Raw genomic sequence first — 56,130 nt, forward strand, 5'->3', positions numbered from 1 at the left:
GGGTACCCGCAAGCCCCGCGCGCCGCCGCGCGCCCGCCTTCGCGCTGGGCGCCGCCGCGGGGGCCTGGCGGTCGCCGCCACGGTCCCCGCCGCGGCCGCCCTGGCCACCCTGCCCGCCCTGCTGACGGCGCTGCTGCGGCGGACGGCCGCCCCGCTCACCCCGCTCACGCTGCTTCGGGTCACCGCCCGCCTTCGGCTCGGCCTCGTCCTCCAGCCGCAGCGTCAGGGCGATCCGCTTGCGCGGGATGTCGATGTCGATGACCTTCACCTTCACCACGTCGCCCGGCTTCACGACATCCCGCGGGTCCTTGACGAAGGTCTTGGACATCGCCGACACATGGACCAGACCGTCCTGGTGGACACCGACGTCCACGAAGGCGCCGAACGCCGCGACATTGGTCACCACGCCCTCCAGAACCATCCCCGGCGCAAGGTCGCCGAGCTTCTCCACGCCCTCCTTGAAGGTGGCGGTCTTGAACGCAGGCCGCGGGTCGCGCCCGGGCTTCTCCAGCTCCCGCAGGATGTCCGTCACCGTGGGCAGACCGAATGTCTCGTCCACGAACTCCACCGGCTTCAGCGAGCGCAGCACCGGTGCGTTGCCGACCAGCGAGGCCACCTCGGCACCCACGGCCTTCACCATCCGCCGCACCACCGGATATGCCTCCGGGTGCACGCTGGAGGCGTCCAGCGGGTCGTCCCCGCCCCGGATCCGCAGGAAACCCGCGCACTGCTCGTACGCCTTCGGACCGAGCCGCGCCACCTCCTTGAGCGCCTTGCGCGAGCGGAACGGACCGTTGGAGTCACGGTGCGCGACGATGTTCTCGGCGAGGCCGGTGCCGATGCCCGACACCCGTGAGAGCAGCGGTGCGGACGCGGTATTGACGTCGACGCCGACGCCGTTCACACAGTCCTCCACGACCGCGTCCAGCGAGCGGGAGAGCTTCACCTCGGACAGATCGTGCTGGTACTGGCCGACTCCGATCGACTTGGGGTCGATCTTCACCAGCTCCGCCAGCGGGTCCTGGAGACGACGCGCGATGGAGACGGCTCCGCGCAGCGACACATCCATGTCGGGCAGTTCCTGCGAGGCGAACGCGGACGCGGAGTACACCGAAGCGCCGGCCTCCGAGACCATCACCTTGGTGAGGCCCAACTCCGGGTGCTTGGCGCACAGTTCACCGGCGAGCTTGTCGGTCTCCCGGGACGCCGTGCCGTTGCCGATCGCGATCAGATCGACCGCGTGCTCCTGGGCCAGACGCGCCAGTTTCGCCAGCGACTCCTCCCACCTGTTCGCCGGGACGTGCGGGTGGATGACGTCCGTCGCGACGACCTTGCCCGTCGCATCGACGACGGCGACCTTCACACCCGTACGGAAACCGGGGTCGAGTCCGAGCGTCGCCCGTGTGCCCGCCGGCGCGGCCAGCAGCAGATCCCGCAGGTTCGCCGCGAAGACCCGTACCGCCTCGTCCTCGGCGGCCGTACGCAGCCGCAGCCGCAGATCGATCCCCAGATGGACCAGGATCCGGGTCCGCCAGGCCCAGCGCACCGTGTCCAGAAGCCACTTGTCGCCGGGCCGCCCCCTGTCGGCGACGTCGAAGCGCCGGGCGACCATGCCCTCGTACGCCGTAGGGCCCGGCTGCTCGGACGGCTCCTCCGGCTCCAGCACCAGGTCGAGGATTTCCTCCTTCTCGCCACGGAACATGGCGAGCACCCGGTGCGAGGGCAGCTTGGTGAAGGGCTCCGCGAAGTCGAAGTAGTCGGCGAACTTGGCGCCCGGCCCCTCTTTGGCGTCGCCCTTGCCCTCGCGTACCTTCGCCGCGAGCCGGCCCCGCGTCCACATCCGCTCGCGCAGCTCGCCGATCAGGTCGGCGTCCTCGGAGAAACGCTCGGTCAGAATCGCCCGTGCGCCGTCCAGCGCCGCGGCGGCGTCCGCCACACCCTTGTCGGCGTCCACGAAGGCCGCCGCGGCCGCGAGCGGCTCCACCGACGGGTCGCCGAGCAGGCCATCGGCGAGCGGCTCGAGACCGGCCTCGCGCGCGGTCTGCGCCTTCGTCCGCCGCTTCGGCTTGAACGGCAGGTAGATGTCCTCAAGACGGGCCTTGGTGTCGGCGCCCCGGATCTGCGCCTCGAGCGCCTCGTCCAGCTTGCCCTGCTCGCGTACGGACTCCAGGATCGCGGTCCGTCGCTCCTCCAGCTCCCGCAGATAGCGCAGCCGTTCCTCGAGCGTGCGCAGCTGCGCATCGTCGAGCATCTCGGTCGCTTCCTTGCGGTAGCGCGCGATGAACGGCACGGTCGACCCGCCGTCGAGCAGCTCGACGGCCGCCTTCACCTGCCGCGCGCGTACGCCGAGCTCCTCGGCGATCCTGCCTTCGATGGACGTCGTCACGGTTCCCCGACTCGCCTTCTCATGCTGGCTGTGCTTGAAAGTGCATTGTGCCGGGTGGCCGGGCGCCGTGTCGCCCGTCGCCTCAGCCGTGGCGCGTCCGGCCGCCGCCATGTGAGGCTCCGCCGAAGAGCCGGGCCAGCGCCCGGAAGGGCAGAGTGACCACGGTGGCGATCGCCGAGCCGATCTGCCGGAGTACATCTGCGATGGCGCTGAACAAGGGAACCTCCGAGGACGGGTGTCTGTCACCGCTCGGGTACCCCGCGGGACCTCGGTAAACGTCAGCCCTCCTCGATGATCGTCAGCCCTTGCCGCCGCCGATGTCCGCGGGGAAGGCGCCCGCGCTCACCGCGGCCATCAGAAAACCGCGCCCCAGCTCGGTCAGCCGCTCGACGCCCTCGGCGCCCAGATGCTCGTACGGTGCCCGGTCGAGGCGGTCCGTGTGCTCCTCCAGCTCGGCCCGGAGTCCCGCGCCCGCCTCGGTCAACTCGCCCTCGCCGTCCAGCAGCCCGCGCTCGCGCAGCCGTCCCTCGGCCGACTCCCAGTCCGCACGCCGCCAGCCGCGCGTGGCCAGAATCCAGCGCGGCGCCATGCCCTTGCCGGTCGCGGTGTGGCTCACCAGGGCCTCGACCGGGTCGAGCTCCGCGGAGAGCAGCGCCACGAGATGGGCGTCCCCGCGATGTTCGCGCAGCAGGGTCGCGGCATGCCAGTAGGCGAGATGCGGCTCCTCGGGTACGGGCAGATCGGCGTGCGCCGCGTACAGGGGCCGGGCGTGCCGGGTGCCCGCCTCGGCGGCGCGCAGCGCCAGCTCCGCGGCCTCCGCCAGCTCCTTCGACGCGACGACGTCGTCGCCGAGCAGCCGCCGCAGCGTGCTGTCCACGGCACGCAGCCGCGCCTCGAGCACGGCCCCGGGGGATGCGGTGTCCCACACCGCGGGCAGATGCCGGGCGATCAGCTCGTGGTTGAAGTTGTAGAAGGCCGCGGCGACCACACCCGGCCCCACGGCGCCCATCGCGGCGCCGCGCCCGGCGAAGTAGGCGGCACTCGCGTCCTCGATGCCGAGCTGCGCGAGCTCCCGCGTGAAGTCGGGCGAGAAGTAGACCGTCGAGTGCAGCGGGTTGAGGGCATTGTGGCAGCGGCGTCCGGCGCGCGATGTCGGAGAACTCATGAGAAGCACGTTACCGACTGGTCGGTACGTAGTGAAGTGCAGGCCCATGGCAGGAAAGGTGGGGTACTCGTCATTGCGGCCGTCTCCGCCACGGCCGAGCATGGACACCATGACCCAGCGATCCGTACTCGTCGTTCTCTTCGACGACCTGCAGAGCCTCGATGTGACCGGCCCGGTCGAAGTCTTCGCGGGCGCGAGCCAGGCGGCCGGCGGCGCGTACGAGATCCGAACCGCTTCCCTGGACGGTGCCCCGGTCCGTACCTCCAGCGGGCTGACGCTCGTCCCGGAGACCAGCCTCGCCGACGCCGTCGCCCCCCACACGCTGTTGGTTCCCGGCGGCAACGGCACCCGTGCCCCGGACCCGCGCCTCGTCGACTGGCTGCGCCTCCACGCCCCGCGGGCCGAGCGTCTGGTCTCCGTCTGCACCGGAGCCCTGCTGCTGGCCGAGGCCGGTCTGCTCGACGGCCACCGGGCCACCACGCACTGGGCCAGCTGCGACCATCTCGCCCGCCGCTATCCGGCCGTCGACGTCGAACCGGACCCGATCTTCGTACGCGACGGAAAACTGGCCACCTCGGCCGGTGTCACTGCCGGTATCGACCTCGCCCTCGCCCTGGTCGAGGAGGATCTCGGCCGGGACATCGCGCTGACCGTCGCCCGCCATCTCGTCGTCTTCCTCAGGCGACCGGGAAACCAGGCGCAGTTCAGTGCCCAGCTCGCCGCACAGACCGCGCGCCGCGAGCCGCTGCGTGATGTGCAGCAGCACATCACCGAGCATCCGGAAGGGGATCTCTCGGTCGAGGCACTCGCCGCCCGCGCCAGGCTCTCGCCCCGCCATTTCGCCCGCGCCTTCCAGGAGGAGACGGGTACGACACCGGGCCGCTACGTCGAGCGGGTCCGTCTGGAGCATGCGCGCCGGCTACTGGAGGACAGCCCCGACGGCGTGGAAGAGATCTCGCGCGGCTGCGGCTACGGCACTTCGGAAGCCATGCGCCGCGCCTTCGTCAAGACCCTGGGCACGGCACCGGCCGAATACCGGCGCCGCTTCCGCACCCTGACCACGAAGTAGCCCGAAACCGAAGCAGCCTGAGAAACCGAAGCAGCTCGAGAAACCGAAGCAGCCGGAAGTGCCGAAGCGGCCGGAGGAGCCGAAGCGCCGGAAGTGCCGAAGCAGCCCGGAGGACCGGTATGAACCCGAACCGAGAGGGACCGACCAGCATGCAGATCGCCATTGTCCTCTTCGACCGCTTCACCGCCTTGGACGCCGTGGGGCCCTACGAAATGCTCTGCCGCCTTCCCGGCGCCGAGGTGGTCTTCGTCGCCGAGCACAGCGGCCCGGTCAGCAACGACCGCGGCGACCTCGCGCTCGTCGCCACGAAGACCTTCGCCGAGGTGAAGAGCCCGGACATCGTCGTCGTCCCCGGCGGCCCCGGCCAGAGCGATCAGATGGCGAACGAGACACTGCTGGACTGGCTGCGTGCCGTCGACGCCACCACGACCTGGACGACCTCGGTCTGCACCGGCTCGCTGCTGCTCGCCGCGGCCGGCCTGCTCGAGGGCCGCCCGGCCACCTCGCACTGGCTGGCGCTGGACTTCCTGCGCCGGTTCGGCGCCGAGCCCACCGGCGAGCGTGTCGTCACCGACGGCAAGTACGTCACCGCCGCGGGTGTCTCGTCCGGCATCGACATGGGGCTCACGCTGGTCGGCAGGATCGCGGACGAGGAGCACGCGCAGGCCGTACAGCTGCTCACCGAGTACGACCCTCAGCCGCCGTACGACGCCGGATCGCCGCAGAAGGCCCCGGCCGCGCTGGTCGAGGAGTTCCGTACGAAGAGCCGCTTCATCCTCCGGTAGGCCGTCGGGCGGACCATCGGCCGGGCGTTCAGGTGGTCCAGGTGAACCGGGGCGCTCTGCGCTCCAGGAAGGCGGCGACCCCCTCCGCGGGGTCGCCGCTGCCGCGCGCCTGCTCCTGCCAGTGCGCGTCACGGTCGGTGCGGCCCGTGGCGAACTCCTTCGCCGCGGCCTGGGTGAGCTGGGAGCGCGACGCGATGATCCTGGTGAACTCCGCCACCCGCTTGCCCAGTTCGGCGCCCGGCAGCACCTCGTCCACCAGACCGGTCCGCAGCGCCCGCTGCGCATCGATCAACTCGGCGGAGAACAGCAGATACTTGGCGGCGGCCGGACCCACCAGCGAGACCAGCCGCCGGGTGGAGGAGGACGGGTAGACGATTCCGAGTTTCGCCGGCGTCACGCCGAACAGCGCGCCCTCCTCCGCGAACCGCAGATCGCACGCCGCGGCCAGCTGACAGCCGCCGCCCACGCAGTACCCGCGCACTGCGGCAAGCGTCGGCTTCGGGAACTCGGCCAGCGCCTCCTCGGCCCGTACGGCCAGCGACTGCGGGGCCTCGCCGGGCTCACGGAGCGAGGAGATGTCGGCGCCGGCGCAGAAGGTCGGGCCCTCGCCTGTCAGCACCAGCACCCGTACCGCCTCGTCCGTCGCCAGCTGTCCGAGCAACTCGGGCAGGGCCCGCCACATCCCGGCGGTCATGGCATTGCGCTTGGCGGGATTGCTGATGCGGACGGTGGCGACACCGTCCGCGACGGCGTGCGTCAACTGCGGCGACTGCGACTGCGACTGCGGCTGCGGCTGCGGCTGCGGCTGCGGCTCGGACGACTGGGGCGGCTCCATGAGCCGGATGCTATCCGCCGGACCCGAACCTATGATCCTTTGGAGACCGTCGTCACGGAGCCGGCGAAGCGGCCAGAAGAAGATCAGGAACAGTCGCACACCTGACGCTGTCATGCGCACCCGGTCAAAAACCGTCGATTGGCGCTGACTTCCGTTCAGCAACCCGGTCCGGACCAACTGACTCCCAACACTTATTACTCGATGGTCAGCGGCAATCGATCCGAGGGTGGGTGCCGGCCTATGGAGAGCCGCGGGAGCGTCCCGGCCCGGCCACTGTCGTACGAGGGCGTCTGGCGATTCACCGCTCCTGCCGTCGACGTATCTGTTCCGCAGGCCAGGCATGCCGTACGCGATCTGCTGAACCGCCAGGGTGTACCGGCCCAGGACGATCTCGTCCAGGGACTGCTGCTGATCGTTTCCGAGCTGGTCACCAATGCCGTACGGCACGCGGCGCTGCTCTCGCCCGAGGTCGCCGTCGAGGTCGCCATCGGCGCGGAGTGGATCCGCGTCTCCGTCGAGGACAACCACCCCTACCGGCCCAAGGCGCTGGAGACGGACTACGCACAGACGGGCGGCCGCGGTCTGCTGCTCGTACGGGAGATCACCCTGGAGGCGGGCGGATCGTGCGACGTCGAGCACACCGCGAGCGGCGGCAAGATCATCTGGGCCGCGCTGCCGCTGAAGCCGGTCGGCGACAGCGCGCCGCTGTAGACCGCCGTACCGGGCCCGCCGCCGGCCCGGCTTGCCTCACCAGCCCCCGGACGGCCCCGTGAGCTCCCTGATCGCAGGCCGTGCCGCTTCCAGCACGGTCATGAACCACGCGGAGAACGGTGCCTCCGCGTGCCGGTCGGCCAGCTCCTTCGGCGTCACGAAGGCCGTCTCGCCGACCTCCTCCGGGTCCGGCCGCAGCGGAGCCTGCGCCATCCCGACGAAGAGGTGGTTGTACTCCTGCTCGACCAGGCCCGAGTCCGGGTCCGGGTGGTTGTAGCGGACCGTGCCCGCCTCGGCGAGCAGCGAGGGCGAGATGCCCAGCTCCTCGTGCGTTCGCCGGGCGGCGGCCGCGAACGGGGCCTCGCCGGGGTACGGGTGGCCGCAGCAGGTGTTCGACCAGACGCCGGGGGAGTGGTACTTGCCCAGCGCGCGGCGCTGGAGCAGCAGCCGCCCCTGCTCGTCGAAGAGGAACACGGAGAACGCCCGGTGCAGCTGTCCGGGTGCCTGATGTGCGGAGAGCTTTTCCGCGGTGCCGATGGTGGTGCCGTGCTCGTCGACCAGTTCGAGCAGGATCGCTTCTGGTGCGCCGTTCGACGAGCTGTTCGCCGCGGTGGCTGGTGTGGTCGGCATACCCATCCTTCGCTGTGGTCCTCGGCCCTGCGGGGCCTGCCCAGTCTGCCGTACAAAAGCGGCTTGTCCGCACTTCGACAGCTCGGGCATGTCCGCCCTCGCCGCGTGCACGCGGCGAGGGCGACCCTACTCACCAGAATTCATCAGAACTCATCAGACCCCGAAGGCCGCCGGACAGCGGATCATGCCGCGCGGCACGCCCCCCGAGCCGTCGGGCACGAGGACCATCATCGGCTCGTCGGCCACCTCGAAGGTTGGCCTGATTCCGTACCGTTCGGCCGGTTCGAAACCGAACCTCGGGTAGTGGTCGGGATGTCCGAGGACCAGGACGAGCCGTTCCCCGCGCACCCTGGCCAGATCCAGCACGGCCCGGACGACCGCCTGCCCGGCGCCCTTGCGCTGCTGTTCGGAACCGGGGCCCTGCCGCGGAAGACCGTGGTGCAGGGCGAAGAAAGCGTTGTGGAGAGCGTTGTCGGACAACGTGGGAACCCTTGATGTGTGCGGGCTCAGGCCGACGTGCGAGATCAGGTCGGGCCTGCGCGATCAGGTCGGAAGTGCCGGCTCGGGTCGGAAGTGCCCGATCAGGTCAGACGCACGTGATCGCGTGACGCGGGATCACCTGTCGGTCGAGAGCCCGGAAGCGAGGATGGACCGCGCGCTGCGCGGGGCAGCCTTCACCGTGACGGTCATCAACTCAGCTCCTCTCGAAGTTGGAGGCAAGACTGGCAGCGCTCAGTGGCAGAGCCTGGCCTCGTGCTCCGCATGACCGATGGGCTCCAACTGGAAGGTGCAGTGCTCGACATCGAAGTGATCTCCGATGCAGCCTTGCAGATTGTGCAGCATCTTCTCGTGGCCGACCGTGTCCAGGGCGTCCTGGCTCACCACCACATGCGCGGAGAGCACCGGCATGCCGGAGGTGATCGTCCAGGCGTGCAGATCGTGCACGTCTTCCACCCCGGGAAGAGCGACGATGTGTGCCCGCACCTCGCCCATGTCGACGCCCTTGGGAGCCGCCTCCAGCAGGACGTTGAGGGTTTCCCGCAGCAGTTTCCAGGTGCGCGGCACGATCATGAGGCCGATGACCAGCGACGCGATGGGGTCGGCCGGCTGCCAGCCGGTGGCGAGGATGATGCCGCCCGACACCAGCACCGTGAGCGAGCCGAGCGTGTCCGCGAGCACCTCCAGATACGCCCCGCGCACATTGAGGCTCTCCTTCTGGCCGTGCACCAGCAGGGAGAGCGAGATCATGTTGGCGACGAGACCGATGAGGGCGAAGGCGATGGTCAGCCCGCCCTTGGTCTCGGCCGGCGTGATGAAGCGCTGCACCGCCTCGTACAGCAGATACCCGCCGACGATGAGCAGCAGCAGACAGTTGGCGAGGGCCGCGAGGATTTCGGCCCGTGCGAAGCCGAAGGTGCGGTTCTGTGCGGCCGGGCGGTTGGCGAAGTGGATCGCCAGCAGCGCCATCGCGAGGCCGACGCCGTCCGTCGCCATATGGGCGGCGTCGGCGATCAGGGCGAGCGAGTCGGAGAGGACGCCGCCGACGACCTCCAGGACCATCACGCTCAGTGTGATGGCCAGCGCGATGCGCAGCCGTCCCTGGTAGGCCGCGGCCGCGGTGCCGGTCGGCGGCGGTCCGCCGTGCGAGTGCCCGTGGTCGTGCCCAGCCCCCATGAGGACGCCTCCTGGTCGTCGAAACGATCTGCCGAGACCTCAGTGAACTACGGGTGGGGGGTATCGGGCAAACACGGCACTGAACACCGTTGTCATATCGCCTGACCTGCGGAAATGACCGCAGGTCAGGGCGCTGACAAGATCATTTGATCCGGGCCTCGGGGTGCCGCAGGCACCAGCCGTCCCAGGCCGACTCGACCATCTCGCGCACCCCTCGCGAGGACGTCCAGTCCAGCTCCTTGGCGATCAGATCGACCGAGGCGACGGCCTTCGCGGCATCGCCGGGACGGCGCGCCTCGACGACCGGCTCGCCGGTGTATCCCGTGACATCGGCCACCAGATCGGCCAGTTCGCGCACCGAGACGCCGACCCCACGGCCGATGTTGACCGTCAGATCCCCGCCGCCCTCCTGCTCGGCCAGCCTGCGCGCGACCGCCAGATGGGCATCGGCCAGATCCGAGACATGGATGTAGTCGCGGATGCAGGTGCCGTCCGGGGTCGGGTAGTCGGCGCCGAAGATCCGCGGAGCCTCACCGCGGGTGATCCGGTCGAAGAACATCGGAATGATATTGAACACCCCGGTATCGGCCAGCTCCGGCCGCTCCGCGCCCGCGACATTGAAGTAACGCAGACAGGCGGTGGACAGGGAGTGCGCCCGGCCGGCGGCCCGGACCAGCCACTCGCCCGCCAGCTTGGTCTCGCCGTAGGGGTTGATCGGCTCGCACGGAGCGGACTCGGGGATCAGGTCCATCTCCGGTACGCCGTACACAGCGGCCGAGGACGAGAAGAGGAACCGCTTCACGCCGGCCTCGACGACCGCCTCCAGGAGCACCGTCAGACCGTGCACATTCTCCCGGTAGTAGTGCAGCGGCTGCTCGACGGACTCTCCGACCTGCTTCTTTGCCGCGAGATGTACGACACCGGTCACAGCGTGCTCGGCGAGCGTGCGGTCCAGCAGCTCCCGGTCCAGGACTGCTCCGCGCACCAGCGGGATTCCCTCCGGCAGCCGCTCCACGACGCCCGAGGAGACATCGTCGAGTACCACGACCCGCTCACCTGCCGCCGTCATGGCTCGCGCCACATGCGCTCCGATGTACCCCGCCCCACCTGTGATCAGCCACGTCATGCCGACCACCCTAGGCCCTGCCCTGCCGCGGTTTGTCGGCCGAGGCTTGGATCGACGATGATGATCGCGGCGGGCCCTTCGGGTCCGGTCCATGCCGAGCGGAACGTAAACGGCCAGTGAAATCCCGCTTCCGTACATCCGATAGCCTCTGCCGACGTGCCGCCGCCCGGGTAGGCCGGGCCGAGCCGCCGCGCACCCGCACTGTCAGTTCCAAGGAGTGAGTTCGTCTGTCGACCGCCATCCTCACCGGTCCGCCGGTACCCGGATCGTCGCTCGAGGGCGATCTGCGGTCGCTGGGCTTTGACGTACGGGCAGCTTCCGGTGCCGAGGGCACCGCGGCGCTGATCGACGCCGTACCCCTCGCCGACCGCGTCGCCGTCGTCGACCCCCACTTCGTCGGACATGTCCACGCCCTGCGGCTGGCACTGACCGATCCCCGCTTCCCGGCCGCCGCGGTCCCGGGCGCACTCACCGCGCAGCCCGAGGCGCGGACTGCCCTGAGCCGCGCCCTGTCGGCCGCCGCACGGGCCGACGGTGTGAGCGACGACAGCGACACCCTGTCGGCCGTCCGGACCGCGGTGCTGCCCGATGTGCTCGCCGACGCGCTCGACGCAGACGGCACTGCCGTGCACCGCCCCGAGCTGGGGTCGCTCGTCGCGACCGTCCCCGGTGACCCCCAGGCCAGGAACGAGGCCAGGCAGGCCGTCGCCTCGGTCGATGACGAAGCCGTACGCCTGCGCTCGGCCGTGAAGGCCCGCGACGGGTTCTTCACCACCTTCTGCGTCAGCCCGTACTCGCGCTACCTCGCCCGCTGGTGCGCCGGCCGCGGATTCACCCCCAACCAGGTCACCACCGCCTCGCTGCTCACCGCACTGATAGCGGCGGCCGGCGCGGCCACAGGCACCCGCGCCGGATACATCGCGGCCGGCCTGCTGCTGCTCTTCTCCTTCGTCCTGGACTGCACCGACGGGCAGCTCGCCCGCTACTCGCTGCAGTACTCGACGATGGGCGCCTGGCTGGACGCGACCTTCGACCGTGCCAAGGAGTACGCCTACTACGCGGGCCTCGCCCTCGGCGCCGCCCGCAGCGGTGATGACGTCTGGGCGCTGGCGCTCGGCGCGATGGTGCTGCAGACCTGCCGGCACGTCGTCGACTTCTCCTTCAACGAGGCGAACCACGACGCGACGGCCAACACCAGTCCCACGGCTGCCCTCTCCGACAAGCTCGACAGCGTCGGCTGGACGGTCTGGGTGCGCCGGATGATCGTGCTGCCGATCGGCGAGCGCTGGGCGATGATCGCCGTGCTCACCGCCGTGACCACCCCTCGGATCGTCTTCTACGCGCTGCTGATCGGCTGCGGACTGGCCGCCTGCTACACCACCGCCGGCCGCGTCCTGCGCTCGCTGACCCGCAAGGCGCAGAGGACCGACCGTGCCGCCCGGGCGCTCGCGGACCTCGCCGACTCGGGCCCGCCGGCCGAAGCCGTCGCGCGCTCCCTCGCGACGCGCGCGCGGAGCCTTCCCGGGTTCGTCCCGCTCGCGGCCGCCGTGACCGGCGGCGCCGTTCTCGTGGCGACCGCGGCCTTCACCGGCTACGGCACCGTATGGCCCGTCCTCGCCGCTGTGGTGTATGTCATCACTTCGGGCCTCGCCGTCGCCCGCCCCCTCAAGGGCGCACTCGACTGGCTCGTCCCACCGGTGTTCAGGGCCGCCGAATACGGCACCATCCTGGTGCTCGCGGCCCGCGCCGACGTGAACGGCGCGTTGCTCGCGGCCTTCGGCCTGGTGGCGGCAGTCGCCTACCATCACTACGACACGGTGTACCGCATCCGCGGCGGTACGGGCGCGCCCCCGCACTGGCTGGTGCGGGCGACCGGCGGGCACGAAGGACGGATCCTGGCAGTCGCGCTGCTGGCCGCCCTGCTCAACAACTCGGACTTCACCACCGCGCTGACGGTTCTTGCTGTGGCCGTGGCACTCGTGGTGCTCGTCGAGAGCATCCGCTTCTGGGTGTCCTCCGGAGCACCCGCCGTACATGACGAAGGAGAACCCGCATGATCGGCCTTGTACTGGCAGCCGGTGCCGGACGGCGTCTGCGCCCCTACACCGACACGCTCCCGAAGGCCCTCGTGCCCGTGGACCCCGCGGGAGTCGGGTCCACCACCGTTCTCGACATCACCCTGGGTAACTTCGCGGAGATCGGGCTCACCGAGGCCGCCATAGTCGTCGGCTACCGCAAGGAGGCCGTGTACGAGCGCAAGGCCGCCCTCGAGGCGAAGTACGGCCTCAAGCTGACGCTCGTCGACAACGACAAGGCCGAGGAGTGGAACAACGCCTACTCCCTGTGGTGCGCCCGTGACGTCATCAAGCAGGGCGTCATCCTCGCCAACGGCGACACCGTCCACCCGGTCTCCGTCGAGCGGACCCTGCTCGCCGCCCGCGGCAACGGCCAGAAGATCATCCTCGCCCTCGACACGGTGAAGCATCTCGCCGACGAGGAGATGAAGGTCATCACGGACGGCGACAAGGGCGTTCGGCGCATCACCAAGCTGATGGACCCGGCGGGCGCCACCGGCGAGTACATCGGCGTCACCCTCATCGAGCCCGAGGCGGCCGACGAGCTGGCGGACGCGCTGAAGACCACCTTCGAGCGGGACCCCGACCTCTACTACGAGGACGGCTACCAGGAGCTCGTGAACCGCGGCTTCACCGTCGACGTGGCCCCCATCGGCGACGTCAAGTGGGTCGAGATCGACAACCACGACGACCTCGCGAAGGGCCGTGAGATCGCGTGCCTGTACTGACCCGACTGATCCCGTCCCCCGTCGTCGTCGACATCGGGCCAGGGGCGCTGGACGACCTGGCCGGTCTCCTCGCCGACCAGCGGATCTCCAGCTCCGGCCGGCTCGCCGTCGCGATCAGCGGTGGCTCCGGCAAGGCGCTGCGCGAACGGCTGGCACCGGTCCTGCCCGGCGCAGACTGGTACGCGGTCGCCGACGGCACGATCGACTCGGCCGTGCAGCTGGCCGACGACATCAAGGGCAAGCGATACGACGCGGTCGTGGGCCTCGGCGGCGGAAAGATCATCGACGTGGCGAAGTACGCCGCTGCCCGCGTCGGCCTGCCGATGGTCGCAGTCGCCACGAACCTCGCGCACGACGGACTCTGCTCCCCGGTCGCCACGCTCGACAACGACAATGGCCGGGGCTCCTACGGAGTCCCCACGCCGATCGCCGTCGTCATCGACCTGGATGTGGTCCGCGACGCCCCGGTGCGCTACGTGCGTTCCGGCATCGGTGACGCGATCTCGAACATCTCGTGTGTCGCCGACTGGGAGCTCTCCCACCGGCTGACCGGCGAATCCATCGACGGACTGGCCGCGGCAATGGCCCGTCAGGCCGGCGAGGCAGTGCTCCGGCATCCCGGTGGCGTCGGCGACGACGCCTTCCTCACCGTCCTCGCCGAAGGGCTGGTCCTGACGGGTATCTCGATGTCGGTGGCCGGCGACAGCCGGCCCGCCTCCGGCGCCTGCCACGAGATCAACCACGCCTTCGACCTGCTGTACCCCAAGCGCTCAGCGCTCCACGGCGAGCAGGTGGGCCTCGGCGCCGCCTTCGCGATGCATCTGCGCGGTGCCCGCGAGGACGCGGGACTCTTCGCCGAGGTGCTGCGCAGACACGGCCTGCCAGTGCTGCCCGAGGAAATCGGGTTCTCCACGGACGAGTTCGTCAAGGCCGTGGAGTACGCACCGCAGACCCGTCCGGGCCGCTTCACCATCCTCGAGCACCTTGACCTCACCACCGATCAGATCAGGGACGCGTACGCCGACTATGCCAAGACCATCAGTAGCTGAACTCCGTCCGGTCGTTCACCCGGAGGGAGTGAAGGACCGGCGAAGCGGCGAGCACTGGGGCGGCCGCCTGTACATGCGCGAGGTCTCCCTGCGCATCACCCGCCGCCTGGTCACCACCAAGGTCACGCCGAACCAGCTGACCTACCTGATGACCCTCTGCGGCGTCCTCGCGGCCCCCGCCCTGCTCGTGCCGGGCGTCTGGGGCGCGGTCCTCGGCGTCGTGGCGGTCCAGCTCTACCTGCTGCTCGACTGCGTCGACGGCGAGGTCGCCCGCTGGAAGAAGCAGTTCTCGCTCTCCGGCGTGTACCTGGACCGCGTCGGTGCCTACCTGTGCGACGCGGCGGTCCTGGTCGGCTTCGGCCTGCGCGCCTCCGACCTGTGGGGCCCCGGGCGGATCGACTGGCTGTGGGCCTTCCTCGGCACCCTCGCCGCGCTCGGCGCGATCCTGATCAAGGCCGAGACCGATCTGGTCGGGGTCGCCCGCCACCAGGGCGGGCTGCCGCCGGTCAAGGAGGCGGCGTCCGAGCCCCGCTCGTCCGGCATGGCACTGGCCCGCCGGGCCGCCGGCGCGCTGAAGTTCCACCGGCTCGTCCTCGGTATCGAGGCGTCCCTGCTCATCCTGGTGCTCGCCGTCCTGGACGCGGTCCGGGGCGACCTGTTCTTCACGCGCCTCGGCGTCGCCGTGCTGGCCGGCATCGCGCTGCTCCAGACGCTGCTGCACCTGGTGTCCATCCTGGCCTCGAGCAGGCTCAAGTGAGTACGCCCATGAAGCTCGGCGCGGTCATCATCACGATGGGTAACCGTCCCGACGATCTGCGCGCCCTCCTCGACTCGGTCGCCAAGCAGGACGGCGATCCGATCGAGGTGGTCGTCGTCGGCAACGGCGCCCCGGTGACCGATGTCCCCGAGGGCGTACGCACCGTGGACCTGCCCGACAATCTGGGCATTCCGGGCGGTCGTAATGTCGGCATCGAGGCCTTCGGCCCGTCCGGCTCGGGCGTCGACGTACTGCTGTTCCTGGACGACGACGGACTGCTGCCCAACAGCGACACCGGCGAGCTGGTGCGCCGGGCCTTCGAGGCCGATCCGAGGCTGGGCATCATCAGCTTCCGGATCGCCGACCCGGAGACCGGACTCACCCAGCGCCGGCACGTCCCGCGGCTGCGTGCCTCCGACCCGATGCGCTCCTCGCGGGTGACGACCTTCCTGGGCGGCGCCAATGCCGTGCGTACGAAGGTCCTCGCCGAGGTCGGCGGACTGCCCGACGAGTTCTTCTACGCCCATGAGGAGACGGATCTCGCCTGGCGGGCGCTGGATGCCGGCTGGGCGATCGACTACCGCTCGGACATGGTGCTGTTCCACCCGACGATGCCGCCCTCCCGGCACGCGGTATACCACCGCATGGTGGCCCGCAACCGGGTCTGGCTCGCCCGCCGGAATCTCCCGGCGCCGCTGGTCCCCGTCTACCTCGCTGTCTGGGTGCTCCTCACGCTGGCCCGGCGCCCTTCGGTCTCCGCGCTGAAGGCCTGGTTCCGCGGCTTCGAAGAGGGCTGGCGGACGCCCTGCGGTCCCCGTCGGCCCATGAAGTGGCGTACGGTATGGCGGCTCACCCGACTGGGCCGACCACCCATCGTCTGACAAGCTCGGGTCTGGGACCATCGGGCGTACTCCCAGGACCGGGGACGTCCGAAGCAGAGCACGACCTGCCGCGCATCTTGAACACGAAAGTTTCAACTTGTGAGTGACACAACCCATGACGGTGCGATTGCGATGAGCGCCCCGCCATCTCCCGACGAAGGCCTGACCTCGGCGCAGCTCGCGGCCAAGTACGGCCTGTCGGTGAGCGGTGCCCGACCGGGGCTCGTCGAATACATCAGTCAGCTCTGGGGCCGACGCCACTTCATCCTGGCGTTCTCCTCGGCGAAGCTGACCGCGCAGTACAGCCAGGCCAAGCTGGGCCAGCTCTGGCAGGTGGCGACCCCGCTGCTGAACGCGGCCGTCTACTACATGATCTTCGGCTTGATCCTCAACTCGGGCCGGGGAATGGACAAGGCCGTCTTCATCCCCTTCCTCGTGACGGGTGTGTTCGTCTTCACCTTCACCCAGACCTCGGTGATGGCCGGTGTCCGGGCGATCTCGGGCAATGTGGGGCTGGTGAGGGCGCTGCACTTCCCTCGCGCGGCGCTGCCGATCTCGTTCGCGTTGCAGCAGCTGCAGCAGCTGATGTTCTCGATGATCGTGCTGTTCGTCATCGCGGCCTCGTTCGGCAGCTATCCCTCGCTCAGCTGGCTGCTGATCGTGCCCGCGCTCGCCATGCAGTTCGTGTTCAACATCGGACTGGCCCTGATCATGGCGAGGCTGGGCAGCAATACACCGGACCTGGCGCAGCTGATGCCGTTCATCATGCGCACCTGGATGTACGCCTCGGGCGTCATGTTCTCCATCTCGGTGATGCTCGAGGGCAAGCCGCCCTGGATCGCCGAGGTGCTCATGTACAACCCGGCGGCCATCTACATGGACCTGATCCGGTTCGCGCTGATCGACGGGTACGACTCGTCCAACCTGCCGTCGCACGTCTGGCTGGCAGGCGCCCTCTGGGCCGTGCTGCTGGGCATCGCCGGCTTTGTGTATTTCTGGAAGGCTGAGGAGCGGTACGGCCGTGGCTGACAACAACCAGGGACGCATCCCGACCGTCATCGCCGACGATGTGCACATCGTCTACCGGGTCAGCGGCGGCAGCGGCGGCAAGGGCAGTGCCACCGCGGCGCTGAGCCGCATTCTCCGCCGCGAAAAGGGCGAGGCCCGCGGTATCCGCAAGGTGCACGCGGTACGCGGTGTCTCCTTCACCGCGTACCGCGGCGAGGCGATCGGTCTGATCGGCACCAACGGCTCCGGCAAGTCGACCCTGTTGCGGGCCATCGCGGGTCTGCTGCCGACGGAGAGCGGCAAGGTCTACACCGACGGCCAGCCGTCCCTGCTCGGCGTCAATGCCGCGCTCATGGGCGATCTGACCGGCGAGCGCAATGTCATTCTCGGCGGACTGGCCATGGGCATGACGCGTGAGGAGATCCGTGACCGCTACGAGGGGATCGTGGACTTCTCCGGTATCAACGAGAAGGGGGACTTCATCACCCTTCCGATGCGCACGTACTCCTCCGGCATGGGGGCGAGGCTCCGCTTCTCCATCGCCGCGGCCAAGAACCACGACGTCCTGATGATCGACGAGGCTCTGGCGACCGGTGACCGCAAGTTCCAGATCCGCTCCGAGGAACGGATCCGGGAGCTCCGCGAGGAAGCGGGAACGGTCTTCCTGGTCTCTCACGGTGCCAAGTCGATCAGGGACACCTGCGACCGCGTCCTGTGGCTGGAGAGGGGCGAACTCCTGATGGACGGCCCGACCGACGAGGTCATCAGGGCGTACGAGAAGGAGACCGGCAAGTAGTCCGGTCCGGGAGCGTCGGTCAGGGTTCCGCTCAACGTTCCGTTCACAGTCGCGTTCAAAGGCTCCCGTCGTGGCATCCAGGCGGGGGCCTTTCGCGTCCTTCGGGGGGACGGCCGGACAGGAGCCGTCGACGGCACCGGGCGGGGACCGTCGCATCAAGGTCAAGTTCCGGGGTGCCAGGGATGGTTGGACGGGATTGACGTGTTCTTGTAACGCGCGCAACACCCCGACGTATCACTGGGCGTTGTACAACGTAAGCTGTACCGGTGCTGAATTGCGGCAAGTAGGGCGATACTCCCTAGGAATCCTGTCCGCCGGGCGGTCTCTCAGCGGGGAGGACGGGCGGCGTGTCCGAAATAGGATGTATTGGGTCGGCAGTGTAGAACGGGAGATGTGACGGCAATGACGGAAAATCTCCAGCTCCGCGAGGCTTTCGCCGTCCCCGCACCGGGCAGCGCGCCATGACTGGCACCCGGGCAGCGCGCCCCCAGACACCCGCGCGCGCCACACTCGACAAGGCCGCGGACGAGAACTTCCCCGTGGCCCCCTTCTTCCTGCCGCGCGCCTGGCGCGACGACCTGATGGCCGTGTACGGCTACGCCCGCCTGGTCGACGACATCGGCGACGGTGACCTCGCTCCCGGCGGCGCGGACGCCCGTCACCTCGGCGTGGACCCGGCACTGGCCGAGGACCGGCCGGCCGTGCTGGACGCCTTCGAGGCCGATCTGCGGCGCGTCTTCGACGCCACGCCGCGTCACCCCCTGCTGCGTGCCCTTCAGCCGACGGTGCGCCGCAGCTCGCTCCCCGCCGAGCCCTTCCTCGGCCTGATCGAGGCCAACCGCCAGGATCAGCTGGTACGGCGCTACAAGACGTACGACGAGCTCCTCGCCTACTGCGAGCTGTCCGCCAACCCCGTCGGCCGCCTGGTGCTGCAGATCACCGGGACCGCCACCCCCGAGCGCGTACGCCGCTCCGACGCCGTGTGCACCGCGCTCCAGATCATCGAGCACCTCCAGGACGTGACCGAGGACCTGGGGCGCGACCGGGTCTATCTGCCGGCCGAGGACATGGAGCGGTTCCGCGTCACGGAGGCCGACCTCGCCGCGGGAACCGGGAGCGCGTCGGTGCGCGTCCTGGTCGCATACGAAGCCGAACGCGCCCGGCGCCTGCTGGATGAAGGCACCCCGCTGGTGGGTAGCGTCCACGGCAGGCTGCGGCTGCTGCTTGCCGGTTTCGTGGCCGGCGGGCGCGCCGCCCTCACCGCGATCGCGGACGCCGGACACGATGTCCTGCCAGGACCGCCCAAGCCCACCAAGGCGAATCTGCTGCGTGAAGTGGGAGCGGTCTTGCGAAGAGCGCGTAGAGAGGGGTGAGCCGGACGATGGAGGGACCGACGGAGGTGTCCGCACCGGTGCAGGCCGCGTACAGCTACTGCGAGGCCGTCACCGGACAGCAGGCGCGTAACTTCGCCTACGGCATCAGGCTGCTGCCGACCGAGAAGCGCCAGGCGATGTCGGCGCTGTACGCGTTCTCGCGACGTGTCGACGACATCGGCGACGGCTCGCTCGAGCCGAAGGCCAAGCAGGACAGGCTCGAGGGCACCCGTGACCTGCTGGACCGGATCCGGCAGGACGCGGTCGACGAGGACGACATCGACCCGGTCGCCGTGGCGCTCGCGGACGCGGCGCGCCGCTTCCCGATCCCGCTCGGCGGGCTCGACGAACTCATCAACGGCGTGCTGATGGACGTGCACGGCGGGACGTACGAGACCTGGGACGACCTCAAGGTCTACTGCCGGTGTGTCGCGGGTGCGATCGGGCGGCTCTCGCTCGGCGTGTTCGGCACCCAGCCCGGTGCGCCTGGCTCCGAGCGCGCAGCCGAGTACGCCGACACCCTCGGACTCGCCCTCCAACTCACCAACATCCTCAGGGACATTCGCGAGGACGCGGGCAGCGGACGCACCTACCTCCCCGCCGACGACCTCGCCAAGTTCGGCTGCTCCGTGGGCTTCCACACCGCGACCCCGCCGCCCGGGTCCGACTTCGTCGGCCTGGTGCACTTCGAAGTCCGGCGCGCCCGCACCCTCTTCGCCGAGGGCTACCGGCTGCTGCCGATGCTCGACCGGCGCAGCGGCGCCTGTGTTGCGGCGATGGCGGGCATCTACCGCCGCCTGCTCGACCGCATCGAGCGCGACCCCGAGGCGGTGCTGCGTGGCCGGGTGTCCCTGCCCGGACGCGAGAAGGCGTACGTCGCCGTGCGCGGCCTGTCCGGACTCGACGCCCGCCACATCACCCGGCGGACCCTCAGGGGGCGTTCCTGATGCCGGCGTACGCGCACAGACGGCGGGCAACCGTCCGCCGCGGCGCGGCGTCCCTGACTGCAACGGCCGGAGGGGAGGTCGCATGACGGACGACGACAACATGCGGTCCCGGCACGCGGTGGTGGTCGGCGGGGGACTCGCCGGAGTCACCGCGGCACTGCAGCTCGCCGGCGCGGGAGTCCGCGTCACGCTGGTCGAAGGCCGTCCTCGTCTGGGCGGCCTCGCCTTCTCCTTCCGCCGCGGCGACCTCACCGTCGACAACGGCCAGCATGTGTATCTGCGCTGCTGCACCGCGTACCGCTGGTTTCTCGAGCGGGTCGGCGGTGCTCATCTCGCCCCGCTCCAGGACCGGTTGGACGTACCCGTACTGGACGTCGCGCCCGCGCGCGGCCCGCGGCTCGGACGGCTGCGCCGCACCGGGCTGCCCGTGCCACTGCACCTGGCGGCCGGCCTCGCCTCCTACCCGCACCTCTCGCTCGCCGAGCGGGCGAGTGTCGGGCGCGCCGCGCTCGCTCTGGGGAAGCTCGACCCGGCCGACCCGGCGCTGGACGGTATCGACTTCGCCACCTGGCTGGGCCGCCACGGCCAGTCCCGGCGCACCATCGACGCACTCTGGGACCTCGTCGGCATGGCGACCCTGAACGCCACCGCGCCGAACGCTTCGATGGGCCTTGCCGCGATGGTCTTCAAGACCGGGCTGCTCTCCGAGCCCGGCGCCGCCGACATCGGCTGGGCGCGTGTGCCGCTCGGAGAACTCCATGACACGCTGGCTCGCAAGGCCCTCGACTCGGCAGGTGTACGCACCGAACTGTCGACCCGTGTCAGGGACATCTCCCGGGCGGGGCACGGGCGCTGGCGCGTCGAGGTGGACGGCGAGCAGCTGGAGGCGGACACCGTCGTGCTCGCCGTACCGCAGCGGGAGACCCACGCGCTGCTGCCCGAAGGGGCGCTCGAGGACCCCGACCGGCTGCTCGACATCGGCACCGCGCCGATCCTCAACATCCATGTCCTGTACGACCGCAAGGTGCTGCGGCGGCCCTTCTTCGCCGCGCTCGGCACTCCGGTCCAGTGGGTCTTCGACCGCACCGAAGCCTCGGGGCTGCGGCATGGCCAGTATCTGGCGCTGTCCCAGTCCGCCGCCGAGGCCGAGATCGACACGCCCGTCTCCGTACTGCGCGAGCGGTATCTTCCCGAGCTGGAACGGCTGCTGCCCGCCGCGCGGGGCGCCGGCGTATGCGACTTCTTCGTGACCCGGGAGCGGACGGCGACCTTCGCCCCGGCCCCGGGAGTCGGCAGGCTGCGACCCGGCGCGCGGACCCGCGCCCCCGGCCTGTACCTTGCGGGCTCGTGGACCGCCACCGGCTGGCCCGCGACCATGGAGAGTGCCGTACGCAGCGGTTTCAGTGCCGCGGGTGCCGCACTCTCCGCGCTCGGCCGCCCCCATGAACATCCGCTCAAGGAGGCGGCGTGAGCCTGAGTACTGGAACAAGAGGAGAGACCGTGCCGACTGTGCCCTCGGCGAATCCGGCTGGTGACACCACAGCCGGAGGAGAGAGCCTGGACACCCTTGCGCTGCTCGAACGCGGGCGGACCATGTCCACCCCGGTGCTGCGCGCCGCCGTGGACCGGCTCGCGCCGCCCATGGACACCGTCGCGGCCTATCACTTCGGATGGATCGACGCGGAGGGACGGCCCTCGGCCGGGGACGGCGGCAAGGCCGTACGGCCGGCACTCGCACTGCTCTCCGCGGAGGCGGCCGGAGCAGCGCCCGAGGTGGGCGTGCCCGGCGCGGTCGCCGTGGAGCTGGTGCACAACTTCTCGCTGCTGCACGACGACCTGATGGACGGCGACGAGCAGCGCCGCCACCGCGACACCGTCTGGAAGGTCCACGGCCCGGCCCAGGCGATCCTCGTCGGCGACGCGCTCTTCGCGCTCGCCAACGAGGTCCTGCTCGAACTCGGCACGGTCGAGGCGGGGCGCGCCACCCGCAGGCTGACCACCGCCACGCGCAAGCTGATCGACGGCCAGGCCCAGGACATCTCCTACGAGCACCGCGAGCGGGTCACCGTCGAGGAGTGCCTGGAGATGGAGGGCAACAAGACCGGCGCGCTGCTGGCCTGCGCCGTCTCCATCGGCGCGGTGCTCGGCGGGGCGGACGACAAGACCGCGGACACGCTGGAGGCGTACGGCTACCACCTCGGCCTCGCCTTCCAGGCCGTCGACGATCTGCTCGGCATCTGGGGCGACCCCGTCTCCACCGGCAAGCAGACCTGGAGCGATCTGCGCCAGCGCAAGAAGTCCCTGCCGGTCGTCGCCGCGCTCGCCGCGGGCGGTCCGGCCTCACAGCGTCTCGGAGAGCTGCTCGCGGCCGACGCCAAGAGCCATGACTTCGACAGCTTCTCCGAGAAGGAGTTCGCCACCAGGGCGGCCCTGATCGAGCAGGCGGGCGGCCGCGAGTGGACCTCGCAGGAGGCCCGCAGGCAGCACGCCGTCGCGATCGAGGCCCTCAGCGGTGTCGACATGCCGGAACAGGTGCGCGCGCAGCTCGTCGCGCTCGCGGACTTCGTCGTCGTACGGAAGAGATGATCGATATCGCCTGCCTCATATGAATCGCAGTCGCCGGCCGGTGTACGGGCAACCGTGCACCGGCCGACGGAGACCCCAGCACGGCAGAGAACCACTGCATCGAAGGGGAAGCCATGACAGCGACGACCGACGGAAGCAGCGGGCCCGCGGGGGCCGCCGTAACCGCGGCCAGTGAAACAACCGGGACGACAACCGCAGCGAGCGGCATTCTCGAAGCCGCCGGGCGGGCCGCGGAGCGCTCAGTGGAGCATCTGCTGGGTCGGCAGGACGCCCAGGGCTGGTGGAAGGGCGACCTCGAAACCAATGTGACGATGGACGCGGAGGATTTGCTGCTCCGTCAGTTCCTCGGCATCCAGGACGCGCTGACCACCGAGGCGTCCGCCCGTTTCATCCGCGGCGAGCAGCGCGAGGACGGCACCTGGGCCACCTTCTACGGCGGTCCCGGTGAACTCTCCACCACCATCGAGGCGTACGTCGCCCTGCGGCTGGCCGGCGACCTGCCCGAGGCCCCGCACATGGCTCGCGCCTCCGGCTGGATCCGCGAGCAGGGGGGCATCGCCGCGAGCAGGGTCTTCACCCGGATCTGGCTGGCCCTCTTCGGCTGGTGGAAGTGGGACGACCTGCCCGAGCTGCCGCCCGAGCTGATCTTCCTGCCCAAGTGGTTCCCGCTGAACATCTACGACTTCGGCTGCTGGGCCCGGCAGACCATCGTTCCGCTCACCGTGGTCTCCGCGAAGCGGCCGGTGCGGCCCGCGCCGTTCGCGCTCGATGAGCTGCACATCGATGCCCGGGTGCCGAACCCGCCCAAACCGCTTGCCCCCGCCGCGAGTTGGGACGGGTTCTTCCAGCGCGCGGACAAGGCGCTGCACGCGTACCACAAGCTCGCACCGCGCCGGCTGCGGCGCGTCGCGATGAACGCCGCCGCTCGCTGGATCATCGAGCGTCAGGAGAACGACGGCTGCTGGGGCGGAATCCAGCCGCCCGCCGTGTACTCCGTGATCGCCCTGCATCTCCTCGGCTACGACCTCCGGCATCCCGTCATGCGGGCGGGTCTGGAGTCGCTGGACCGCTTCGCCGTGTGGCGCGAGGACGGCGCCCGCATGATCGAGGCCTGCCAGTCACCGGTCTGGGACACCTGCCTCGCCACCATCGCGCTCGCCGACGCCGGGGTGGCAGCGGACCACCCCGCGCTCGTGAAGGCCGCCGACTGGATGCTGGGCGAGGAGATCGTACGGCCCGGCGACTGGTCCGTACGCAGGCCCGGACTCGCCCCGGGGGGCTGGGCGTTCGAGTTCCACAACGACAACTACCCGGACATCGACGACACCGCCGAAGTCATCCTCGCCCTGAGAAGGGTCAAGCACCCCGACCCGGCGCAGGTCGATGTGGTGATCGGGCGGGGCGCGCGCTGGACCATGGGCATGCAGTCCAGGAACGGTGCCTGGGCCGCGTTCGACGCCGACAACACCAGCGCGTTCCCCAACCGGCTGCCGTTCTGCGACTTCGGCGAGGTCATCGACCCGCCGTCGGCCGACGTCACCGCGCATGTCGTCGAGATGCTGGCCCACGAGGGCATGGCCCACCACCCCCGTACCCGGCGCGGCATCGAGTGGCTGCTCGCCGAACAGGAGTCCAACGGCGCCTGGTTCGGGCGCTGGGGTGTCAACTACGTATACGGGACAGGGTCGGTGGTGCCTGCGCTGATCGCGGCCGGTATGTCCGCCGCGCACCCCGCCGTCCGCCGTGCGGTCCGCTGGCTCACATCCGTTCAGAACGACGACGGAGGCTGGGGCGAGGATCTGCGCTCCTACCTCCCCCAGAGACTTCGTCCTGGGGGGACCCCCATGGAGCAGTGGATCGGCCACGGCGCCTCCACCGCGTCCCAGACCGCCTGGGCGCTGCTCGCCCTGCTCGCGGCGGGGGAGCGGGAGAGCACGTCGGTGGAGCGGGGAGTGGCCTGGCTCGTCGAGACCCAGCAGCCGGACGGCTCCTGGGACGAGCCGCACTTCACCGGCACCGGCTTCCCCTGGGACTTCTCCATCAACTACCACCTCTACCGCCAGGTCTTCCCGCTCACGGCGCTCGGCCGCTATGTGCACGGAGAGCTGTTCGCCGGCCCTACGGACAGCCGCAAGGGGGGCTGATGGAAGCGTCCTCGGAACCGTCCGGCTCCGCCGTGCCGCTGCTGATCGCCTGTGCGCTCGGCATCGAGAAGCTCGCCCTGCGCAGCGGCGACCACAGTGGCAACCGCGGTGGCGCGCGCGGCCCGGTCACCGTGCTCCGTACGGGTATGGGGCCGGACAACGCGGAGCGCGCCGTTCTCGGTGCGTTGCGCGACGGTCCGCTGGGCGGAGCGGCCGTGGTCGCGTCCGGTTTCTGTGCGGGCCTCGCCCCGGGCATGCACCCGGGGGATCTCGTCGTGGCCGACGAGACTCGCGACACCACCGGCGTCACGGCCTGCACAAACACGGAAGTGCTGGTCGAGGCGGTGGCCCGGGCCGTACCCGGACGCGCCGTTCACACCGGCACGCTGACCGGGTCCGACCATGTCGTACGCGGTCAGGAGCGTGCCGCGCTGCGTGCCACCGGGGCGATTGCGGTGGACATGGAGTCCGCTGCCACGCTGCGCGGCGCTCTGAGCGCCGGGCCCCGCCCGGTTGCGGCCGTCCGGGTGGTCGTGGACGCTCCGGAGCATGAACTGGTCCGTATCGGCACGGTGCGCGGTGGAATATCAGCCTTCCGCGTTCTTCGCGCCGTCCTTCCCGCTTTCTATGAATGGCACCGTTCTTTGCTGCTCCCCAGGAGGTGAGCTAGATGGCCATGCCGCTCCGTCAGACCATCAGGGTCGGGACGTACCTCTTTGAACAGAAGCTCCGCAAGCGTGAGAAGTTTCCGCTCATCGTCGAGCTGGAGCCGCTCTTCGCCTGCAATCTGAAGTGCGAGGGCTGCGGGAAGATCCAGCACCCGGCCGGGATTCTGAAGCAGCGCATGCCGGTCGCGCAGGCGGTCGGGGCGGTGCTCGAGTCGGGGGCCCCGATGGTCTCGATCGCGGGCGGCGAGCCGCTGATGCACCCTCAGATCGATGAGATCGTCCGGCAATTGGTGGCCAGGAAGAAGTACGTATTCCTCTGCACCAATGCCATGCTGCTGCGCAAGAAGATCGAGAACTTCACTCCTTCTCGCTATTTCGCCTTTGCCGTGCACATCGACGGGCTGCGCGAGCGGCACGACGAGTCGGTCGCCAAGGAAGGCGTGTTCGACGAGGCGGTGGAGGCGATCAAGGAGGCCAAGAAGCGCGGCTTCCGGGTCACCACCAACTCCACCTTCTTCAACACCGACACCCCGCAGACCGTCATCGAGGTACTCAACTACCTCAATGACGACCTGAAGGTGGACGAGATGATGATCTCGCCCGCGTACGCCTACGAGAAGGCGCCCGATCAGGAGCACTTCCTGGGCGTCGAGCAGACCCGTGAGCTGTTCAAGAAGTCCTTCGCGGGCGGCAATCGGCGACGCTGGCGGCTCAATCACTCGCCGCTCTTCCTCGACTTCCTCGAGGGCAAGGCGGACTTCCCCTGCACGGCGTGGGCGATCCCCAACTACTCGCTCTTCGGCTGGCAGCGCCCGTGTTATCTGATGGCCGACGGATACGTCCCCACCTACCGGGAGCTCATCGAGGACACCGACTGGAGCAAGTACGGCCGCGGCAAAGACCCGCGCTGCGCCAACTGTATGGCGCACTGCGGCTACGAGCCCACCGCCGTCCTCGCCACCATGGGCTCCCTCAAGGAGTCGCTCCGGGCGGCGCGCGACACCGTCTCGGGAAACCGCGGGTGACGTGATGTCTGCAGGGAAGCCAGTCGCACTGGGGCTGCCCGAGCTGCCGGCCAGGCCGATCGCGGTGCGCCGCACTTCGCGGCGCATCCAGGTCGGCACCGTGGCCGTCGGCGGGGACGCTCCCGTGTCGGTGCAGTCGATGACGACCACGCGCACCTCCGACATCGGCGCGACGCTGCAGCAGATCGCCGAACTGACCGCGTCCGGCTGCCAGATCGTACGGGTCGCCTGTCCCACCCAGGACGACGCGGACGCGCTGGCCACCATCGCGCGCAAGTCGCAGATCCCGGTGATCGCGGACATCCACTTCCAGCCGAAGTACGTGTTCGCCGCGATCGACGCCGGCTGCGCGGCGGTCCGGGTCAATCCGGGCAATATCAAGCAGTTCGACGACAAGGTCAAGGAGATCGCCCGTGCGGCCGGCGAGGCCGGCACCCCGATCCGTATCGGGGTCAATGCCGGATCGCTCGATGCCCGGCTCCTCGCCAAGTACGGCAAGGCGACGCCTGAGGCGCTCGTCGAGTCCGCGCTGTGGGAGGCGTCCCTCTTCGAGGAGCACGGCTTCCGCGACATCAAGATCTCCGTCAAGCACAACGACCCGGTCGTGATGGTGGGCGCCTACCGGCAGCTGGCGGCCGCCTGCGACTATCCGCTGCATCTGGGCGTCACGGAGGCGGGACCGGCGTTCCAGGGCACCATCAAGTCGGCCGTCGCCTTCGGCGCGCTGCTCAGCGAGGGCATCGGCGACACCATCCGGGTCTCGCTCTCCGCCCCGCCCGCCGAAGAGGTCAAGGTCGGCATCCAGATCCTGGAGTCGCTGAATCTGCGGCAGCGCCGTCTGGAGATCGTTTCCTGTCCCTCCTGCGGCCGCGCGCAGGTGGATGTGTACAAGCTCGCCGACCAGGTCACGGCGGGTCTCGAGGGGATGGAGGTGCCGTTGCGCGTCGCCGTCATGGGCTGCGTCGTCAACGGCCCCGGCGAGGCGAGGGAAGCGGACCTCGGTGTGGCGTCGGGCAATGGGAAGGGTCAGATCTTCGTGAAGGGCGAGGTCATCAAGACGGTGCCCGAGTCGAAGATCGTCGAGACCCTCATCGAAGAGGCGATGAAGATCGCCGAATCCATGGAGGACGCGGGGGTGGCCTCCGGGCAGCCTGCCGTCACCGTGAGCTGAACAGCATGTGAAGGGGGTCCGACCAGTGACGATTCTGGAGAATATCCGGGGGCCGCGCGATCTCAAGGCGCTGACAGATGCGGAACTCGAAGAACTCGCGAAGGAGATCAGAGAGTTCCTGGTCCAGGCGGTGGCCCGAACCGGGGGCCATCTGGGACCGAACCTCGGGGTGGTGGAGCTGACCGTCGCCCTGCACCGGGTTTTCGACTCGCCCGTCGACCGCATCCTCTGGGACACCGGGCACCAGAGCTACGTACACAAACTGCTCACCGGCCGGCAGGACTTCTCCAAGCTGCGCGGCAAGGGCGGTCTCTCCGGCTACCCCTCCCGCGAGGAGTCCGAGCACGACGTCATCGAGAACTCCCACGCCTCGACCGTGCTCGGCTGGGCGGACGGCCTGGCCAAGGCGCATCAGGTGCTGGGCAGCAGCGACCATGTCGTCGCGGTCATCGGCGACGGCGCGCTCACCGGCGGTATGGCCTGGGAGGCGCTCAACAACATCGCCGCCGCCAGGGACCGGCCGCTGATCATCGTGGTGAACGACAACGAGCGGTCCTACGCGCCGACCATCGGCGGTCTCGCCAACCACCTCGCCACACTCCGTACCACCGACGGTTACGAGCGCGTCCTGGCCTGGGGCAAGGACGTTCTTCAGCACACACCCGTGGTCGGGAAGCCGCTGTACGAATCGCTGCACGGCGCGAAGAAGGGGTTCAAGGACGCCTTCGCGCCGCAGGGGATGTTCGAGGATCTGGGCCTGAAGTACGTGGGGCCGATCGACGGGCACGACATAGCGGCCGTCGAGTCCGCGCTGCGCCGGGCGAAACGCTTCCACGGGCCCGTGCTGGTGCACTGCCTGACCGAGAAGGGGCGGGGCTACCAGCCGGCGATGGAGGACGAGGCCGACCGCTTCCACACCGTCGGGATGATGGACCCGCTCACCTGCGAACCGCTCGCACCCTCCAACGGGCCTTCCTGGACATCGGTGTTCGGGGACGAGATCGCCGAGATCGGCGCGGAACGGCCGGACGTCGTGGCGATCACCGCCGCGATGCTGCATCCCGTCGGGCTGAGCAAGTTCGCCGAGCGGTTCCCCGGGCGGGTGTGGGACGTCGGCATCGCCGAGCAGCACGCCGCGGTCTCCGCGGCCGGGCTGGCCACCGGCGGACTGCACCCGGTCGTCGCCGTGTACGCCACCTTCCTCAACCGCGCCTTCGACCAGCTGCTGATGGATGTCGCCCTGCACAAGTGCGGGGTGACCTTCGTGCTGGACCGGGCCGGCGTCACCGGGGTCGACGGGCCCTCGCACAACGGTATGTGGGACATGTCGATCCTGCAGGTCGTCCCGGGGCTGCGGATTGCCGCGCCGCGCGACGCCGACCGGCTGCGCCAGGAGCTGCGCGAGGCCGTCGCCGTGGATGACGCCCCGACGGTGCTGCGCTTCCCCAAGGAGTCGGTGGGCGAGCCGGTCGAGGCGATCGGGCGGATCGGCGGGATGGACGTACTGCACCGGGCCGACGACCCCGAGGTGCTGCTGGTCTCGGTCGGCGCGCTGGCCGCCGTCTGTCTGCAGGCGGTGGAGCTGCTCAGGGGCAGCGGTCTCCGCTGCACCGTGGTGGACCCGCGCTGGGTCAAGCCCGTCGACGAACAGCTCGTGCCGCTCGCCGCACAGCACCGGCTGGTGGCGGTGGTCGAGGACAACAGCCGCAACGGCGGCGTCGGCTCGGCCGTCGGGCAGTCGCTGCGCGACGCCGGCGTGGATGTGCCGCTGCGCACCTTCGGCATCCCCGAGCAGTTCCTCGCGCACGGCAAGCGCGGCGAGGTGCTGGCCGACATCGGACTCACCCCGGTCGAGATCGCGGGACGGATCAGTGCCGCCATGGCAGTCAAGGAGAGCTGAGGAATGACCGAGCCGCTCAAGGGCTTCGATCTGGCGAGACTCCTCGCGGAGCGCGGAGCCGAGCGCTACGAGCTGCATGCGCGACATCTCAACCACCAGCTGCCACGCATGCTGCACACCATCGGCTTCGACAAGGTCTACGAGCGAGCCGAAGGGGCGTACTTCTGGGACGCCGACGGCAACGACTACCTCGACATGCTGGCGGGCTTCGGGGTGATGGGGCTCGGGCGGCACCATCCCGTCGTACGCAAGGCGCTGCACGACGTCCTCGACGCCTCGCTCGCGGACCTGACCCGCTTCGACTGCCAGCCGCTGCCGGGGCTGCTGGCGGAGAAGCTGCTGAGGCAGAGTCCGCACCTGGAGCGGGTGTTCTTCGGCAACAGCGGTACGGAGGCGGTGGAGACGGCGCTGAAGTTCGCCCGGTACGCGACCGGGAAGCCGAGGATCCTCTACTGCTCGCACGCCTTCCACGGCCTGACCACCGGGTCGCTGTCGGTCAACGGGGAGGCCGGCTTCCGGGACGGCTTCGCGCCACTGCTGCCCGACACCGCGATCGAGCTCGGCGACCTGGCAGCGCTGGAGCGGGAGTTGACGCGGGGCGATGTGGCGGGCCTCGTGGTGGAGCCGATCCAGGGCAAGGGCGTGCATGCGACGCCTGCCGGATTCCTTTACGCCGCACAGGAGTTGCTGCACAAGCACAAGGCGCTGCTGATCGCCGACGAGGTGCAGACCGGCCTCGGCAGGACCGGTGACTTCTACGCGTACCAGTACGAGGCGGGGGTCGAGCCGGATCTGGTCTGTGTGGCGAAGGCGCTCTCGGGCGGGTATGTGCCGGTCGGCGCGACCCTCGGCAAGGACTGGATCTTCAAGAAGGTCTACTCGTCGATGGACCGGGTGCTGGTGCACTCCGCCAGCTTCGGCTCCAACGCGCAGGCGATGGCTGCCGGGCTCGCGGTGCTCTCGGTGCTGGAGGACGAGCATGTCGTGGCGAACGCGCGGGTGACCGGGGAACTGCTCAGGTCACGGCTGGCCGCGCTCGTCGAGCGCTACGAGCTGCTGCACGAGGTGCGCGGCCGGGGACTGATGATCGGCATCGAGTTCGGCCGCCCGGACTCGATCAAGCTGCGCAGCCGCTGGACCATGCTGCAGGCGGCCCGCAAGGGTCTCTTCGCGCAGATGGTGGTGGTGCCGCTGCTGCAGAAGCACCGGATCCTCACCCAGGTCTCGGGCGACCACATGGAAGTGATCAAGCTGATTCCGCCGTTGACCATCGGAGAGCGGGAGGTCGAGCGGTTCGTGGTGGCCTTCACCGCGGTGATGGACGATGCGCACGGCGGTGGCGGGCTGATGTGGGACTTCGGCAAGACGCTGGTGAAGCAGGCGGTCGCCAACCGCTGACTTTTGCCTCCGGGGCAAGAAATTTGCCTCGGAGGAAAGTCCCTGGCGCAATGGAGGCATGAGCTCTCCCGGAGAAGCCGCCACCCCGCTGCCGGATGTCGCGCCGCGGCTTCGCGACCTGCGCCGCCGCCGCGGCCTGACCCTGGAAGCCGCAGCCCGGCGTGCGGGGCTTTCTCCCGCCCACCTCTCCCGGCTCGAGACGGGCCACCGTCAGCCGTCGCTGCCGATGCTGCTCGCTCTCGCCAGAATCTACGGTTCGACAGTGGCGGAGCTCCTCGGCGAGCTCGCGCCGGAGCGCGAGCCGATCATCCGCGCCGGCAGCCGCGAGCCCTCCGAGGCGGACGGCTGGACCTACCACCAGACCGGCGGCGCCGGCCGGGCGATGCAGGCCCTGCGGCTGGTGATCCCGTACGGCAGTCAGGGCGAGCTCGTCCGGGTGCACCCCGGGGAGGAGTGGCTCCATGTGCTCAAGGGCCGACTGCGCCTGGGTCTGGGTGACGCTGTCCACGAGCTGGCTCCCGGGGACAGCGCGCACTTCGACTCACTGACCCCGCACCGCCTCGCGGCGGCCGGGCGTGAGGGGGCCGAGCTGCTGTTCGTCCACACACTGCTGCAGAGCCCCGACCTCCATGCGCACAACTGACTTCAGAGAGGCCCGCGATGCCCGAGCGTAAGACCGCGATGACCAGAAGTGACAGTGAGGAGCGGAAGTTTCCCCGAGGACTGGTGATCCGGCTCTTCGCCTATCTGGTGGCGGGCCATCTGTTCGCCGGGTTCCTCTACCTTCTGTTCACGCTGGGCGGTCAGAACTAGCTCTCGGGCTCCGCGGTTGCCTACGCCTCGTCGATGAGACGTTCGCGCAGGCGCTCGCGTGTCTCCGGGGTGACCTTCAGGCCCTCGGTGAGGTACCGCTCCGTCGTGCCCCAGGTCTCCTCGATCGTCTCGAAGGCCGCCGCGAGGTACTCGGCGCGCGCGTCGAAGAGCGGGCTCAGCAGCTCCATCACCTCGGGGGACATCCCGGCCGGGGAGTTGTCGCTACGGCGCACCAGGTAACGGCGGTGCGGGTCATTGGACTTGAGGTAGTCCGCCTCGATGGCCTCGCGCTCGACGCCGACCGCGAGCAGCGACACCGCGATCGAAATGCCGGCGCGGTCCTTGCCCGCCGCACAGTGCATCAGCGCCGGAACGCTGTCCTCCGCGAGCGCGTGCAGTACGCGGCTGTGCTCAGCGGTGCGCTGCTTGACGATCGCCCGGTACGACGCCGACATCCGGCCCGCCGCCTTGCCGTCCGCGAGGATCGACTTCAGCTCGTCGAGATTGCCCTCCCGGACCATCTTCCAGAACTGGGCGCCGTCGGCCGGGTCGGTGAGCGGCAGATTCACATTGCGCACGCCCGGCAGCTCGACGTCCGGGCCCTCCAGCTTCTGGTCCGCGGCATTGCGGAAGTCGAAGATCGTGTGCAGGCCCAGGGTGGAGAGGAACGCGGTGTCGCTCGCCGTGGCGTTGGCGAGATGGCCGCTGCGGAAGAGCCGTCCGTACCGCACCCGCCGTCCGTCCACGGTCGGCAGGCCGCCCACATCCCGGAAGTTGCGCACTCCGGACAGCTCAGGCTCTGTCGACGGGACCTGCGGCAGCTGCTGTGTCACGGGGGCTCCTGAAGTGACAGCCGTCGGCGCTGCTCGCCGACGATGGCGCGTTTCCCGACGATACGACATTGCTTCATCGGGCAATCATCTCGGTCCGTCCCCGCGAGGGCGTTGCACCGGCCGCGGCTTCCGTCGGATGATGTGCGGGTCTGTGCGGACCTGTGAGAATCTGAGGGGTTGGGATGATCGAGAGCGTTGGCAAGGGCCGTACGTGGGTTCTCTCCGGACCGACGAGCAGTTATGCGCTGAGCCTCACGGAAGCCGACGAACTGCTCCATCTCCACTGGGGGCCACGGATCTCCGGCGCCGACGCGGAGGCCCTCGCGGCCCAGAGCCTGCCGCCCTACTGGCCGTTCGAGTCGCAGCTCGACGGACACGAGGAGTATCCCGTCGAGGGCGGGCCACGCTTCGTACGGCCGGCGCTCTCCGTCCGTACGGATACGGTGCGCGGCACCGAGTGGACCTTCGCCGGCACGGAGAAGGTGGCCGGCGACGAGTTGAGGCTCCGCTTCACCGACGCCGTACACGGCCTCGGGCTCACCCTGCATCTCCGGATGCGCGACGACACGGACGTCATCGAGCGCTGGGTCACCCTCACCCATGAGGGCGAAGGCCCCGACCTGGAACTCCTGCGCGCCGATGCCGCCACGTGGACACTCCCGCAGCGCGACAGCTGGCGGCTCAGTCAGCTGCACGGCCGGTGGGCGGCCGAGTCACTGCTCGTACGCTCGGAGCTGACGTACGGCGAGAAAGTGCTGAGCAGCAGGCGCGGCCACACCGGCCACCAGCATCTGCCCTGGGTCGCGCTGGACGCGGAAGGGGCCACGGAGGAGCGGGGCGAGGTGTACGGCGTCGCCCTTGCCTGGTCCGGGTCCTGGCGGATCTCCGTGGCGCGGCTGCCCGACGGACTCGTACAGATAACAGGCGGGGCCGGCTACGACGACTCCGGGCTGCTGCGGCTCGCACCGGGCCAGTCGTACACCTCGCCCGTCTTCGCCGGACTGTGGAGCGAAGGAGGGTTCGGCGGAGCCAGCAGGGCCTGGCACGCCTGGCAGCTGGCGCATGTGATCCCGGACGCCCGGGCCGACCGGCCCGTGCTCTACAACTCCTGGGAGGCCACCGGCTTCGATATCTCCGAGAAGCAGCAGCGGGCGCTCGCGCAGCGGGCGGCGGCCCTGGGCGTCGAGCTCTTCGTGGTGGATGACGCCTGGTTCGGGCAGCGCACCAGCGACCGCGCCGGACTCGGCGACTGGACCCCCAACACCGAGCGTTTCCCGCGGGGACTGAAGCCGCTCGCCGACGAAGTGCACGCGCTGGGTATGCAGTTCGGGATCTGGGTCGAGCCGGAGATGGTCAACGCCGACAGCGATCTCTACCGCGCGCATCCCGACTGGGTCCAGCACCACCCGGGCCGGGCACGGACGGAGTTCCGCAACCAGCTCGTACTGAACCTCGCGCGCGAGGACGTACAGGCCTACCTCTGGGAGCAGTTGGACGGACTGCTCGCCGGCGCGCCCATCGACTATGTGAAATGGGACTTCAACCGCTGTTTCACGGATGCCGGCTGGCCCGGCGAGAGGTATCCGCAGAAGCTGTGGGTCGAGCATGTGCACGCGCTGTACGCGCTCCTCGACAGGCTGCGCGCCGCGCATCCCTCGGTCGCCTTCGAGTCCTGCTCGGGCGGCGGCGGCCGGATCGACCTCGGGATCCTCTCCCGCACCGATCAGGTGTGGACCTCCGACAACACCGATCCGCTGGACCGGCTCGCCATCCAGCAGGGCTTCACCCAGCTGCACCCGGTACGGGCCATGGCGGCCTGGGTGACCGACAGCCCCAACGTCCAGCTCAATGGCCGCGTGAGCACACTCCGGTTCCGCTTTGTGAGCGCCATGGCAGGAGTGCTCGGAGTCGGCGGCGATCTCACCGAGTGGAGCGCGGAGGAGCTCGCCGAGGCGCACGGCTGGGTGGAGCTCTACAAGAAGATCAGGCCTGTGGTGCAGCACGGCGAGCTGTACCGGCTGCGGGCGCCGGAGGGCGGACTGAGTGCCGTGCAGTACATACGAGGTGACGAGACAGTCGTCCTCGCCTGGCTCCAGGCGCAGCACTACGGCGAACAGCCGCCCAGGCTCAGGCTGCGCGGGCTCGATCCGGCAGCCGTGTACGAGTGCCCGGACTCGGGCGCTGCGCATCGCGGATCCCTGCTCCTGCACCAGGGGCTGCACACCGGGCTGAAGGGGGACATGGACGCCACGGTGATCCGGCTCCGGCGCCGCTGAGTCGGCGCGGCTGACAGGAGCGGCCCCGGCTGCAATGAATTCCGCCGGCTGCTCCGGCTCAATCCCCGACGAAATTCCGATGGGCGTGGCATGAATTGGGCGGTAAGGGGGGCCGCGGGCTATAAGCAGACCATTGCTATTAAATGCCTGTTATGTCCGAATTGGACGATTAGGCATAACGTGCCCTGTCTGTGGGGGAGAGGTGGCACGGTCCGTGAGCGGGATCATATTCGTGACGGTGCGCGACGGCGCGAGGAAGGTGAATTCCGTTGCCGGGGCGGACGGTGAAGATCATTGATTTACGGAGGGTGACGGGAATTTCGCGGTGATATCAGACGGATCATTGGCGGGCGAAAGCGACAGCTTGTCCCGGTCCACCCATTCGTTTACGGTCACGACCAATCCGGACGGACCGCCTAATCCTGCCGCCGTCCGGAATTCCACCCAACAACGTGCGGCAGGAGCGGGGGACCCAGGTAGTACGCCGATTCCGGACTTCCGGACGGCTTGGGGTGAAGTCGCGCAACTGCGCGGCCGGGCATCTCCAGCCCGAACCCGACAGCTCACCACGCCGGCGCCGGAGAGGAATTCGCCATGCCCAAGAAGGGCAAGCACCGTCGCCCCAAGGTCAGCCCGATCGCGCGCGGATTCGTCACCGCCGGTACGGGTGGCGCCGCCATCGCACTTCCGCTGATAGGCGCCACCGGCGCCCATGCGGCAGAAAAGGCCGCTCCGGCCGTGGCACCGGAAAAGACTGTGACCGCCGCCACATCCTCTCCTTTCTCCGCCGGGTCTGCCACCGCCCACGTGGCGCAGAAGAAGGCCACTCCCACCACCTACTCAGTCGTCCCCGGCGACTATCTGGCCAAGATCGCCGACGAGCACGATGTCCGCGGCGGCTGGAAGAAGCTGTACGCGGACAACCGGGAGCGGGTCGGCGACAACCCGTCGCTGATCCACCCCGGCCTCAAGCTCACCCTCGGCGCGAAGGCGAAGGCGAAGGCTCCGGAGAAGTCGCAGAGCCCGGCAGGCCCGGAGCGGTCCTCCTCGAAGCCGTCCTCGAAGCCGTCTTCGGACTCGGGCTCCTCGGACTCGGGCTCGGCCGTGCAGTCCTCCGCGCCGTCCTCGTCCGGCGACTCGGCGAGCAGCGGCGCCGCCACGCAGACCAGCGCCTCCGGCTTCACCGCCCCCGTCGACGGCGCGACCGTCATCACCCCGTACCACCTCGCCGGTGCCATGTGGGCCAGCGGTTACCACACCGGTCTCGACTTCGCGGCATCCTCCGGCACGACCGTCAAGGCCGTCGGCCAGGGCACTGTCGTCTCCGCCGGCTGGGCCGGTGCGTACGGCAACCAGATCGTCATCCAGCAGAGCGATGGCACCTACTCGCAGTACGCCCACCTCTCCTCCCTCGCCGTCTCCTCCGGCCAGAGCGTGAGCGGCGGCCAGCCGATCGGCCTCTCCGGCACCACCGGCAACTCCACCGGCCCGCACCTGCACTTCGAGATCCGCACCGGCCCCAGCTATGGCTCGGACATCGACCCGGTGGCCTACCTGCGTCAGCACGGCGTCTCCATCTGATCCGTCCGACGCGCGTCGTCGCCCGTCCTCCCCTCGTGCCGCCGCCCGCGGCGCGGGGGGAGTCGGCGTATTCCGGGTTGGACGAATCTTGACCGGTGGTCTATATCACCCCTCGTCAACCCCTCCTTACGGTCGCGTAGGTCACATCCGTAAGGGAAAAATGAGTTCTCGTGTCAGACGATTCGAGAACAGAGAACAGTGGCGTATTCGGGTCGTACGCGGCGATCGGTGACAGCTTCACCGAGGGCGTCGGCGACCCGGGCCCCGACGGGAGGTACGTCGGCTGGGCGGACCGGTTCGCGGTCCTGCTCGACGACCGGATGCCGGAGCACACCTTCCGGTACGCCAATCTCGCCGTACGCGGCCGTCTCCTCGACCAGATCGTCGAGGAACAGGTCCCGCGGGCAAAGGAACTCGCCCCGGATCTGGTGACCTTCTGCGCAGGCGGCAATGACATCATCCGGCCCGGCAGCAACCCCGACGACGTGGCCGAGCGCTTCGAGCGGGCCGTCGCCGACCTCACCGGCTCGGTCGGCACCGTCATGGTGACCACCGGCTTCGACACCCGTGGCGTGCCGGTACTGCGTCATCTGCGCGGCAAGATCGCCACGTACACCGCGCATGTACGGGCCATCGCCGACCGCTACGACTGCCCCGTACTCGACCTGTGGTCGCTCAAGTCCATCCAGGAAAGGCGGGCTTGGGACGCCGACCGGCTGCATCTGTCGCCCGAGGGCCACACCCGGGTCGCGCTGCGTGCCGCCCAGGTGCTCGGACTCGAGGTGCCCGCCGACCCCGACCAGGCGTGGCCGCCCCTGCCGCCGCGCGGACCGTTCGAGGTGCGCCGCGACGACATCAACTGGGCGCGTGAGCACCTGGTGCCGTGGATCGGACGACGGCTGCGCGGCGAGAGCTCCGGCGACCATGTCGAGGCCAAGCGCCCGGACCTGCTGCCTCTGTGACAGCGGAGGGCCGGGGCGTAGCGGGCCCGCCCCGGGTCACCGGGCGTACGGCCCTGGTCACCGGTGCCAACCGCGGGATCGGCTTCGCGGTCGCCACGGGGACTCGCCGGAGCCGGAGCGCGGCTGCTCCTCGGCCGCCCCTCGGCCCGGAGTGCGGTGCGGCCGCCGTCGAGCGGCTGCGCCGGCAGTGATCGCGCCGCCCCGCCGCCGCACCGGATCATCAACTTCGCGGTGCGCGCCTTCGGTTCGGACGCGGTTGGCCGCCGCCCTCCCGGGGCTGCGGGCCGCCGCCGACCCGGACGCGCGGGCCGGGGAGTGCCACGGCCCTTCCGGCCTCGGCTCCTTCGAAGGCGCGCCGAAGCGCACCACGTTCTCCGCGCGCGCAGGATCCCGCAGTCGGGCGCCGGCTGTGGCATGAGTCGGCGAGGCTGACAGGCCTCGCCTTTCCCGCCCCGTACGGCGACCGAGGCCGTAAGAGACTGAGGTCGTGTGACGGATGAGGCTCGGTGGCGTACGAACCGGTGCGTCAGGCCACGGCCGACGACAACAGTTCCTCCGGTCCGATCAGCGCCGTACTGCCCTCGCCTGTACAGGCATGGGCACCGGCCACCGCACCCAGTCTCGCGCTCTCCTCCAGATCGCGGCCCGACAGCTGCCCGTACAGAAAGCCGCAGACGTAGGCGTCACCCGCGCCGTTGGAGTCGACCACCGGAGCGGGCGGGACGACCGCCGGGACCGGGCGCGGGGTGCTTCCCCCGTCCCGGCTGAGGAGGTACGAGCCACCGGCACCCGCTGTCGCGACCACCGCCTGTGCCCGGCCGTCGCGCAGGATCTCCCGCATCACCGACGCTATCCGCTCGCCCGCGCCGGCAGCGCTGAGGAAGACCAGGTCCGAGCGGAGTGCGAACTCCTTCTGGTGGTCGGCCAGTCCGTCCCAGTCGTGCAGATCGGTGGAGACCGGCACGCCCAGGGCTTCGATGTCGTCGTAGAGGAACCGCGCGAAGTTCATGATCGAGAGATGGATGTGGCGAGCGCGACGCAGATGAGGGAGGTAGAAGTCGCGCGGCATCCGCAGCTCGCCGGGATCCCGGGCGTCGTAGAAGGACATCCGACGGCCGGCGGGGTCGACGAGGTTGACCGCGCGCCGCGTCCCCGCCGGTGAGATCAGAGGCTCGAAATTCACGCCTCCCGAGGCGAGTTGCTCCCTGACCTGGCGGCCCGGCCAGTCGTCGCCGATGTAATCGATGAGGGTGGCATTCAGCCCGAGGGCCCGGCAGCCCAGGGCCACATTGCCACCGGTGTGGCCCGGCCATTCACGGATCGGGCCGACGCCGACCGAATCCGCGAGCGGGACCGGCAGGGAGTCGACACGGACGACCGTGTCCACACCGCTGCCGCCGACCACCAGCACATCGTGCGGGAGGCGATCCGTCGGCTGTTCGGGCTGCTGGGACGTCTGATGCTGCGACTGGTGAGACACAGTTGCCCAGTATGGGGGCTGCGGGCCCTGGGCGTTCAGCCGTTCGGCGTTCAGGCGTTCAGGCGTTCAGCGTGCCGCGGCGGTCAGCGCGTCACGGTGGACGCCGAGCTCCCGGGCGAGCGCGTCGTCCGTCCACTGCAGCATCGCGGCGCGCGACAGCGACCCCGCGTACGAAGTCATCTGCACAGCGAGCCCGTCCAGGAATGCCGTCAGCCGCCAGGCCGTTGCCGCCGGGTCCTCGCACGGGAACTCGCCCGCCGCCGCACCCTCCGCGATGACCTCGGTCAGGGCGGCTTTCCACTGCTGGTCCAGATCGCGGGCGACGTCCCGCAGCGCCGGCTCGCGCAGCGCGGCCGCCCAGCCCTCGATCCACAGCCGCCAGCCCTTGGCCTGTCCGGTCGGCGCGTACCAGCGGACCGCGGCGCGCAGCCGGCGCAGTGCCGAGGTGCGGCGGCCCAGCAGTTTGCGCAGATGCGCGAGGTCACCGTCGGCGGCGTAGGTGAAGGCGGCCGCGACCAGCTTCTCCTTGGTCGAGAAGTGGTAGAGCACCAGGGCATTGCTCACACCGAGGGCCGACGCGACGTCGGCGATCCGCACGGCCGCCACACCGTGTTCCTCGATCTGTTCGACGGCAGCCCTCAGCAGCTCTTCCCGCCGCTCCGCCACGCTCAACCGGACTCTTGTCACATCGTCACCCTACACAGGCGATCTTGGATACCATCCCTCTCCGCCGGTCGCGGTGGCCCGGCCCGCGTCGGCGATCTGCACGGCCCGCCGCCCGCCTCGGTCCTGTGAGCCGGTCCCAACGCCTCGAGGACGAGCGGATGCCCGGTGCCGCGAGCGGCTTCGGCGGCCGCCTCTGCGAGCGAAGCCGTCATCTGTACCAGCCGAAGCGCTCGGCGATGACCGGCAGTCGGTCGGCGACGATCGCGTGCGCGGCGGCCCGCGCCGTGGTCCCGTCAGCCTCCGCGCGCGCCAGCATCTGGCCGATCAACGCGCGCATCGATTGACGGGTGTACGCGAAGGCCTCGTCCGCGTCGGCCCCGATGTCCCCGAACAGGGTCCACCACCACCAGGCGTTCGTACCGGAGTTGACGACGACGTCGGGCAGCACCGTGATGCCGCGCCGCGCGAGCAGCTCCTCCGCGTCGGGCAGCACCGGCATGTTCGCCGCCTCGACGATCCAACGCGCGGTGATCTGGGCCTGATTGGCGGTGTCCACGGCGTACGAGACCGCGGCAGGCACCAGCACCTCCGCGTCGACCGACAGCCACGCGTCGCCCGGCAGCTCAAGATCGTCCGGGCGCAGCGCCGTACGGTCGACCGTCCCGTACGAGTCACGGGCCGCGAGCAGCGCGTCGACGTCCAGCCCGGCCGGATTGGCGACGGTGCCCTTGATGTCGGCGACGGCCACGATCTTCAGCCCGGCGCGGGCGAGGAACCGGGCTGTCGCCCCGCCCATCGTGCCAAGGCCCTGGACACAGACGCGGGTCCCTTCGTACGCCACGCCCGCCCGGTCCAGCGCGACCAGGACCGACTCGGCGACACCGCAGCCGCCGACGAGTTCGTCGAGCCCGATGCCGTCCACCTCGACGGCGAACGCGTCCGCGAGGCGACGGCGCGCCGTCACCTCGTCGTCCAGCAGCGGATAGACCGCCTGGATGGAGGAGACCAGACCGGCTTCGGCCGCGGCCCTGTCGACGATGTCCTGAGTCAGCCCGAGGTCCTCGCCGGTGGTCCACATGTTCTCGATGTACGGGCGCACGGCGCGCAGATAGCGGACCAGGATCCCGTACGCCTGCGGATCCTGCGGGTCGCAGTCGATACCGCCCTTGGCGCCGCCGAGCGGGATGTACCTGGCCGTTGGGTCGTCGGCGTTGTAGTGGAGGGCCTCCTTCATCGTCATCCCGCGGGCCAGCCCGGCCACCTCGTCCAGCGTGCAGCCCTCGCGCATCCGCAGGCCGCCGCTGGAGACCCCGCGCACCAGCCGGTCGATCACCAGGTGGCCCCGGCGGCCGGTGACATGGTCTGTCCAGGTGAGCGACAGCAGGGGAGTGGTCATCCGGTGGTCTCCTCGGGAACGGTGATCACGGTGGGGCCGGGTGCGGCGAGGGCCCGGTTGAGGGCGGCGGCGAGCGCTTCGGGGGTTCCGGCGTGCTCGCCGTGCGTGGGCCCGGCCGGTGCGGCGATCCGTACGTCTCCCACCGGCTCCGCCGTCTCCAGCAGATCGAGCGGGATCTCGATGTGCACGGGCCGCGGCCGCTCGGAGTCGAAGTGTGTGAAGGCGCGGGCGACCGCCGCACCGATCTCCTCGACCGTCGACACCCGGTGGCTGAACGCCGTAACACCGCGCAGCGCCTCGGTCCGGCTGCGCATCTCGTGCAGCAGCCCGGTCGACTGGCGGGGATGGCGCAGCGGCATCCCGGGAGAGGCGACGAGCAGTGGCGCGCTGTCCGAGTACGCCTGGCCGACGGCGGCGGCGGTCTTCAGCAGCGCGGGCCCGGTAGTCGTGATCGCGACTCCGGGCCGGCCGGTCACCCGGGCGTACCCGTCCGCCGCGTATCCCGCGCCCTGCTCATGGCGTGGCGTCACATGCGCGACGCCGTACACCGCGAGATGCCGGTAGATCTCCAGGTTGTGTGTACCGGGAATCCCGAAGGCCTGCGTGACGCCGTGCGCGGCCGGCGCCCGTACGACGGCTTCACCGCCCGTCAGAACCGTCGACGCCATCTCACATGCTCCTCGAGAGAATCGGCCGCATGATGTCCGAGGCCGTCGTCTCCGAGGTCATCAGCCGCGCCTGCTCGATGCGAAGGTGCGGCCGGCTTCGACGATGTCGCGCTGTTCCGCGATGAGCGGGACCAGCTCGGTGGGGAGCTCGGACATGCTGTCTCCAGACGCGACGACGACAGATTAACTGAATCGTCAGTCAGTATCTGGAGCTGTGAGCTCCCCTGTCAACATGATCGTCAACAATTTGCCGAGCGGGGGTCCCGCGGCACGCGGCTCAGCGGGCGGGGGTTCCCTCGCCGGCCGGAATGTCGCAGTGATCCTTGAAGCCCTGGCTGGTCAGACCCAGTGCTGCGTTCATCCGCGAGCGCAGGTTCTCCACCGCCACCATCGCGGTCAGCTCGACGAACGCGGCCTCGCCGAGGGCGCTGAGCAGCCTGGCCGCCGACTCGTCCCCGACCTCCGGCGGATTGGCGGTCATCGCCTCCGCGTACTCCATGACATCGCGCTCCAGCGGGGTGTAGACGTCGCTCTCGCGCCACACCGGCACATCGCGGAGCTTGCGCACGTCCATGCCGCGCTGCCGGCTCTCCCAGTGCCCGAAGTCCATGCACCAGCTGCACCCGATCGACGCCGCCGAGGCCATCACGGCCAGTGCCTTCAGATCGGAGTCGAGCTCCTTCCACTTGGCGAGCGACTGCTCGAAACGCAGATCGCTCCACAGCACCCGTGGGTTGTGAGCCAGCGCCCTCGCGGGGTCGATGACTTTTCCGTACGCGCGCTTTGAGTACCACTCCACCGCACGGAACAGGAGCGAGCGGCGTGGGGTGAGGGAGATACGGGCCATGACGGGCCTCCAGGAGTAGGGGCAATGTCCTTGCACGCGTATGACGGACCGGGTGCACCCGGATGTGACATCGGAGAGGAAAGATCTTCAGGAACACCCGTGCCAGGTGAGACGTTGCTGTGGTCATGACGGACATCGACGCTCCGCAGGACCCCGAAAGAGACGCGCAGCAGGAAGCCCTGCTGAAGCTGGTCGCCGAGTGTGAGGGAGGGGTACTGGTCACGCTCAAGCGGGACGGCAGGCCCCAGCTCTCCAATGTGAACCACGCGTACTACGCCGACGAGCGGACCATCCGGGTGTCCGTCACCGATGACCGGGCCAAGACCAGGAACCTGCGCCGCGACCCGCGCGCCGGGTACCACGTCACCAGCGGCGACCGCTGGGCATGGACCGTCGTCGAGGGCACCGCGGAGCTCTCCCCGGTCGCGGCAGACCCGTACGACGCCACCGTCGAAGAGCTGATCACCCTCTACCGGGACGTCGTGGGCGAACACCCGGACTGGGACGACTACCGGCGTGCGATGGTCCGCGACAAGCGCCTCGTTCTCCGGCTGCGCGTCGAGCGGGCCTATGGCCAGCCCCGCGGCTGAGCCGGTCATGGCGCCCGCGCTCCGGCCTCGACATGTGCGATGTCCCGTCAGGGAGGCCCATGGCGCCGAGGCCCGTAACGGGCCCGTTCCCGTCCTGTCGTACCCCCCGCTCATAATGAAACAAGACACCGACACCAGGAGGTGCCGTGACCGGCACTGGATCCCCCCACAGCCCGATGAGCTCCCGGCTGCGCGCGCTGCGACCCGCCGCATTCGGCGCGGACCCGTCCGGAGAGCGATGGGAGCGGATCCGCCGCTCGCCGAACTTCGTGGACGGCGCCTTCCAGAACCCCGTAGGGGCCAGGACCAGGCCGTCCGGCGCCTCCATGATCGAATTCGCGAAGATCTACTTCCGGAAGGAAGCACGGGCGCACCGGTCCCCGATCGGGCTCGTGCCCATCCACGCCACCACTCTCGCCGATATCGCGAAGCCTCCGGCCTCGGGGCTGCGGCTCACCTGGATGGGGCATTCGAGCGTTCTCGCCGAGATCGACGGCCGGCGGGTGCTCTTCGACCCGGTCTGGGGTGAGCGCTGCTCCCCCTTCCCCTTCGCGGGCCCCAAGCGGCTGCACCCCGTGCCCGTACCGCTGGCCGCCCTCGGCCCGGTCGACATCGTCGTGATCTCCCACGACCACTACGACCACCTCGATCTGCCCACCATCCGCGCTCTTGCCTCCACGGACACGGTCTTCGCCGTGCCGCTCGGCGTGGGCGCGCACCTGGAGCGCTGGGGTGTCCCCGCCGACCGGCTCCGCGAGCTGGACTGGAACGAGTCGACCGAGGTGGCCGGTCTCCGGCTGACCGCCACCCCCGCCCGCCACTTCTGCGGCCGTGGTCTGCGCAATCAGCAGCACACCCTCTGGGCGTCCTGGGCCGTCGCGGGCCCCGAGCACCGGATCTACCACAGCGGCGACACCGGGTACTTCCCCGGCTTCAAGGACATCGGCGCCGAGCACGGCCCGTTCGACGCCACCATGATCCAGATCGGTGCGTACAGCGAGTACTGGCCCGACATCCATATGACACCCGCCGAAGGTATGCGCGCCCATCTCGATCTGCAGGGCGGTAAGCCGTCCGGCGCGATGCTGCCGATCCACTGGGGGACGTTCAATCTCGCGCCGCACCCGTGGGCCGAGCCCGGCGAGGGCACGGTCGCGGCAGCGGCCGTGGAAGGGGCGCGCATCGCGCTGCCCAGGCCCGGCGAGCCGTTCGAGCCGATGGTCGAGGGCATTCCGTCCGAGCCGTGGTGGCGCGCGGTGGCGACCGCGCCCGCCACGGGCTGGACCGAGTCGGCCGGTACGGGCAGCCACGAGGTGGCACCGAGCGCCTGACCCACGACGCCTGACCCCGCGGCCTTCGACGCGCGACGCCTGACCCCGCTTTGACGCGCGACGCCTGACATCGCAGCCTTCGACCCGCGGCGCCCGACCCTGCTGCGGCGTCCGAGGCGTAGCGCCCGATCCCGCGCGTTCGACGCGCGGCGGCGGACTGCGTGGCGTCCGTCCCGTGGCATCCGCCCCCTTTGGCCGGCGTCGCGGTCAGAGGGGGCACTCCGCATTTTCGGGCTGGCGTACGAGGCCTCATACCAGAGCGGGACGAATGACGGGCAAGTTTGTCAACTGCTCGTCGCACGTGCGCGCTTGGCGACTACCGTGTGTTGCCGGTGATCAGCGGTGGGCTCATGTTGTGCATGACGAGTCCTCCGGGAGCCGAAGCTGACCACTTGCAGTACGCCGATTCCTGGGGCCCACGTACCAAGGACGCTGATGTCTCAACTACGCGCACCCGCCGCGCGGCCGGACCGCCGTGAGGGCGGGCGCCACGGCCGGCCAGGCGCCCGCTCCCTGTCATCGGCGGGGAGGCCGCATTCCGTGCCGTCGTCACCGGAAGCCCGTATACGCCCTCGACTCCTGCGCACCGCAGTCCTGCCCGCGGTCGTCACCGCGCTCAGCGGCACGACCGCGGTGATCTTCGCGATCCAATACGACGATTCCCAACCCTCCACCAACCTGTGGGCCGTGCTCACCGGTTCCGCCGTGCTGGCCATCGCTTCCGTGGCGGCGGCGGCGATGGGCGCGGACCGCATGGCCAGATCCGTGCACGACCGCTGCGCCGAGCTGCGCCGGTCCACCGTCCGAGGACAGACCGAGCTGCGCACCGTGGTCGACCAGCTCAGACGGGGCGAAGGGCCGCCCGCTCGCCGCACACCACAGCCCGCACCGCCGGGCGGGGACGAATTCGATCTGCTGACGGAGGAGTTGAGCCGCTCCCACGAGGCCGCTGTGGTGGCGGTGGTGCAGGCGTCCCGGCTCTCCAGCAGCGTCGGCAACGAGCAGAAGGTCGAAGTCTTCGTCAATCTGGCTCGCCGGCTGCAGTCACTGGTCCACCGCGAGATCCAGCTGCTCGACGAGCTGGAGAACGAGGTCGAGGATCCCGAGCTGCTCAAGGGCCTCTTCCACGTCGACCACCTGGCCACCCGCATCCGCAGGCACGCCGAGAACCTCGCCGTCCTCGGCGGCGCCATCTCCCGCCGGCAGTGGTCCAACCCGGTCACCATGACCGAGGTGCTCCGATCTGCCATCGCAGAGGTGGAGCAGTACCCGAGAGTCAAGCTGGTACCGCCGATCGACGGCACCCTGCGCGGCCACGCCGTCGCCGACGTGATCCACCTGCTGGCCGAACTGGTCGAGAACGCCACGCTGTTCTCCGCCCCGCACACCCAGGTGCTGATGCGCGCCCAGCACGTCACGGCCGGGCTCGCCGTCGAGGTCGAGGACCGTGGCCTCGGTATGCCCGCCGCCGAACAGAACAAGATGAACGCCCTGCTCGCCGACCCCGACCAGGTGAATGTCGCCCATATGCTGCAGGACGGCCGGATCGGCCTGTTCGTCGTCTCCGCGCTCGCCCGCAGACACGGCATCGCGGTACGGCTTCAGACCAATATCTACGGCGGTGTGCAGGCCATCCTCGTACTGCCGCAGGGACTTCTCGGTGCCGAGCCCGATGGGCTCTCACAGCCCGAGGCCGCCGCGGCGCACGAGGGCGCAAACCACCTCGCGGCCCGGCCCGACGCGGCTCAGGCGGCCGTGGCCCCACCGCTGATCCCGCACCAGCTTCACTCAACGCCTCACCAGCCACCGGCCTTTCAACCACCCGAACATCCACCGCACTCACGGCCGCAACCGCACTTACAACCGGAGTCGCAGCCACAACCGCAACTTCAACAGCCGCAGCGCGCACCGGTGCACGCCGCGCTCGGCGCGGACCTGCTCCCCGTACGCGGAGAACAGAGCGACCGCCCCAACCCGGCCGCCGCCCGCCCCGGCGTCGATCACTCGGCGCCCGCGGAGACCTCGTCCGCCGAGCGGTTTGTCCACACCACCGCAGGACCGCCCTCCGACGCAATGGTGCCCGGCCCCACGGGCCGCCCCCAGCTGCCAAAGCGCCGCAGCCAGGAGCACCTCGTCCCCCAGCTCAGGGACGCCCCAACGCCCCGCAAGGACGACGAGAACACCCTCCACGACCCGGGCCTGATGGCGGCTTTCCAGCGCGGCATCGGCCTGGCCGAGTCCCAGTCCGTCGCGGATCCCGCCCCACAGCGCCGCGACAACACCCCCAAGGAGTAGATGCACCATGGTGAGCGATGTGCCCAACGGCCATGTCTCGGACCTCGACTGGCTGCTCAGCGGCCTGGTCCAGCGTGTGCCGTACACACGCAATGCGGTGCTGCTCTCCTCCGACGGGCTGGTGAAATCGGTGCACGGCCTGGATGCCGACAGCGCCGACCACATGGCGGCACTTGCCTCCGGCCTCTACTCACTGGGCCGCAGCGCCGGAGCGCGTTTCGGCGACGGCGGCGAGGTGCGTCAGGTGGTCGTGGAGCTGGATTCCACGCTGCTGTTCGTCTCCACCGCCGGCTCCGGCACCTGTCTCGCCGTGCTCGCCGGGCGCGAGGCGGACGCTGCGGTCCTCGGATACGAGATGGCGATGCTGGTCAAGAGCGTACGGCCGTACCTGACCACCCCGGCCAGACAATCGGCGGGGGCGCCGAGCGCCGCGGGGCAATGAACGTGCCGGTCCCCAAGGACGGGCCGTTGCTCGACGACGCGGCCGGCCGGCTCATCCGCCCCTACACGGTGAGCGGCGGTCGTACCCGCCCCACGGCCACGCTGGATCTGCTCTCCCTGGTGATGGCAACGGGAAGTGTGCCGCAGACGCATCTCGGCCCCGAGCACGCCTTGGCGCTCGGGCTGTGCGACGGGCCGACCTCGGTCGCCGAGATCTCGGCCCACCTCAGACTCCCGGCGGTGGTCACCAAGGTGCTGCTCTCCGATCTCGTGGACTGCGGGGCGGTCACGGCGCGGGCACCTCGCCGCCACCACGACTCACCCACCGACCGATCTTTGCTGGAGGCGGTGCTGGATGGCCTACGACGACGACTGTGAGCTTGCCGACCCCTTTCCCGCCGCGCTGAAGATCCTCGTCGCGGGCGGATTCGGGGTCGGCAAGACGACCTTCGTGGGCGCGGTCAGTGAGATCGAACCACTGAGTACGGAGGAGCTCCTGACCCAGGTCAGCGTGGCGACCGACAGTCTGGAGGGCATTGAGTCCAAGGCCACCACAACCGTCGCCATGGACTTCGGCCGGATCACCCTGGACCGCAGTCATGTGCTCTATCTCTTCGGAACACCTGGCCAGGAGCGCTTCTGGTTCATGTGGGACGAGCTCTCCGAAGGCGCGCTCGGCGCGGTCATTCTCGCCGACACGCGCCGCCTCGAGAACTCCTTCGCCGCAGTGGACTTCTTCGAGCGGCGCGGCATCGGATTCGTCGTCGCCGTCAACGAGTTCGACGGCGCCTACCGCTATGAACCGGAAGAGGTACGGGCCGCGCTCGATCTCAAACCGGAGGTGCCGGTCGTGCTGTGCGACGCGCGGATCGCCAGCTCGGGGATAGGGACCCTGGTCACCCTCGTCCAGCATCTGCTCACCACCACCGCGGTGCCGGCCATGGCACCGAGCTACGGAGCACCAACATGACGTACGACCCGACCGGCCATCTGCTGCTCACTCCCGTAGACCGCGAAGCGCCCGTCCGCGTAAGGCGGCTGCGTCAGCTGGGTTTCGGGGACCGGCCGGACCCGGCCTTCGACGAATTCGCGCACAAGCTCGCCGAGGTGACCGGCGCGCCGTACTCCATGGTCAACTTCATTGACGAGAACCAGCAGTTCTTCGCCGGTCTGCACACCCCGTCCGGTGCGCACTCCGGCACCGACCTGGGTGCGACGGCCGCGACGGGCGGCGGTGGTGTCAGCCGGTTCATGGCGCGGGACCACGGCTACTGCCCGCACGTGGTCGTACGGCGCAAGGCGCTGGTCCTGGAGGACGTCTGCGACTATCCGCGGTTCGCGGGAAACCCGGTCGTGGACGAGATCGGCATCCGTTCCTATCTCGGTGCGCCGTTGATCGACCGTACGGGGATCGCGCTGGGCACGATCTGCGTGGTCGACACCGAGCCGCGGCCCTGGGGCCGGGCGGGGCTCGAGACCATCAAGTCGCTCGCCGCGGAACTGATCGACCAGATCCACCGGCGTGAGGACGGCAGTATCTGAAGTCCCAACGATTCTGGTGAAGTGACGTCCCCGGGCTGCCCGACGCGCTCCCGGGGACGTCACCCGCTGCGGGTCGGTCAGACGGCGGCGTCCAGCCGGACCACGTCGGACAGCTGCTGCGACCACTGGCCCTTCGCCGTGCCCAGCGCCACCTCCGCCAGGCGCAGCAGCTGTACGTCGGACGTGCCGGCCGGGGCGAACATATGGAGCGCGTCCCGCAGATACCGCTCGATGGGGCGGTCGGTGAAAAGCCCTGCCGCGGCATGGATCTCCATGGCGTTACGCGCTGAGTCGATCGCCGACTCGACATTGACCAGCTTTGCGTTCATCAGCTCCGCGTCGCACGGCAGCCCCTCGTCGAGCAGATGCACGGCGTGGTACGCGGCGAGCCTGGAGGTCATCAACCGGGACTGTAACGACCCCAACTTCAGCTTGACGGACGGCAGTTCATGGAGCGGCTTGCCATAACGCCGCCGATCGGAGCAGAACCTCGTGGTCTCCTCCAGGATCGCCTGGTGGATGCCGAGCGATACGGCGGTGAGATTGGCGCGTCCGTAGAGCACGCTGGAGGAGTACGCCACGGCCAGCCCGTCGCCCTCCTCGCCGAGGCGGTTCGGCGCGGGGACACGGCAGTTGTCGAAGTGCAACTCGCCGAAGCTGAAGCCGTGCAGACCCATGGTCGGCCGCTGCTCGCCGATCCCGAAGCCCGGCCGGTCCGACTCGACCAGGAAGGCCGTCAACCCTCTGGATCCGGGTCCGGTCCTGACCACCACGCCGTGCAGGTCGCCGATATGGCTGTTGCCGACGAACACCTTTCGGCCATTGAGGACGTAGTCGTCGCCGTCCCGTACGGCGGTGGCGCTCATGCCCAGCACATGGCCGCCCGACTCGGGTTCGGTGACCGCGATCGTCGGGAGGCAGTCGCCGGCGGCGATGGAGGGGAGCCAGGTCTTCTTCTGCTCGTCGTTGCCGAAGTGGACAATCTTGGCAACGCCCAGCTGGGAGGCCTGCACCATCGCGCCCATCGCGCCGCTGACCCGGGACAGCTCCTCGATGATGATGGTCTTGGCGAGGTGTCCCATCCCCATCCCGCCGTGCTCCTTGCCGATCGTGGCACCGAGCCAGCCCTGCCGGGCGATGAGCCGGGACAGTTCGTGGTGGACGGCACGGGCTGCCTCCATCGCGGGGATCCGCGGACGTATCTCCTTCTCTGCGAAGTCACGCACATGATCACGTAGTTGCTGATGTAGTCGACTGGCGAAGTAACCGTCCATCGCGAGCCCTCCTCTGCGAAACGCCTGCTCGGGCGGTTGTTCGAGCAGGTGGTGCATCGGCAGTGGTCCCGTCCCGAACAGGCCGACCACATCATGGTGTTGATCGTTTCAGGGTGGCACAAGATCGACGCCAACTCTGGCCAAATTGCGGACCGTTGACGTTTGATTGAGGCTGCTTTCCGTGTGGTACGGGCCCGTCCGGTCCTGCCGTACGGCATTCCCCTTCTGTGTCTTACTGCCACATGCCAACGGCAAAGGTTTCGTGGGTATATGGCACTGAGGGACAAGAAGGCACTTCGGACCTGCGCAGCGGTGACATCCGCGAACACCAGCAGAACCGATACGGCTCAGACCTGGACCGAAAAGAGCGCACTCCGGCCCGGCGGGCCGGCTGGGCCCCGGCGCTCATACGCGCCCGTCCGGCGCTCGGAGCACAAGAAGGTGGCAGAGGCGCGCGCCCCGGCGCGTACAACAGGCGGGCGCTGTCACGCCTGGTGCTCCAGACGAGGAAACGGTGAAGGGGATCGTGTCGCCGAAGCTGAACATGACATGGGTCGGGTTCGCCTCCGTCGAGTCGACGGATGTCACCGAATTGCCGTCCGGTAGCCCGGACCGTGGCGTAGAAAGCGCTATCTGCATACGTTTCGCAGCGTGGGTTCCGGCTTTACAGGGGGTCATGGGTCGGAAGGGTCCTGTGTGGCAATGAGGCGAGTGTCAGTGTCGCGTCGTACCGTCTTCGCATGGCCACTGCTGACGATGTGCGCAGACTCGCGCTCGGCCTCCCCGGCGCGATGGAGAAGCTCGCCTGGGGCAGGCCCACGTTCCGCCTGGAGGGCGGCGGCAAGATCTTCGCCTCGCTCGATGACGACGACAGGGCGATGGGTGTGAAGTGCCCCCAGGAAGACCGGGAGGAGCTGATCGCCTCCGAGCCCGAGAAGTTCTTCATGCGCGCCGGGCATGACGACAACTACGCCTGGCTGCGGGTGCGGCTGGCCGCCGTGGAGGACGACGAGGAGCTGTACGCGATCCTGCTCGACTCCTGGCGCCAGGCCGCACCCCGCAGACTGGTCGACGCACACCCCGAGCTCGGACGGCCTTCGGCGGGTTGACCGCGTCAGGTCCGTACGGGCTGTGATGCCCCGGGGCTCACCGGTCCGCCGACCACCCTCCGTGCGTGTTCGATTGCCTCAGGTAAGGGCGGTGGCAGCCCGCGCCGACCCGCCGGCTGCTTGCCGACTGTGATCATCCGGTCCGGCCGCCGGAATGGGGTTCGTGACCACCCGCCGAAGTGCGGTATTGTTCTCATGCGTGTTCGGCCGGGGGAAACCCCAGGTCAGACGGGCACCGGGACGTGGCGCAGCTTGGTAGCGCACTTGACTGGGGGTCAAGGGGTCGCAGGTTCAAATCCTGTCGTCCCGACGGTGCTGAGGGTCTTCACAGGTCAGAGCCTGTGGAGGCCCTCTTTTCGTGCCCTGCCCCGGATGCCGGGGTCGGGTATGTCGCTCATGTCCAGCCCGGACACACCACCGACAGCGAGTCGGACAGGCTCTCCCCACAGGGTCCCTCCGGCGGTGGCGGGGCGAGGGCGGGTGGGCGTACCGGGTCGGGCAGTGCCGTGGCTGCCGCGGGCGCCTCCCGCCGGTCCGGCACCGACGTGTCAGGCCATCCAGAAGAAGACCGCTGTCATGCGCTTGTCTTCCAAGGTGCTGCCCCAGTAACCGGTGGCGCTGTGCATCATGTTGGCGGTGTAGAGGAGCAGACGGTTGTACCGGTGCGGCACGCGCACATCCTCGGTGAAAGAGTCGGGCGGGACGAAGCGTGTGCCCAGGGCGTCGACAAGGTTGTTGTGTGGCGCCGTCACCAGGTTTCCGCCGAGTCGTCCGCCAGGCAGACTCTGCCGGTAGAAGCTGGTTCCGCAGTCCTTGGGCACGTTCGGATTGAGATAGAGCACCGCGGCGTAACGGCACAGCGCGCGTGAATCGGTGTGCGGGCGCGGCTCGCATTCGTCCTTGCCGACGATCTGGATGCAGTTGTGGTTGAGCGTGCCGCCACCAGGGTTCGTCTGCTGCCATATCCGGCGCACGCCGATGGCCTTCTTCGCCAGTTTTTCGACCTGGGAGAGTTCCTCCGGTTCGAGCCCCGGCATCGTGCGCAGGCCGGGCCAGCTCTCGGGCTTGTGCGGGTGGCCCTCGACCCAGTCCTCCTTGGCGAGACAGCGGGCCCGGACGGCATCCACGTCGGGCAGCACATCGTTCAGCACCCAATAGTCCCGGCCGGGTGTGGGTTTGCGGTAGGGGAGTACCGGGAGCGCCGGGGTCTGCGGGGGCTGTGGGGGCATGCGGCAGACCCTAGGGTCTCCGTGCGTCACCGCTCCCCTGTGAATTGGCCAATCTTCCGCCAACTCAAAGCGGTCGTACGTCCCTTGGCCCTCCAGTTGGTGAGTCATGGGCGCCGAAGTGGTCCGCTCCGGCTCCGAGCCCTGGAGCGAGCGTCGTGCGTGGACTCGTCGAGGAAGTCGGCGGTACCGACGCCGCGGTCGCCCCCGGGTGAGCCACTCCTCCCCGTAGGAGGTGGACCGGTCGGCGGGCTGTGCGGTCTTGGCCGTGGCCATCGCGCGCGACCTGTCGGCGCTGGGTGGCTGTGTCCGGGCGGTCTGCTCGCGGCCTGTCGGTCGGCACCTGAGTCCCAGGCGCTCCACCCGGGCAAATGCCGTCAATACGTGATATTTGGGCCTAGTGTTCGGCATTGGGCGGCGGCCTGCCGTTCCGTGAACCGCACGAGGGATCCCATGGGCGACACGTACGGCAAGGACGAGCCTTCCCCGAAGGATGAGCCGGCCGCGAGCACGGGCGAGTCGGGAGTGCGCGGCGCGGACGAGAGGTCGACGCGGCGAGGGGAGGCGACGAACGTGCACCCGGGCGGGGTGAGCGGCGCCGCGTCGTCTGCGGGACACGAGGGATCCGGCGGCCGGGGTCACGGTCCCGCCGCGGGGGAGCGGCCCGACGGGCCCGAAAGGGGTGCCCGCTCTCCGGCGACTCCGGCGGCCGGTTCGCGCCCGACGGTGTCGAGGGCGCGCCTTGCGGACATGCTGCGGGAAGGCCCGCCCTCCGGTCCGTCACGGCCGGGCTTTTGGCGCAGTCCTCTGCGGGGGCCGTGGCTGACGTCTGTTTTCGGCGCGGTTCTGCTCGTCGGTATCCCGGTGTTGTTCGTGACCGGGCTGCTCTCCTACGCCGCCTACAACCCGGACCTCGCGGGCAATGACCAGACCCCCGACAAGGGGTGGCTGGGCTTCTATCTGTTCGCCTGGCCGACCGATCCCTACTGGCTCTACCGCCTCAACCAGGGCGTCCATGTCACGCTCGGCATCGTCCTGATCCCAGTGCTCCTGGCGAAGCTGTGGTCGGTGATCCCCCGTCTGTTCGCCTGGCCTCCTGTGAGCTCGGTAAGCCAGGCGCTCGAACGGCTGTCGCTGCTGCTGCTCGTGGGCGGGGTGTTGTTCGAGTTCGCCACGGGTGTGCTCAATATCCAGCTGGACTACATCTTCCCCGGCTCCTTCTACGTTCTGCACTTCTACGGGGCCTGGGTGTTCGTCGGCGCCTTCGTCGTGCATATCGCCTTCCGCACGCCCCTGGTGATCCGGACACTGCGCAGCGGCGGCCTCCGCAATGAGCCGCGCATGGCCGGCCGCACGAACGCAGCACCAGGGGACGAAACCGGCCTCGTGAGCCCGAACCAGGCCCCGCCGACGATCTCGCGGCGGGGTGCTCTGGGCATGGTGGGTGCGGGCTCCCTGGTACTGCTCGCAGTGACGGCCGGGCAGAGCATCGGCGGTTCCCTCAGATCCACCGCCCTGCTTGCCCCGCACGGCCAGGAGCCCGGGCCCGGTCCGAACGGCTTCCAGATCAACAAGACCGCCGCAGGCGTGGGCATTCGTGCCCGCGACATCGGCCCCGGGTGGCGCCTGGTCGTACGGGGCGGGGGCCGCGAAAGGATTTTCACCCGCGAAGAGGTGCTGGCATTGCCGCAACACGGCGCGGCGCTGCCCATCGCCTGCGTGGAAGGGTGGTCCACCGATGACCAGGCGTGGAGCGGGGTGCGGCTGGCCGACCTGGCCGCACTTGTCGGCCTCGCGGACCGAGTGCCGGGTGTGTTCGTCGAATCCGCCCAGCGCGGCGGGGCCTTCCGCTCGGCCATGCTGCGCGACAACCAGGTCCGCGATGTGCGCTCGCTGCTGGCCCTGCGGGTCAATGGAGCCGACCTGTCGCCGGATCACGGATATCCGGCGCGCGTCATCGTCCCGGCCAACCCGGGTGTCCACAACACCAAATGGGTCACCCGGCTGACCTTCGGGGAGAGCGCATGAGCGGTTTCCGGGCGCGCTACGGAGCCTCCCCCCTGCACCTGCTGCTGGTGCTCTGCTCCTTCGCTCTGACCGCCTACGCGGGAATCCGGCTGCTGGCCGGAGGCCAACCCTGGATGGTCGTGGTGTGGTTCGTCGGAGCGGCTCTCCTGCACGATCTGGTCCTGCTGCCCCTCTACACGGTCACCGACCGCGCCGCCCAGGCCGTACTGGGCCGCCGTCGGGAACAGTCGGTCGAGAGCAACCCGCCGATGCGGGGACGGATCAACTACGTCCGGGTGCCGGTCTTCCTCTCCGGCATCCTGCTGCTGACCTACTTTCCCCTGATCCTGGGACGGGTGGACAACTTCACCGCTGACACCGGTCTCCCCGATGATGTGTTCCTCGGCCGCTGGCTACTGATCACCGCCGTACTGTTCGGCCTCTCCGCTCTCCTGCTGCTGGCCCGCATGTGGTCCAGCCGCCCGGTCCCGCCGCCCCCCTAGCCCGGCGCGCCGAGGAGCTCGTGCGACAGATGGGGGCGGGCTCCAGCGCGGTAGCCCCTCGGTCGCAGGGGCAGAAGGGGCCGTGGAGTTCGCCGAGCCGGTCGGTCAGTCGCAAGTTCTCGGAGTAGTCGATGCGGCGGCCGATCACGGACGACCCCGTCGCCCGGCCGGCTCGGGGGCCAACTACCCTGCCTGCTTTGTCAGTTCATGCGCGCCGCGGACCGATGGCCACAGACCGGCAGTGCCCCTTCCCGATGTGGCGGGGCTCCGGCACCATGGCCGGACGTGCCCTGGCCGGACATCCGGACGACCGGTGCGCCCACAGTGCAGGAACCTTCCTTCCGACCCGGAGGCGCCGCGTGGCGAGCAAAGATCACGCCAGGCTCGACGAGCTGCAACGCGATCCCTATCCGCTCTACGCGCGGGCGCGCCGGGCCGAGGGCCTGACCTTCGTTCCCGAGCTGGATGCCTGGCTCGTCGCGCGGGACGCGGACGTACGGGAAGTGCTGCGCCGGCCCGAGGAGTTCTCATCGGTGCGCGCGCTGCTCCCCGATGTCATGCCCTCGCCCGCTGCGCTGGAGGTGCTGGCCAAGGGCTACGGGAAGCGCCCCACCGTCGTCTCCACCGACGGCCCCGCCCATCAGCGCCACCGGGCTCCGCTCAACAGCGGCCTGTCCGCCGTCCGGATCGCCGCGCTGGTGCCGTACGCCGCCGAGCGCGCCGAGGCACTGGTCGACGGCTTCGCGCAGGACGGCGGAGTCGAACTGATGGAGGCGTACGCCCGACAGCTGCCCGGCCAGGTGATCGGGCGGCTCATCGGGCTCGACCCGGCGGACGTGCCGGCCGCGGTGCACGGCGGCTACCGCGCCGAAGATCTGCTGTTCCGGCCGCTGGACCCGGACGAGCAGGTCCGAGCCGCCGAGGATGTCGTCGCGCTGCAGAAGCTCCTCGACACCTATGTACGGGACCGGCGGGAGAGCCCGCGCGACGACCTCTGCTCGGTGATGGTCGCCGCGCTCGCGCCCGGAAGCGGCGATCTCACCCTCGACCAACGCCATGAGCTGGTGTCGAACCTCCAGAACTTCCTGATCGCCGGACATCTCACGACCACCGCGCTCATCGGTACGACGCTGCTCCATCTGCTGAGCGACCGACGGCAGTGGGAACTGGTCTGCGCCGACCCGGAGCGGATACCGGCAGCCGTGGAGGAGGCCGCGCGGTTCGACAGCGCGGTCCAGGGCTTCAGGCGGACCACCACCCGGGCTGTGACGATCGCCGGCACCGAACTCCCCGCCGGGGAAACGGTGTTCGTGGCGTACGGCTCGGCCAACCGCGACGAGGAACGTTACGAGCGGCCCGAGGTCTTCGACATCACCCGGCCCCTTTCCCGGCAGCATGTCGCC

General features: G+C 69.7%; 53 protein-coding genes, 1 tRNA gene and 1 riboswitch (1 of these 55 only partly in view). Of the genes, 37 read left to right on the forward strand and 17 right to left on the reverse strand.

Annotated features, from left to right (window positions below):
- The 3 genes from ACWDZ6_RS28805 to ACWDZ6_RS28815 form a co-directional block, all read right to left on the reverse strand.
- Nucleotides 1-2,386, reverse strand: a 2,386-nt coding sequence (locus tag ACWDZ6_RS28805; protein ID WP_451505170.1) for a Tex family protein, incomplete at its 3' end; no start/stop codon positions are given.
- Between the two features lie 82 nt (nt 2,387-2,468).
- Nucleotides 2,469-2,603, reverse strand: coding sequence for an LPFR motif small protein (locus ACWDZ6_RS28810; RefSeq protein ID WP_326653894.1), 135 nt, complete (start codon nt 2,601-2,603; stop codon nt 2,469-2,471).
- A gap of 81 nt (nt 2,604-2,684) precedes the next feature.
- The gene (locus ACWDZ6_RS28815) at nt 2,685-3,551 is read right to left on the reverse strand and encodes an SCO6745 family protein (protein ID WP_451505171.1); all 867 of its coding nucleotides are present in this window, start codon (nt 3,549-3,551) and stop codon (nt 2,685-2,687) included.
- Between the two features lie 109 nt (nt 3,552-3,660).
- Between ACWDZ6_RS28815 and ACWDZ6_RS28820 the strand changes: the two genes are divergently transcribed.
- Complete coding sequence (locus ACWDZ6_RS28820) at nt 3,661-4,620, forward strand: GlxA family transcriptional regulator (RefSeq protein ID WP_451505172.1); 960 nt, start codon at nt 3,661-3,663, stop codon at nt 4,618-4,620.
- 149 nt (nt 4,621-4,769) lie between these two features.
- Nucleotides 4,770-5,405: a DJ-1/PfpI family protein gene (locus ACWDZ6_RS28825; protein ID WP_451505173.1), complete on the forward strand. Its 636-nt coding sequence runs from the start codon at nt 4,770-4,772 to the stop codon at nt 5,403-5,405.
- A gap of 28 nt (nt 5,406-5,433) precedes the next feature.
- On the opposite strand, the gene ACWDZ6_RS28830 is transcribed toward ACWDZ6_RS28825, so the two are convergent.
- The gene (locus ACWDZ6_RS28830; RefSeq protein WP_451505174.1) at nt 5,434-6,240 is read right to left on the reverse strand and encodes an enoyl-CoA hydratase/isomerase family protein; all 807 of its coding nucleotides are present in this window, start codon (nt 6,238-6,240) and stop codon (nt 5,434-5,436) included.
- A 240-nt stretch (nt 6,241-6,480) separates the two neighbouring features.
- Here ACWDZ6_RS28830 and ACWDZ6_RS28835 point away from each other — a divergent pair, with 240 nt between their 5' ends.
- Nucleotides 6,481-6,951 carry an ATP-binding protein gene (locus ACWDZ6_RS28835; RefSeq protein ID WP_351449101.1) on the forward strand — a complete coding sequence of 157 codons (471 nt, stop codon included), beginning with the start codon at nt 6,481-6,483 and terminating at the stop codon, nt 6,949-6,951.
- Between the two features lie 36 nt (nt 6,952-6,987).
- Here the strand turns inward: ACWDZ6_RS28835 and idi are convergent, their stop codons facing one another.
- The 5 genes from idi to ACWDZ6_RS28860 all read right to left on the reverse strand — a co-directional run bounded on the left by idi (nt 6,988) and on the right by ACWDZ6_RS28860 (nt 10,785).
- Entirely contained in the window at nt 6,988-7,581 is a 594-nt protein-coding gene (idi, locus tag ACWDZ6_RS28840; protein ID WP_351449098.1) for an isopentenyl-diphosphate Delta-isomerase, read from the reverse strand.
- Between the two features lie 153 nt (nt 7,582-7,734).
- Complete coding sequence (locus ACWDZ6_RS28845) at nt 7,735-8,061, reverse strand: GNAT family N-acetyltransferase (RefSeq protein ID WP_451505175.1); 327 nt, start codon at nt 8,059-8,061, stop codon at nt 7,735-7,737.
- Between the two features lie 252 nt (nt 8,062-8,313).
- On the reverse strand, nt 8,314-9,255 hold the full coding sequence (locus ACWDZ6_RS28850) for a cation diffusion facilitator family transporter (RefSeq protein ID WP_451505176.1): 942 nt from the start codon (nt 9,253-9,255) through the stop codon (nt 8,314-8,316).
- 142 nt (nt 9,256-9,397) lie between these two features.
- A complete protein-coding gene (gene galE / locus ACWDZ6_RS28855) occupies nt 9,398-10,381 on the reverse strand; it encodes a UDP-glucose 4-epimerase GalE (RefSeq protein WP_451505177.1) in 984 nt (327 codons plus the stop codon).
- Nucleotides 10,378-10,785, reverse strand: a complete 408-nt coding sequence (locus ACWDZ6_RS28860; RefSeq protein WP_451505178.1) for a hypothetical protein — start codon at nt 10,783-10,785, stop codon at nt 10,378-10,380. The genes galE and ACWDZ6_RS28860 overlap by 4 nt, the downstream gene beginning before the upstream one ends.
- Between ACWDZ6_RS28860 and ACWDZ6_RS28865 the strand changes: the two genes are divergently transcribed.
- From ACWDZ6_RS28865 to ACWDZ6_RS28955, 19 genes are all read left to right on the forward strand, one after another.
- Nucleotides 10,666-12,438 carry a DUF5941 domain-containing protein gene (locus ACWDZ6_RS28865; protein ID WP_451505206.1) on the forward strand — a complete coding sequence of 591 codons (1,773 nt, stop codon included), beginning with the start codon at nt 10,666-10,668 and terminating at the stop codon, nt 12,436-12,438. The two genes, ACWDZ6_RS28860 and ACWDZ6_RS28865, sit on opposite strands and share 120 nt — an antisense overlap.
- Entirely contained in the window at nt 12,435-13,184 is a 750-nt protein-coding gene (locus tag ACWDZ6_RS28870; RefSeq protein ID WP_366735415.1) for a phosphocholine cytidylyltransferase family protein, read from the forward strand. Before ACWDZ6_RS28865 ends, ACWDZ6_RS28870 begins: the two co-directional genes overlap by 4 nt.
- Entirely contained in the window at nt 13,172-14,233 is a 1,062-nt protein-coding gene (locus tag ACWDZ6_RS28875) for an iron-containing alcohol dehydrogenase family protein (protein ID WP_451505179.1), read from the forward strand. The genes ACWDZ6_RS28870 and ACWDZ6_RS28875 overlap by 13 nt, the downstream gene beginning before the upstream one ends.
- On the forward strand, nt 14,211-14,990 hold the full coding sequence (locus tag ACWDZ6_RS28880; RefSeq protein ID WP_366735417.1) for a CDP-alcohol phosphatidyltransferase family protein: 780 nt from the start codon (nt 14,211-14,213) through the stop codon (nt 14,988-14,990). Before ACWDZ6_RS28875 ends, ACWDZ6_RS28880 begins: the two co-directional genes overlap by 23 nt.
- Before the next feature lie 8 nt (nt 14,991-14,998).
- The gene (locus ACWDZ6_RS28885) at nt 14,999-15,871 is read left to right on the forward strand and encodes a glycosyltransferase family 2 protein (RefSeq protein WP_451505207.1); all 873 of its coding nucleotides are present in this window, start codon (nt 14,999-15,001) and stop codon (nt 15,869-15,871) included.
- 99 nt (nt 15,872-15,970) lie between these two features.
- The gene (locus ACWDZ6_RS28890; protein WP_451505180.1) at nt 15,971-16,900 is read left to right on the forward strand and encodes an ABC transporter permease; all 930 of its coding nucleotides are present in this window, start codon (nt 15,971-15,973) and stop codon (nt 16,898-16,900) included.
- Nucleotides 16,893-17,675, forward strand: coding sequence for an ABC transporter ATP-binding protein (locus ACWDZ6_RS28895; RefSeq protein WP_366735420.1), 783 nt, complete (start codon nt 16,893-16,895; stop codon nt 17,673-17,675). Before ACWDZ6_RS28890 ends, ACWDZ6_RS28895 begins: the two co-directional genes overlap by 8 nt.
- 461 nt (nt 17,676-18,136) lie before the next feature.
- Entirely contained in the window at nt 18,137-19,048 is a 912-nt protein-coding gene (gene hpnC / locus ACWDZ6_RS28900) for a squalene synthase HpnC (protein WP_451505181.1), read from the forward strand.
- Nucleotides 19,049-19,056: 8 nt separating this feature from the next.
- On the forward strand, nt 19,057-19,995 hold the full coding sequence (gene hpnD / locus ACWDZ6_RS28905) for a presqualene diphosphate synthase HpnD (RefSeq protein WP_451505182.1): 939 nt from the start codon (nt 19,057-19,059) through the stop codon (nt 19,993-19,995).
- 82 nt (nt 19,996-20,077) lie between these two features.
- Complete coding sequence (hpnE, locus tag ACWDZ6_RS28910) at nt 20,078-21,466, forward strand: hydroxysqualene dehydroxylase HpnE (RefSeq protein ID WP_451505183.1); 1,389 nt, start codon at nt 20,078-20,080, stop codon at nt 21,464-21,466.
- Between the two features lie 38 nt (nt 21,467-21,504).
- Complete coding sequence (locus tag ACWDZ6_RS28915; protein WP_366735426.1) at nt 21,505-22,581, forward strand: polyprenyl synthetase family protein; 1,077 nt, start codon at nt 21,505-21,507, stop codon at nt 22,579-22,581.
- 113 nt (nt 22,582-22,694) lie between these two features.
- Complete coding sequence (gene shc / locus ACWDZ6_RS28920) at nt 22,695-24,725, forward strand: squalene--hopene cyclase (RefSeq protein ID WP_451505184.1); 2,031 nt, start codon at nt 22,695-22,697, stop codon at nt 24,723-24,725.
- Complete coding sequence (locus tag ACWDZ6_RS28925; RefSeq protein ID WP_451505185.1) at nt 24,725-25,390, forward strand: phosphorylase family protein; 666 nt, start codon at nt 24,725-24,727, stop codon at nt 25,388-25,390. Before shc ends, ACWDZ6_RS28925 begins: the two co-directional genes overlap by 1 nt.
- 5 nt (nt 25,391-25,395) lie before the next feature.
- The gene (gene hpnH, locus ACWDZ6_RS28930; protein WP_326653919.1) at nt 25,396-26,418 is read left to right on the forward strand and encodes an adenosyl-hopene transferase HpnH; all 1,023 of its coding nucleotides are present in this window, start codon (nt 25,396-25,398) and stop codon (nt 26,416-26,418) included.
- Between the two features lie 4 nt (nt 26,419-26,422).
- Nucleotides 26,423-27,589 carry a flavodoxin-dependent (E)-4-hydroxy-3-methylbut-2-enyl-diphosphate synthase gene (ispG, locus tag ACWDZ6_RS28935; protein WP_451505186.1) on the forward strand — a complete coding sequence of 389 codons (1,167 nt, stop codon included), beginning with the start codon at nt 26,423-26,425 and terminating at the stop codon, nt 27,587-27,589.
- A gap of 25 nt (nt 27,590-27,614) precedes the next feature.
- Nucleotides 27,615-29,489 carry a 1-deoxy-D-xylulose-5-phosphate synthase gene (dxs, locus tag ACWDZ6_RS28940; protein WP_451505187.1) on the forward strand — a complete coding sequence of 625 codons (1,875 nt, stop codon included), beginning with the start codon at nt 27,615-27,617 and terminating at the stop codon, nt 29,487-29,489.
- Between the two features lie 3 nt (nt 29,490-29,492).
- The gene (locus tag ACWDZ6_RS28945) at nt 29,493-30,887 is read left to right on the forward strand and encodes an aspartate aminotransferase family protein (RefSeq protein ID WP_451505188.1); all 1,395 of its coding nucleotides are present in this window, start codon (nt 29,493-29,495) and stop codon (nt 30,885-30,887) included.
- A 58-nt stretch (nt 30,888-30,945) separates the two neighbouring features.
- Nucleotides 30,946-31,530: an XRE family transcriptional regulator gene (locus tag ACWDZ6_RS28950; RefSeq protein ID WP_451505189.1), complete on the forward strand. Its 585-nt coding sequence runs from the start codon at nt 30,946-30,948 to the stop codon at nt 31,528-31,530.
- A 17-nt stretch (nt 31,531-31,547) separates the two neighbouring features.
- Nucleotides 31,548-31,700 carry a DUF6126 family protein gene (locus ACWDZ6_RS28955; protein ID WP_451505190.1) on the forward strand — a complete coding sequence of 51 codons (153 nt, stop codon included), beginning with the start codon at nt 31,548-31,550 and terminating at the stop codon, nt 31,698-31,700.
- Nucleotides 31,701-31,720: 20 nt separating this feature from the next.
- Here the strand turns inward: ACWDZ6_RS28955 and ACWDZ6_RS28960 are convergent, their stop codons facing one another.
- A complete protein-coding gene (locus ACWDZ6_RS28960) occupies nt 31,721-32,533 on the reverse strand; it encodes a tyrosine-protein phosphatase (protein ID WP_451505191.1) in 813 nt (270 codons plus the stop codon).
- A 182-nt stretch (nt 32,534-32,715) separates the two neighbouring features.
- Here ACWDZ6_RS28960 and ACWDZ6_RS28965 point away from each other — a divergent pair, with 182 nt between their 5' ends.
- The 3 genes from ACWDZ6_RS28965 to ACWDZ6_RS28975 all read left to right on the forward strand — a co-directional run bounded on the left by ACWDZ6_RS28965 (nt 32,716) and on the right by ACWDZ6_RS28975 (nt 37,352).
- The gene (locus ACWDZ6_RS28965) at nt 32,716-34,809 is read left to right on the forward strand and encodes an alpha-galactosidase (RefSeq protein ID WP_451505192.1); all 2,094 of its coding nucleotides are present in this window, start codon (nt 32,716-32,718) and stop codon (nt 34,807-34,809) included.
- Nucleotides 34,810-35,225: 416 nt separating this feature from the next.
- Nucleotides 35,226-35,399, forward strand: a riboswitch (cyclic di-AMP (ydaO/yuaA leader).
- Between the two features lie 4 nt (nt 35,400-35,403).
- The gene (locus ACWDZ6_RS28970) at nt 35,404-36,390 is read left to right on the forward strand and encodes a M23 family metallopeptidase (protein ID WP_451505193.1); all 987 of its coding nucleotides are present in this window, start codon (nt 35,404-35,406) and stop codon (nt 36,388-36,390) included.
- A 170-nt stretch (nt 36,391-36,560) separates the two neighbouring features.
- Entirely contained in the window at nt 36,561-37,352 is a 792-nt protein-coding gene (locus ACWDZ6_RS28975) for an SGNH/GDSL hydrolase family protein (RefSeq protein ID WP_451505194.1), read from the forward strand.
- Nucleotides 37,353-37,878: 526 nt separating this feature from the next.
- Here the strand turns inward: ACWDZ6_RS28975 and ACWDZ6_RS28980 are convergent.
- The 5 genes from ACWDZ6_RS28980 to ACWDZ6_RS29000 all read right to left on the reverse strand — a co-directional run bounded on the left by ACWDZ6_RS28980 (nt 37,879) and on the right by ACWDZ6_RS29000 (nt 42,409).
- Nucleotides 37,879-38,760 carry a carbohydrate kinase family protein gene (locus ACWDZ6_RS28980; protein ID WP_451505208.1) on the reverse strand — a complete coding sequence of 294 codons (882 nt, stop codon included), beginning with the start codon at nt 38,758-38,760 and terminating at the stop codon, nt 37,879-37,881.
- Nucleotides 38,761-38,898: 138 nt separating this feature from the next.
- Nucleotides 38,899-39,519 carry a TetR/AcrR family transcriptional regulator gene (locus ACWDZ6_RS28985; protein ID WP_351445518.1) on the reverse strand — a complete coding sequence of 207 codons (621 nt, stop codon included), beginning with the start codon at nt 39,517-39,519 and terminating at the stop codon, nt 38,899-38,901.
- Nucleotides 39,520-39,706: 187 nt separating this feature from the next.
- Nucleotides 39,707-40,894 carry a Glu/Leu/Phe/Val dehydrogenase dimerization domain-containing protein gene (locus ACWDZ6_RS28990; protein ID WP_451505195.1) on the reverse strand — a complete coding sequence of 396 codons (1,188 nt, stop codon included), beginning with the start codon at nt 40,892-40,894 and terminating at the stop codon, nt 39,707-39,709.
- The gene (locus ACWDZ6_RS28995; protein ID WP_451505196.1) at nt 40,891-41,562 is read right to left on the reverse strand and encodes a thiamine pyrophosphate-binding protein; all 672 of its coding nucleotides are present in this window, start codon (nt 41,560-41,562) and stop codon (nt 40,891-40,893) included. The genes ACWDZ6_RS28990 and ACWDZ6_RS28995 overlap by 4 nt, the downstream gene beginning before the upstream one ends.
- A gap of 277 nt (nt 41,563-41,839) precedes the next feature.
- Nucleotides 41,840-42,409 (reverse strand): carboxymuconolactone decarboxylase family protein, encoded by a 570-nt coding sequence (locus ACWDZ6_RS29000; protein ID WP_451505197.1) that lies wholly within the window; start codon nt 42,407-42,409, stop codon nt 41,840-41,842.
- 125 nt (nt 42,410-42,534) lie between these two features.
- Here ACWDZ6_RS29000 and ACWDZ6_RS29005 point away from each other — a divergent pair, with 125 nt between their 5' ends.
- The 7 genes from ACWDZ6_RS29005 to ACWDZ6_RS29035 all read left to right on the forward strand — a co-directional run bounded on the left by ACWDZ6_RS29005 (nt 42,535) and on the right by ACWDZ6_RS29035 (nt 48,608).
- Nucleotides 42,535-42,999, forward strand: a complete 465-nt coding sequence (locus tag ACWDZ6_RS29005) for a PPOX class F420-dependent oxidoreductase (RefSeq protein WP_451505198.1) — start codon at nt 42,535-42,537, stop codon at nt 42,997-42,999.
- Nucleotides 43,000-43,175: 176 nt separating this feature from the next.
- Nucleotides 43,176-44,330: an MBL fold metallo-hydrolase gene (locus ACWDZ6_RS29010; protein ID WP_451505209.1), complete on the forward strand. Its 1,155-nt coding sequence runs from the start codon at nt 43,176-43,178 to the stop codon at nt 44,328-44,330.
- A 435-nt stretch (nt 44,331-44,765) separates the two neighbouring features.
- Nucleotides 44,766-46,625 carry a sensor histidine kinase gene (locus ACWDZ6_RS29015; protein WP_451505199.1) on the forward strand — a complete coding sequence of 620 codons (1,860 nt, stop codon included), beginning with the start codon at nt 44,766-44,768 and terminating at the stop codon, nt 46,623-46,625.
- A 7-nt stretch (nt 46,626-46,632) separates the two neighbouring features.
- Nucleotides 46,633-47,067 (forward strand): roadblock/LC7 domain-containing protein, encoded by a 435-nt coding sequence (locus ACWDZ6_RS29020; RefSeq protein ID WP_327327309.1) that lies wholly within the window; start codon nt 46,633-46,635, stop codon nt 47,065-47,067.
- On the forward strand, nt 47,064-47,444 hold the full coding sequence (locus ACWDZ6_RS29025) for a DUF742 domain-containing protein (RefSeq protein WP_326653940.1): 381 nt from the start codon (nt 47,064-47,066) through the stop codon (nt 47,442-47,444). Before ACWDZ6_RS29020 ends, ACWDZ6_RS29025 begins: the two co-directional genes overlap by 4 nt.
- Nucleotides 47,422-48,036: a GTP-binding protein gene (locus ACWDZ6_RS29030; protein WP_366732099.1), complete on the forward strand. Its 615-nt coding sequence runs from the start codon at nt 47,422-47,424 to the stop codon at nt 48,034-48,036. The genes ACWDZ6_RS29025 and ACWDZ6_RS29030 overlap by 23 nt, the downstream gene beginning before the upstream one ends.
- Entirely contained in the window at nt 48,033-48,608 is a 576-nt protein-coding gene (locus tag ACWDZ6_RS29035; protein ID WP_351445534.1) for a GAF domain-containing protein, read from the forward strand. The genes ACWDZ6_RS29030 and ACWDZ6_RS29035 overlap by 4 nt, the downstream gene beginning before the upstream one ends.
- Before the next feature lie 77 nt (nt 48,609-48,685).
- Here the strand turns inward: ACWDZ6_RS29035 and ACWDZ6_RS29040 are convergent, their stop codons facing one another.
- Nucleotides 48,686-49,882: an acyl-CoA dehydrogenase family protein gene (locus tag ACWDZ6_RS29040; protein WP_326653943.1), complete on the reverse strand. Its 1,197-nt coding sequence runs from the start codon at nt 49,880-49,882 to the stop codon at nt 48,686-48,688.
- A gap of 740 nt (nt 49,883-50,622) precedes the next feature.
- Between ACWDZ6_RS29040 and ACWDZ6_RS29045 the strand changes: the two genes are divergently transcribed.
- Nucleotides 50,623-50,991, forward strand: coding sequence for an MmcQ/YjbR family DNA-binding protein (locus ACWDZ6_RS29045; RefSeq protein ID WP_451505200.1), 369 nt, complete (start codon nt 50,623-50,625; stop codon nt 50,989-50,991).
- A 236-nt stretch (nt 50,992-51,227) separates the two neighbouring features.
- Nucleotides 51,228-51,301 (forward strand) — tRNA-Pro (locus ACWDZ6_RS29050).
- A 238-nt stretch (nt 51,302-51,539) separates the two neighbouring features.
- On the opposite strand, the gene ACWDZ6_RS29055 is transcribed toward ACWDZ6_RS29050, so the two are convergent.
- Entirely contained in the window at nt 51,540-52,220 is a 681-nt protein-coding gene (locus ACWDZ6_RS29055; protein ID WP_451505201.1) for a DUF6445 family protein, read from the reverse strand.
- 747 nt (nt 52,221-52,967) lie between these two features.
- On the opposite strand from ACWDZ6_RS29055, the gene ACWDZ6_RS29060 reads away from it, so the two are divergent.
- The 3 genes from ACWDZ6_RS29060 to ACWDZ6_RS29070 form a co-directional block, all read left to right on the forward strand.
- Nucleotides 52,968-54,245, forward strand: coding sequence for a molybdopterin-dependent oxidoreductase (locus tag ACWDZ6_RS29060; RefSeq protein ID WP_451505210.1), 1,278 nt, complete (start codon nt 52,968-52,970; stop codon nt 54,243-54,245).
- Nucleotides 54,242-54,727, forward strand: coding sequence for a hypothetical protein (locus ACWDZ6_RS29065; protein ID WP_451505202.1), 486 nt, complete (start codon nt 54,242-54,244; stop codon nt 54,725-54,727). Before ACWDZ6_RS29060 ends, ACWDZ6_RS29065 begins: the two co-directional genes overlap by 4 nt.
- 359 nt (nt 54,728-55,086) lie before the next feature.
- Nucleotides 55,087-56,130: the 5' portion of a cytochrome P450 gene (locus ACWDZ6_RS29070; protein WP_451505203.1), read on the forward strand. It continues 180 nt past the right edge of the window; the window shows 1,044 of its 1,224 coding nt (coding positions 1-1,044); it begins with the start codon at nt 55,087-55,089; its stop codon lies beyond the right edge, outside the window.

This window comes from Streptomyces sp. NPDC002926 (assembly GCF_053591755.1).

Excerpts from the sequence above, each read along its gene's own strand:
- ACWDZ6_RS28815 (WP_451505171.1), bottom strand. The coding sequence starts at position 3,551 with ATGAGTTCTCCGACATCGCGCGCCGGACGCCGCTGCCACAATGCCCTC.
- ACWDZ6_RS28820 (WP_451505172.1), top strand. The coding sequence starts at position 3,661 with ATGACCCAGCGATCCGTACTCGTCGTTCTCTTCGACGACCTGCAGAGC.
- ACWDZ6_RS28825 (WP_451505173.1), top strand. The coding sequence starts at position 4,770 with ATGCAGATCGCCATTGTCCTCTTCGACCGCTTCACCGCCTTGGACGCC.
- ACWDZ6_RS28830 (WP_451505174.1), bottom strand. The coding sequence starts at position 6,240 with ATGGAGCCGCCCCAGTCGTCCGAGCCGCAGCCGCAGCCGCAGCCGCAG.
- ACWDZ6_RS28835 (WP_351449101.1), top strand. The coding sequence starts at position 6,481 with ATGGAGAGCCGCGGGAGCGTCCCGGCCCGGCCACTGTCGTACGAGGGC.
- idi (WP_351449098.1), bottom strand. The coding sequence starts at position 7,581 with ATGCCGACCACACCAGCCACCGCGGCGAACAGCTCGTCGAACGGCGCA.
- ACWDZ6_RS28850 (WP_451505176.1), bottom strand. The coding sequence starts at position 9,255 with ATGGGGGCTGGGCACGACCACGGGCACTCGCACGGCGGACCGCCGCCG.
- galE (WP_451505177.1), bottom strand. The coding sequence starts at position 10,381 with ATGACGTGGCTGATCACAGGTGGGGCGGGGTACATCGGAGCGCATGTG.
- ACWDZ6_RS28860 (WP_451505178.1), bottom strand. The coding sequence starts at position 10,785 with ATGTCCGACGAAGTGGGGGTCGACGACGGCGACGCGGTCGGCGAGGGG.
- ACWDZ6_RS28870 (WP_366735415.1), top strand. The coding sequence starts at position 12,435 with ATGATCGGCCTTGTACTGGCAGCCGGTGCCGGACGGCGTCTGCGCCCC.
- ACWDZ6_RS28880 (WP_366735417.1), top strand. The coding sequence starts at position 14,211 with ATGCCAAGACCATCAGTAGCTGAACTCCGTCCGGTCGTTCACCCGGAG.
- ACWDZ6_RS28885 (WP_451505207.1), top strand. The coding sequence starts at position 14,999 with ATGAAGCTCGGCGCGGTCATCATCACGATGGGTAACCGTCCCGACGAT.
- hpnC (WP_451505181.1), top strand. The coding sequence starts at position 18,137 with ATGACTGGCACCCGGGCAGCGCGCCCCCAGACACCCGCGCGCGCCACA.
- hpnD (WP_451505182.1), top strand. The coding sequence starts at position 19,057 with ATGGAGGGACCGACGGAGGTGTCCGCACCGGTGCAGGCCGCGTACAGC.
- hpnE (WP_451505183.1), top strand. The coding sequence starts at position 20,078 with ATGACGGACGACGACAACATGCGGTCCCGGCACGCGGTGGTGGTCGGC.
- shc (WP_451505184.1), top strand. The coding sequence starts at position 22,695 with ATGACAGCGACGACCGACGGAAGCAGCGGGCCCGCGGGGGCCGCCGTA.
- ACWDZ6_RS28925 (WP_451505185.1), top strand. The coding sequence starts at position 24,725 with ATGGAAGCGTCCTCGGAACCGTCCGGCTCCGCCGTGCCGCTGCTGATC.
- hpnH (WP_326653919.1), top strand. The coding sequence starts at position 25,396 with ATGGCCATGCCGCTCCGTCAGACCATCAGGGTCGGGACGTACCTCTTT.
- ispG (WP_451505186.1), top strand. The coding sequence starts at position 26,423 with ATGTCTGCAGGGAAGCCAGTCGCACTGGGGCTGCCCGAGCTGCCGGCC.
- ACWDZ6_RS28945 (WP_451505188.1), top strand. The coding sequence starts at position 29,493 with ATGACCGAGCCGCTCAAGGGCTTCGATCTGGCGAGACTCCTCGCGGAG.
- ACWDZ6_RS28950 (WP_451505189.1), top strand. The coding sequence starts at position 30,946 with ATGAGCTCTCCCGGAGAAGCCGCCACCCCGCTGCCGGATGTCGCGCCG.
- ACWDZ6_RS28955 (WP_451505190.1), top strand. The coding sequence starts at position 31,548 with ATGCCCGAGCGTAAGACCGCGATGACCAGAAGTGACAGTGAGGAGCGG.
- ACWDZ6_RS28965 (WP_451505192.1), top strand. The coding sequence starts at position 32,716 with ATGATCGAGAGCGTTGGCAAGGGCCGTACGTGGGTTCTCTCCGGACCG.
- ACWDZ6_RS28970 (WP_451505193.1), top strand. The coding sequence starts at position 35,404 with ATGCCCAAGAAGGGCAAGCACCGTCGCCCCAAGGTCAGCCCGATCGCG.
- ACWDZ6_RS28990 (WP_451505195.1), bottom strand. The coding sequence starts at position 40,894 with ATGACCACTCCCCTGCTGTCGCTCACCTGGACAGACCATGTCACCGGC.
- ACWDZ6_RS28995 (WP_451505196.1), bottom strand. The coding sequence starts at position 41,562 with ATGGCGTCGACGGTTCTGACGGGCGGTGAAGCCGTCGTACGGGCGCCG.
- ACWDZ6_RS29000 (WP_451505197.1), bottom strand. The coding sequence starts at position 42,409 with ATGGCCCGTATCTCCCTCACCCCACGCCGCTCGCTCCTGTTCCGTGCG.
- ACWDZ6_RS29005 (WP_451505198.1), top strand. The coding sequence starts at position 42,535 with ATGACGGACATCGACGCTCCGCAGGACCCCGAAAGAGACGCGCAGCAG.
- ACWDZ6_RS29010 (WP_451505209.1), top strand. The coding sequence starts at position 43,176 with ATGAGCTCCCGGCTGCGCGCGCTGCGACCCGCCGCATTCGGCGCGGAC.
- ACWDZ6_RS29015 (WP_451505199.1), top strand. The coding sequence starts at position 44,766 with ATGTCTCAACTACGCGCACCCGCCGCGCGGCCGGACCGCCGTGAGGGC.
- ACWDZ6_RS29020 (WP_327327309.1), top strand. The coding sequence starts at position 46,633 with ATGGTGAGCGATGTGCCCAACGGCCATGTCTCGGACCTCGACTGGCTG.
- ACWDZ6_RS29025 (WP_326653940.1), top strand. The coding sequence starts at position 47,064 with ATGAACGTGCCGGTCCCCAAGGACGGGCCGTTGCTCGACGACGCGGCC.
- ACWDZ6_RS29030 (WP_366732099.1), top strand. The coding sequence starts at position 47,422 with ATGGCCTACGACGACGACTGTGAGCTTGCCGACCCCTTTCCCGCCGCG.
- ACWDZ6_RS29035 (WP_351445534.1), top strand. The coding sequence starts at position 48,033 with ATGACGTACGACCCGACCGGCCATCTGCTGCTCACTCCCGTAGACCGC.
- ACWDZ6_RS29040 (WP_326653943.1), bottom strand. The coding sequence starts at position 49,882 with ATGGACGGTTACTTCGCCAGTCGACTACATCAGCAACTACGTGATCAT.
- ACWDZ6_RS29045 (WP_451505200.1), top strand. The coding sequence starts at position 50,623 with ATGGCCACTGCTGACGATGTGCGCAGACTCGCGCTCGGCCTCCCCGGC.
- ACWDZ6_RS29055 (WP_451505201.1), bottom strand. The coding sequence starts at position 52,220 with ATGCCCCCACAGCCCCCGCAGACCCCGGCGCTCCCGGTACTCCCCTAC.
- ACWDZ6_RS29060 (WP_451505210.1), top strand. The coding sequence starts at position 52,968 with ATGCTGCGGGAAGGCCCGCCCTCCGGTCCGTCACGGCCGGGCTTTTGG.
- ACWDZ6_RS29065 (WP_451505202.1), top strand. The coding sequence starts at position 54,242 with ATGAGCGGTTTCCGGGCGCGCTACGGAGCCTCCCCCCTGCACCTGCTG.